This window comes from Sphaerisporangium corydalis, from assembly GCF_025506355.1.
In the GTDB taxonomy this organism is placed as follows: Bacteria; Actinomycetota; Actinomycetes; order Streptosporangiales; family Streptosporangiaceae; genus Sphaerisporangium; species Sphaerisporangium corydalis.
The window spans coordinates 39,276-89,175 of record NZ_JANZYP010000039.1 but is presented as its reverse complement, the minus strand read 5'-3'; the positions used below and the strand labels follow the sequence as shown (position 1 = coordinate 89,175).

43 protein-coding genes and 2 pseudogenes are annotated in these 49,900 nt (G+C 72.4%); 17 read left to right on the top strand and 28 right to left on the bottom strand.

What is annotated here, in order from left to right; translation table 11 throughout:
* Positions 1 to 75 precede the first annotated feature (75 nt).
* Entirely contained in the window at positions 76 to 450 is a 375-nt protein-coding gene (locus tag NYZ98_RS24900; RefSeq protein ID WP_262845500.1) for a type III PLP-dependent enzyme domain-containing protein, read from the bottom strand.
* Between the two features lie 40 nt (positions 451 to 490).
* Positions 491 to 574, bottom strand: a pseudogene (locus NYZ98_RS41575) (hypothetical protein); the annotation flags it as partial.
* A 170-nt stretch (positions 575 to 744) separates the two neighbouring features.
* Between NYZ98_RS41575 and NYZ98_RS24895 the strand changes: the two are divergent.
* From NYZ98_RS24895 to NYZ98_RS24880, 6 genes and pseudogenes are all read left to right on the top strand, one after another.
* Positions 745 to 948, top strand: a complete 204-nt coding sequence (locus NYZ98_RS24895) for a hypothetical protein (RefSeq protein ID WP_262845499.1) — start codon at positions 745 to 747, stop codon at positions 946 to 948.
* Between the two features lie 15 nt (positions 949 to 963).
* Positions 964 to 1,101, top strand: coding sequence for an AAA family ATPase (locus NYZ98_RS41570; protein ID WP_380708562.1), 138 nt, complete (start codon positions 964 to 966; stop codon positions 1,099 to 1,101).
* A 163-nt stretch (positions 1,102 to 1,264) separates the two neighbouring features.
* Positions 1,265 to 1,405, top strand: a pseudogene (locus NYZ98_RS41565) (AAA family ATPase); the annotation flags it as partial.
* 529 nt (positions 1,406 to 1,934) lie between these two features.
* A complete protein-coding gene (locus tag NYZ98_RS24890) occupies positions 1,935 to 2,159 on the top strand; it encodes a helix-turn-helix domain-containing protein (protein ID WP_262845498.1) in 225 nt (74 codons plus the stop codon).
* A 224-nt stretch (positions 2,160 to 2,383) separates the two neighbouring features.
* Positions 2,384 to 2,875 carry a site-specific integrase gene (locus NYZ98_RS24885; protein WP_262845502.1) on the top strand — a complete coding sequence of 164 codons (492 nt, stop codon included), beginning with the start codon at positions 2,384 to 2,386 and terminating at the stop codon, positions 2,873 to 2,875.
* Positions 2,806 to 3,288: a tyrosine-type recombinase/integrase gene (locus tag NYZ98_RS24880; RefSeq protein ID WP_262845497.1), complete on the top strand. Its 483-nt coding sequence runs from the start codon at positions 2,806 to 2,808 to the stop codon at positions 3,286 to 3,288. Before NYZ98_RS24885 ends, NYZ98_RS24880 begins: the two co-directional genes overlap by 70 nt.
* A 570-nt stretch (positions 3,289 to 3,858) precedes the next feature.
* Here the strand turns inward: NYZ98_RS24880 and NYZ98_RS24875 are convergent.
* Positions 3,859 to 5,376 carry an FAD/NAD(P)-binding protein gene (locus tag NYZ98_RS24875; RefSeq protein ID WP_262845496.1) on the bottom strand — a complete coding sequence of 506 codons (1,518 nt, stop codon included), beginning with the start codon at positions 5,374 to 5,376 and terminating at the stop codon, positions 3,859 to 3,861.
* Between the two features lie 216 nt (positions 5,377 to 5,592).
* Here NYZ98_RS24875 and NYZ98_RS24870 point away from each other — a divergent pair, with 216 nt between their 5' ends.
* The gene (locus tag NYZ98_RS24870; protein ID WP_262845494.1) at positions 5,593 to 6,111 is read left to right on the top strand and encodes a PadR family transcriptional regulator; all 519 of its coding nucleotides are present in this window, start codon (positions 5,593 to 5,595) and stop codon (positions 6,109 to 6,111) included.
* A 26-nt stretch (positions 6,112 to 6,137) separates the two neighbouring features.
* Here NYZ98_RS24870 and NYZ98_RS24865 read toward each other — a convergent pair whose 3' ends face one another.
* Both NYZ98_RS24865 and NYZ98_RS24860 read right to left on the bottom strand, forming a co-directional pair.
* Positions 6,138 to 7,664 carry an MFS transporter gene (locus NYZ98_RS24865; protein ID WP_262845493.1) on the bottom strand — a complete coding sequence of 509 codons (1,527 nt, stop codon included), beginning with the start codon at positions 7,662 to 7,664 and terminating at the stop codon, positions 6,138 to 6,140.
* Between the two features lie 152 nt (positions 7,665 to 7,816).
* A complete protein-coding gene (locus NYZ98_RS24860) occupies positions 7,817 to 11,410 on the bottom strand; it encodes a SpoIIE family protein phosphatase (protein WP_262845491.1) in 3,594 nt (1,197 codons plus the stop codon).
* Positions 11,411 to 11,515: 105 nt separating this feature from the next.
* Between NYZ98_RS24860 and NYZ98_RS24855 the strand changes: the two genes are divergently transcribed.
* Positions 11,516 to 11,872 (top strand): STAS domain-containing protein, encoded by a 357-nt coding sequence (locus tag NYZ98_RS24855; RefSeq protein WP_262845490.1) that lies wholly within the window; start codon positions 11,516 to 11,518, stop codon positions 11,870 to 11,872.
* 21 nt (positions 11,873 to 11,893) lie between these two features.
* Here NYZ98_RS24855 and NYZ98_RS24850 read toward each other — a convergent pair whose 3' ends face one another.
* Genes NYZ98_RS24850 through NYZ98_RS24830 form a run of 5 tightly spaced genes read right to left on the bottom strand, consistent with a single transcriptional unit; the run spans position 11,894 to position 17,507 of the window.
* A complete protein-coding gene (locus NYZ98_RS24850) occupies positions 11,894 to 13,651 on the bottom strand; it encodes a pectinacetylesterase family protein (RefSeq protein WP_262845489.1) in 1,758 nt (585 codons plus the stop codon).
* Positions 13,648 to 15,231, bottom strand: a complete 1,584-nt coding sequence (locus tag NYZ98_RS24845; RefSeq protein WP_262845488.1) for a hypothetical protein — start codon at positions 15,229 to 15,231, stop codon at positions 13,648 to 13,650. The genes NYZ98_RS24850 and NYZ98_RS24845 overlap by 4 nt, the downstream gene beginning before the upstream one ends.
* A complete protein-coding gene (locus NYZ98_RS24840; RefSeq protein WP_262845486.1) occupies positions 15,228 to 16,079 on the bottom strand; it encodes an ABC transporter ATP-binding protein in 852 nt (283 codons plus the stop codon). The genes NYZ98_RS24845 and NYZ98_RS24840 overlap by 4 nt, the downstream gene beginning before the upstream one ends.
* Complete coding sequence (locus NYZ98_RS24835; protein ID WP_262845485.1) at positions 16,076 to 16,942, bottom strand: anti-sigma factor; 867 nt, start codon at positions 16,940 to 16,942, stop codon at positions 16,076 to 16,078. The genes NYZ98_RS24840 and NYZ98_RS24835 overlap by 4 nt, the downstream gene beginning before the upstream one ends.
* A gap of 19 nt (positions 16,943 to 16,961) precedes the next feature.
* Positions 16,962 to 17,507, bottom strand: coding sequence for an RNA polymerase sigma factor (locus tag NYZ98_RS24830; RefSeq protein ID WP_262845484.1), 546 nt, complete (start codon positions 17,505 to 17,507; stop codon positions 16,962 to 16,964).
* 153 nt (positions 17,508 to 17,660) lie between these two features.
* On the opposite strand from NYZ98_RS24830, the gene NYZ98_RS24825 reads away from it, so the two are divergent.
* Positions 17,661 to 18,071 carry a carboxymuconolactone decarboxylase family protein gene (locus NYZ98_RS24825; RefSeq protein ID WP_262845483.1) on the top strand — a complete coding sequence of 137 codons (411 nt, stop codon included), beginning with the start codon at positions 17,661 to 17,663 and terminating at the stop codon, positions 18,069 to 18,071.
* 50 nt (positions 18,072 to 18,121) lie between these two features.
* Positions 18,122 to 18,916 carry a class I SAM-dependent methyltransferase gene (locus tag NYZ98_RS24820; protein ID WP_262845482.1) on the top strand — a complete coding sequence of 265 codons (795 nt, stop codon included), beginning with the start codon at positions 18,122 to 18,124 and terminating at the stop codon, positions 18,914 to 18,916.
* 25 nt (positions 18,917 to 18,941) lie between these two features.
* Here NYZ98_RS24820 and NYZ98_RS24815 read toward each other — a convergent pair whose 3' ends face one another.
* Positions 18,942 to 19,676, bottom strand: coding sequence for a GNAT family N-acetyltransferase (locus NYZ98_RS24815; protein WP_262845481.1), 735 nt, complete (start codon positions 19,674 to 19,676; stop codon positions 18,942 to 18,944).
* Positions 19,677 to 19,932: 256 nt separating this feature from the next.
* On the opposite strand from NYZ98_RS24815, the gene NYZ98_RS24810 reads away from it, so the two are divergent.
* The gene (locus NYZ98_RS24810; protein ID WP_262845480.1) at positions 19,933 to 20,517 is read left to right on the top strand and encodes a hypothetical protein; all 585 of its coding nucleotides are present in this window, start codon (positions 19,933 to 19,935) and stop codon (positions 20,515 to 20,517) included.
* Between the two features lie 105 nt (positions 20,518 to 20,622).
* On the opposite strand, the gene NYZ98_RS24805 is transcribed toward NYZ98_RS24810, so the two are convergent.
* The 4 genes from NYZ98_RS24805 to NYZ98_RS24790 are packed head-to-tail and all read right to left on the bottom strand — an operon-like array spanning position 20,623 to position 25,379.
* Positions 20,623 to 22,443 carry a glycoside hydrolase family 127 protein gene (locus NYZ98_RS24805; RefSeq protein WP_262845479.1) on the bottom strand — a complete coding sequence of 607 codons (1,821 nt, stop codon included), beginning with the start codon at positions 22,441 to 22,443 and terminating at the stop codon, positions 20,623 to 20,625.
* On the bottom strand, positions 22,436 to 23,200 hold the full coding sequence (locus tag NYZ98_RS24800; RefSeq protein ID WP_262845478.1) for a carbohydrate ABC transporter permease: 765 nt from the start codon (positions 23,198 to 23,200) through the stop codon (positions 22,436 to 22,438). Before NYZ98_RS24800 ends, NYZ98_RS24805 begins: the two co-directional genes overlap by 8 nt.
* Positions 23,197 to 24,123: a carbohydrate ABC transporter permease gene (locus NYZ98_RS24795; protein ID WP_262845477.1), complete on the bottom strand. Its 927-nt coding sequence runs from the start codon at positions 24,121 to 24,123 to the stop codon at positions 23,197 to 23,199. The genes NYZ98_RS24800 and NYZ98_RS24795 overlap by 4 nt, the downstream gene beginning before the upstream one ends.
* A complete protein-coding gene (locus NYZ98_RS24790) occupies positions 24,120 to 25,379 on the bottom strand; it encodes an ABC transporter substrate-binding protein (RefSeq protein WP_262845476.1) in 1,260 nt (419 codons plus the stop codon). The genes NYZ98_RS24795 and NYZ98_RS24790 overlap by 4 nt, the downstream gene beginning before the upstream one ends.
* 164 nt (positions 25,380 to 25,543) lie before the next feature.
* Here NYZ98_RS24790 and NYZ98_RS24785 point away from each other — a divergent pair, with 164 nt between their 5' ends.
* Positions 25,544 to 26,563: a LacI family DNA-binding transcriptional regulator gene (locus tag NYZ98_RS24785; RefSeq protein ID WP_262845475.1), complete on the top strand. Its 1,020-nt coding sequence runs from the start codon at positions 25,544 to 25,546 to the stop codon at positions 26,561 to 26,563.
* A gap of 36 nt (positions 26,564 to 26,599) precedes the next feature.
* On the opposite strand, the gene NYZ98_RS24780 is transcribed toward NYZ98_RS24785, so the two are convergent.
* Positions 26,600 to 28,162 (bottom strand): phospholipase D family protein, encoded by a 1,563-nt coding sequence (locus tag NYZ98_RS24780; protein ID WP_262845474.1) that lies wholly within the window; start codon positions 28,160 to 28,162, stop codon positions 26,600 to 26,602.
* Positions 28,163 to 28,353: 191 nt separating this feature from the next.
* On the bottom strand, positions 28,354 to 29,247 hold the full coding sequence (locus NYZ98_RS24775; RefSeq protein WP_262845473.1) for a TolB family protein: 894 nt from the start codon (positions 29,245 to 29,247) through the stop codon (positions 28,354 to 28,356).
* Positions 29,248 to 29,544: 297 nt separating this feature from the next.
* Between NYZ98_RS24775 and NYZ98_RS24770 the strand changes: the two genes are divergently transcribed.
* The 4 genes from NYZ98_RS24770 (at position 29,545) to NYZ98_RS24755 (ending at position 32,679) form a co-directional block, all read left to right on the top strand.
* The gene (locus NYZ98_RS24770; protein ID WP_262845472.1) at positions 29,545 to 30,465 is read left to right on the top strand and encodes a metal ABC transporter solute-binding protein, Zn/Mn family; all 921 of its coding nucleotides are present in this window, start codon (positions 29,545 to 29,547) and stop codon (positions 30,463 to 30,465) included.
* Positions 30,462 to 31,322, top strand: coding sequence for a metal ABC transporter ATP-binding protein (locus tag NYZ98_RS24765; RefSeq protein ID WP_262845471.1), 861 nt, complete (start codon positions 30,462 to 30,464; stop codon positions 31,320 to 31,322). Before NYZ98_RS24770 ends, NYZ98_RS24765 begins: the two co-directional genes overlap by 4 nt.
* 46 nt (positions 31,323 to 31,368) lie before the next feature.
* A complete protein-coding gene (locus NYZ98_RS24760) occupies positions 31,369 to 32,265 on the top strand; it encodes a metal ABC transporter permease (protein ID WP_262845469.1) in 897 nt (298 codons plus the stop codon).
* 138 nt (positions 32,266 to 32,403) lie between these two features.
* Positions 32,404 to 32,679, top strand: coding sequence for an isoamylase early set domain-containing protein (locus NYZ98_RS24755; RefSeq protein ID WP_262845468.1), 276 nt, complete (start codon positions 32,404 to 32,406; stop codon positions 32,677 to 32,679).
* 71 nt (positions 32,680 to 32,750) lie between these two features.
* Here NYZ98_RS24755 and tuf read toward each other — a convergent pair whose 3' ends face one another.
* The 8 genes from tuf to ligA form a co-directional block, all read right to left on the bottom strand.
* On the bottom strand, positions 32,751 to 33,923 hold the full coding sequence (gene tuf / locus NYZ98_RS24750; protein ID WP_262845467.1) for an elongation factor Tu: 1,173 nt from the start codon (positions 33,921 to 33,923) through the stop codon (positions 32,751 to 32,753).
* Between the two features lie 265 nt (positions 33,924 to 34,188).
* Positions 34,189 to 34,569, bottom strand: a complete 381-nt coding sequence (locus NYZ98_RS24745; protein WP_262845466.1) for a VOC family protein — start codon at positions 34,567 to 34,569, stop codon at positions 34,189 to 34,191.
* Positions 34,570 to 34,594: 25 nt separating this feature from the next.
* Positions 34,595 to 35,527, bottom strand: a complete 933-nt coding sequence (locus tag NYZ98_RS24740) for a nitroreductase/quinone reductase family protein (RefSeq protein ID WP_262845465.1) — start codon at positions 35,525 to 35,527, stop codon at positions 34,595 to 34,597.
* Between the two features lie 594 nt (positions 35,528 to 36,121).
* Positions 36,122 to 36,316 (bottom strand): CsbD family protein, encoded by a 195-nt coding sequence (locus NYZ98_RS24735; RefSeq protein ID WP_262845464.1) that lies wholly within the window; start codon positions 36,314 to 36,316, stop codon positions 36,122 to 36,124.
* Positions 36,317 to 36,450: 134 nt separating this feature from the next.
* The gene (locus NYZ98_RS24730; protein WP_262845463.1) at positions 36,451 to 38,286 is read right to left on the bottom strand and encodes an ATP-binding cassette domain-containing protein; all 1,836 of its coding nucleotides are present in this window, start codon (positions 38,284 to 38,286) and stop codon (positions 36,451 to 36,453) included.
* Between the two features lie 64 nt (positions 38,287 to 38,350).
* A complete protein-coding gene (locus NYZ98_RS24725) occupies positions 38,351 to 40,087 on the bottom strand; it encodes an ABC transporter ATP-binding protein (RefSeq protein WP_262845462.1) in 1,737 nt (578 codons plus the stop codon).
* 3 nt (positions 40,088 to 40,090) lie between these two features.
* Complete coding sequence (locus NYZ98_RS24720; protein ID WP_262845461.1) at positions 40,091 to 42,190, bottom strand: elongation factor G; 2,100 nt, start codon at positions 42,188 to 42,190, stop codon at positions 40,091 to 40,093.
* Positions 42,191 to 42,496: 306 nt separating this feature from the next.
* Positions 42,497 to 44,806, bottom strand: a complete 2,310-nt coding sequence (gene ligA, locus NYZ98_RS24715) for an NAD-dependent DNA ligase LigA (RefSeq protein WP_262845460.1) — start codon at positions 44,804 to 44,806, stop codon at positions 42,497 to 42,499.
* A 388-nt stretch (positions 44,807 to 45,194) separates the two neighbouring features.
* Between ligA and add the strand changes: the two genes are divergently transcribed.
* Positions 45,195 to 46,163 (top strand): adenosine deaminase, encoded by a 969-nt coding sequence (gene add, locus NYZ98_RS24710; protein ID WP_262845459.1) that lies wholly within the window; start codon positions 45,195 to 45,197, stop codon positions 46,161 to 46,163.
* A gap of 123 nt (positions 46,164 to 46,286) precedes the next feature.
* Here add and NYZ98_RS24705 read toward each other — a convergent pair whose 3' ends face one another.
* The 3 genes from NYZ98_RS24705 to NYZ98_RS24695 all read right to left on the bottom strand — a co-directional run bounded on the left by NYZ98_RS24705 (position 46,287) and on the right by NYZ98_RS24695 (position 49,689).
* Positions 46,287 to 47,396 carry a ricin-type beta-trefoil lectin domain protein gene (locus tag NYZ98_RS24705; RefSeq protein ID WP_262845458.1) on the bottom strand — a complete coding sequence of 370 codons (1,110 nt, stop codon included), beginning with the start codon at positions 47,394 to 47,396 and terminating at the stop codon, positions 46,287 to 46,289.
* A 461-nt stretch (positions 47,397 to 47,857) separates the two neighbouring features.
* Positions 47,858 to 48,994, bottom strand: a complete 1,137-nt coding sequence (locus tag NYZ98_RS24700; protein ID WP_262845457.1) for a GNAT family N-acetyltransferase — start codon at positions 48,992 to 48,994, stop codon at positions 47,858 to 47,860.
* Positions 48,991 to 49,689: a TMEM175 family protein gene (locus NYZ98_RS24695; protein ID WP_262845456.1), complete on the bottom strand. Its 699-nt coding sequence runs from the start codon at positions 49,687 to 49,689 to the stop codon at positions 48,991 to 48,993. Before NYZ98_RS24695 ends, NYZ98_RS24700 begins: the two co-directional genes overlap by 4 nt.
* Positions 49,690 to 49,900: the final 211 nt, after the last annotated feature.

The window sequence follows — 49,900 nt, the reverse complement described above, 5'->3', positions numbered from 1 at the left end:
ACGGTGGGGCATGAGGGCCTCCGGCAGGTCGGTGTAGACGTCGCAATCCACACCGAACCCGAAGGCCCTCACCCATTACAAGAACATCAACGCCGTGTCCGCGTACTCAACCTCCGTGGTCAGTACAGCTAGGTGAGCGTGGATTCCGCGAAGCCGTATGGCGTCCTGATCGGACAGCATCTCGATACACTCGGCGATGCCTTCGGGGTCCATCCCGAACGGCGTGGCACCGCCGCCCATGGCCAGGGATGCCCCGCTGATCGGGATGTCGAGATTAACCCGGAGCAGCACGTCAGCAGACCGGTCCGCCGCGAACAGGCGCAGGATCTCGCTCGGGCTCTCGATGTGCAGCCTGGTCACGTCGGCGAACAGTTCGGCGTCCGTCTTGCCGGGACCGCCCAGCGCGATCGGCGAGTCGGGGAAGGTACTTGCGTACGTGTGGCAGCTCACCGCCTGACGCAACCTCGAAGCCGTCAACGTAGGGCGCGATGACTTCCAGCAGCTTCGAATCGGGAATGGCCTTCACGGCGTAGTAGAGCTCGATGTCCCCGAGGGCGGCCCGAACGGTGGCCATGTGGGCGTCAAGGTCGGCGAGGTCGTACACGTGCGCGGGCAGTTCTCCCGCATCGGCCAGCTCCAGGGCTAGTGCACGCATCGGCAGGGTGGCTGTCATCGCATCTCCGAGGGGGTCGTGTCTACGGTCGTTGGTCAGGCGAGCGGGAAACTGGTCTCAACCACTAGGTAATGAGCCGGCGTGACGGTGGTGATCACTTCCACGGCCTGGCCGGATGCCGTCTTGCCGAACGTGAACAGCCCCGAGCGTCCCGCACACCTCGCCTGGTCTCCGGGGACGCGATCCACATGCCGCGCGACGGCGCCGAGGTGCCGTTCCGCACCTCCTGGACCGCCGACGAACTGATGGCCACGACCTTCCCCGACATCAAATAGGCGGTCCCCGGCGTCATCGCCGAAGGGCTCAACTTGCTCGCCGGACCGCCCAAGGTCGGCAAGTCCTGGCTCTCGCTCGGCACTGCCATCGCCGTGGCCGCCAGCGGCAAGGCACTAGAAGCCATCGCGGTGGAACCCGGACCGGTGCTCTAACTCGCCCTGGAAGACACCCCCCGCCGCCTCCAGTCCCGCATGCGCAAGATCCTTCAAGGCGCATCCGAGCCGCGTGACCTGACCCTGGCACTTCTTGCCCGACGCTCCCGCAGGGAGGGGATGAGGCCATCGCGCGCTGGCTGGACCGCAACCCGGCGCCCGCATGGTGGTCATCGACGTGTTCGCCAAGGTACGCGGTATCTCCCCGCCGGTCTTGTCGGCCTACGACGCCGACTACGCCGCCATCAGCAGAGCCAAACGCCTGGCCGACACCTACGGCGTCGCCGTCGTCCTGGTCCACCACGTCCGCAAGATGGACTCAGACGACTTCCTGGCCGAAGTCTCCGGCACCAACGGCCTGGCCGGCGCCGCAGACGCCACGCTTGTGCTCAAACGCGCACGCGGAACCGCTGACGGCGTCCTGCACATCACCGGCCGCGACGTCGAGGAAGCCGAATACGCCATGGCCCTCCAACCCGACGTCGGCATCTGGTGCTTACTCGACGGCCCACCCGAAGCCCACACCCTGTCCGCCACCCGCGCGGCCATCATCCGCCACCTTCGCCAGCATCCAGGCATCCCGCCCAAGGTCATCGCCGAGGGCATCGGCGTGGCCTACGACAACGTCAAGAAGACCTGCCAGCGCATGGCCACCGACGGCCAGCTCCGCACCGACGCCGCCGGACGACACCGACTCTCGGAAACCCCGTCCCCCGAAGCGTCCCCCAAGTCCCCGCACCCGGCTTCACCAGCACAAACAGCACCACCCCCGAGGGACACCCACCGCTGTGGGGCGTCCCCGCTGTCCCCGCCAGCAAGGAGAACCAGAACACATGACCACCGTCTTGGCGCCGGACAGGGTCCGGCTGGACGACACACAGCTCTACAAGGTGGCCGACGTCATGCGGCTTCTCCGCATGAGCCGCACCGTCATCTACGAGCAGGTCCGCTCAGGACGCCTGCGCTCGGTCAAGCAGGGACGTGCCCGCCTGATCACCGCCGGAGCGATCCGCGACTACATCACCCTGCTAGAGAAGGAAGCCGAGGAAGCCGCCTGATGACCAAACGACGCAGCAGGGGAGACGGCGGGCTCCGCTGAGACGACAAGCGCCAACGCTGGATCGCCACCGCGAGTCTCGGCCACGCCCCGAACGGCAAGCGCATCATCAAACGGGGAAGCGGCAAGACCAAAACAGAGGCCAAGAACAAGCTCAAGAAAGTACTCAGAGACTACGAAGACGGCCTGGCCATCGCGCCGGCGGACTGCACCGTTGCTCATGCGGTGAATGACTGGCTGGCCTACGGCCTGAGTGGACGGGATAATGGGACGGTCACCTCCTGCACCATCCTGAGCCGGACACATGTCATTCCCGCCCTGGGAGTGAGGAAGCTCCGCGACCTGAGCGCGGAAGACGTGGACAAGTGGTTGGCCGACAAGGCGAAAACCCTCAGCACTCGGACCTTGAGGGGACTTCACTCTTGCCTGAACAGGGCTATCAAGTGCGCCATGGCTCGCGACAAGGTCAAGAGGAATGTCGTAGCGCTCTGCCCTGTCCCCGAGGGGCAGGGCGGCCGCCCCTCGAAGGCGCTCACGTTCGCTCAGGCCGAAGCCGTGCTCAAGGCTGCCGAAGGAAGCCGGATGCACGCCTATATCGTGCTTTCCCTGCTCACTGGGGCGCGTACGGAGGAGCTTAGAGCGCTGACGTGGGATCACACCGACTCGGAAGGGAAGCCGGACGCTGTTCCGCCCATTCCTCCACATGTGGCCGTCTGAAGGTCCGTTCGCACTGGCGGGGACACAAGACGCGGAAGTCTCGACGGACGCTGGCACTCCCGAAACGCTGCCTTGATGTCCTGGAACGCCAGCGCGTACAGCAGGACCGTGAGCGCGAAGCGGCAGGCGAACGATGGCGAGAACACGGGCTCGTGTTCGCCTCCAAGGTGGGAACTCCTCTTGACTTTCGGAACGCGATCAAGGAGGCGGAATGCGTGGAGGCGGCGGCGTGGACACCCCGAGAGCTACGGCACAGCTTCGTTTCGCTGCTATCCGATAACGGACTGCCCCTTGAGGAGGTTTCCAGACTGGTCGGTCATAGCAGCACGGCAGTGACCGAAGCCGTTTATCGGAAGCAAATCCGACCGGTCATACAAGGCGGAGCAGCTATGATGGATCGCATCTTCGAGTAAACCTCAAGAGAATGCGGAACAACAGTGCGTTACGCCCGGACCACAGTCTAGGATTGGACGCGAACATACGAACGAGCCGAAGCCCTGGATGGTTGGCGCCTCAGGGCTCGGCTTCGCACGAAAGGAGAGCCATGATGAACGAAGACCCTCTGCCGGACCCTCGATGTAAGCACTCCTACATGGAACACAGTACCCCAGACGCTAAATGCGTGTACAGGTACTTAGCGTTTCTGGGGGCTGTCATGTGGGCGGCTCTGCAGGAGCTGACTCGTCCTGAGACGGCCCCTGCTGTCGGGGTGACGTTCTCGTCATCGCTGCTCATCGCGGGAATCCAGTCGCTGACCCTGCCGCCGCTCGCCGCCTTAGCCGCGACATCCGTTGTCATCTACGGCCTCGCTCGCAGGGGTCAGTCACGCAGTTAGTCACTCAGGAAACGCAGAAGGCCGGTTCCAGTGATCGGAACCGGCTTCTAGCCTTGGTAGACAGTGTCGGGGTGACAGGATTTGAACCTGCGGCCTCTTCGTCCCGGACGAAGCGCGCTGGCTCCCATGCGCGCGAAGGGGCACGAGGTCAGGTGTTGTGGGGGCCGGGCAGGGACGGTGTCAGGGGGCGTGGGGTGAGCGTCTCGATGAGGCGGGGGGCCAGGGCCGCCGCCTGGGCGCGGATTTCCGGGATCGCGGTCGTCTCGTACAGGTTGCCCCGGAGCGTAGGGCCCAGGGTGAAGATCTTCGCGCTGGGCCGCCCGGCCGCGTCAAGGACGGCGCCGTGCGGGCCGGCGTCCAGGCCGAGACCCAGCCGGTCCGGCCGGGCCCGGCCGGTGGCCACGAGCCTGTCGAGGAAGGGGTCGAACGCGCCCCCGGCCCCCGGCCCGGTGGCGTTGACCAGCCAGCCGACGTCGATCTCCCTGGGCGCGTCCCCGTCGACGCGCACGCGCAGCCCGCCGGGGACCTCGGTGGCGCCGGCCACCCTGCCGCGGACCACGCGGAGCCGGCCGGCCGCCTGCAACTCGGCGACCCGGCCCGCCGTGGCCGGCGGGATGCGGTGCCGGTGGACCTCCCAGTAGCGGGCGGCCAGGCCGAGGAACCGCCGCTGGTCGGACGGGGTGAGCCGGGTCCACACGTCCTGGACCTGGGGCCGCAGGCCGTCCACGACGCCCGCCCAGTCGCCGCCGTTCTCCCGTACGGCGACCCGCACGGCGCGTAGGAGGGCGGCGAGCCCCAGCGGGCCGTCGGGGATCGCCACCGGGACCGGGGGTGGCACGGGGTTCGGGTGCCGCCTGGGCAGCAGCCCGTGCCGGGACACCGCGTACACCACCGTGCCGGGACAGGTCCTGGTCACGCTGACCGCGACGTCCACCATGGTCAGGCCGGTGCCCAGCACCAGGACGGGGGTACCGTCGCAGATCCGGGCCAGCGCCCCCGGCGCCCAGGGGTCGGCGACGTGGCGCGGGGTCCCGGCTTCCGGGAGCCCCGGCCAGGCGGCCGGGACACGGTCGCCCACGGCCAGCACGACGGCGTCGGCGTCGACGGTCCGGCCGTCCGACAGGTGCACGCGGGGCCCCGGGTCCATGGTCCGGCCGTCCGACAGGTGCACGCGGGAGCCCGGGTCGGTGGTCCGGCCGTCCGACAGGTGCACGCGGGGGCCCGGGTCCATGGTCGGGCCGTCCGACAGGTGCACGCGGGGGTCTGGGTCGGTGGTCAGGGCGCTCGCCGTGCCGGTGACCCGGCGCACCGTGCGGCCCGACCCGGCACGGCCTTCGGCGGCGTCCAGGACGTCGCGCAGGTACCGTCCGTAGGTCTCGCGCGGCAGGTAGGCGGAGTCGGTGACGTCCAGGCCCTGGGAGCGCGCCCACCTCACCAGGTGGCCGGGATCGTCCTCCAGCGCGCTCATCTTGCCGGCCCTGGTGTTGAGCAGGTGGTTCGGGTCGGTGGTGGAGTACGCCTGGCCGAGGCCGTGGCGTCCGTGCCGGTCGATCAGCACGACCTCCAGCGGCACGGCGCGCGCCCGCGCGTCGCGGAGGAGATGGATCGCGGCCAGGGCGCCGCTCGCTCCGCCACCGACGATGGCGACCACTGGAGTACCAGGCACTCCCCCAGTATAACCTACTATACCTGTAGGATATACCGGCAATACAACCCAAGCCCGCCGCCCCCCACGACCACCCACCCCGTCTCTTCACCGGATCCTGGACCCTCCCGCGACTCCCCCTATCCCCCTCACCAAAACCGTTGACCTCCACGCCCTTCGACGGAACCGTGGAGTCTCCTGCGACCGCCCGCCCCCGCCCGGCCCTACCCTGGAACCGTGGAGTCCCCCGCGCTGTCGCTCACCGAATGGGTGGTGCTCGGCCTGGTGGCCGAGGGTCCCGCTCATGGTTTCGCCCTCTCCCGGCTCACCACGGCCACCGGCCCCATCGGCGCGATCTGGCACGTCCCCCGGCCGCTGGTCTACCGCGCCCTGGCCCGCCTCGCCGATCTCGGGCTGGCCGAGCCGTCCGGCCGGGAACCCGGGCAGGGCGGGCCGCAGCGCAACCCCCTCGCCATCACCCCGGCAGGGCGCGCCGCCGTGGACGGCTGGCTGATGCGGCCGGTCGGGCACATCCGCGAGATCCGCACCGAACTGCTGGTCAAGCTGGCCCTGCTCGACCGGGCCGGCGTCAGCCCGCACCCGCTGCTCGACGCCCAGGCCGAGCGGCTCCAACCGATCGTCGCCAACCTGCGCGACCGCCGCGACCAGGCACGAGGCTTCGACCACACCGTGGCCTCCTGGCGCTACGAGAACGCCACCGCCGCCCTGCGCCTCATGGAGATCGCCCGCCGATGACACCGGTCCCGGCACACGACGGTCCCTCAGCCCCGGACGCCTGCCTCGACGTCCCCGCCGTGACCGCTGGAACCGCCGGAACCGCCGGAACCGGAGCCGGACTCGGTGGAATGCGGCCCGGCCCCCGCCGGCCCGGTGAGGCGGATGTCGGGCATAAGAAGAATCGCGGTCAGGGCGAGCAGCCCGCCGAGGCCGCCGATCCAGGCCAGCGTGGTGCCGATCCCCGCCGTCAGGGCCGTGGCCCCGCCGCGGGCCAGGTGGCCGGCGAAGAGCGACTGGCCGAGGGCCAGGCTGACCGCGCCCCCGAGTTGCTTGGTCAGCATGGAGCCGGCGGTGGCGGTGCCGATGTCCGCGCGGGGAACGCTGTTCTGGGCCACGACGCTGGCGCCGCCCATCGCGGGCCCGGTGCCCATTCCGATCAGTAGCAGGCAGAAGGCGATCACCAGCGGTGGGGTACGGGCGCTCAGGGTGAGGAAGGGGACGCTTCCGGCGACCACCAGCATGGCGCCGAGCCGGAGGGCGGGCCTCGGCCGTCCGGTGCGCACGAGGGCGACGACCGTGAGCCGGTTGCCCGCCACCATGCCGGCCAGCATCGGCAGGAGGAGCAGCCCGGAGGCTGTCGCGGTGTACCCGCGCGCCTGTTGCAGGTACAGGGGCAGGAAGACGCCGGCGGGCAGGGTGGCGGCCTGGAAGAAGAAACCGGCCGGGATGATCGCCGCGTAGGCGCGGTGCCCGAACAGGCGAAGCGGCACGATCGGCTCCGCCGCGCGCCGTTCCACCGCGACCAGGACGACAAGCAGGGCGCCGCCCGCCAGCAGGGGGACGCCCACCAGCGGATCGGCCCAGCCGCGCTCGGATTCCCCCTTGAGGCTGAGCCCCAGCAGAACCAGCGACAGCCCGGCGGTGAGCGACGCGATGCCCGCCAGGTCGACTCGCCCGGCGCCCGTGGTCTCGGGGCGGGTGCGGGGCAGCGCGGCCACCAGGACGGCGCCGGCGACCAGGCCGATGGGGAGGTTGAGCAGGAACGCCCACCGCCATCCGGCGTGGTCGGCGAGCACTCCGCCGACCGGCGGGCCGCCGATCAATCCGACGACGAGCATGCCGGCCAGGGCGCTTTGCATGCGCGCCATGCCGGCCATGCGGCCGGGTGGATACAGGTCGCGGACCACGGCCATGCCCACCGTGAGCAGCGCCCCCGCCCCCAGCCCCTGGAAGGCGCGGAAGACGATCAGGGCGGTGATGGACTGGGCGGCGCCACAGGCCAGCGATCCTGCCAGGAACACGCCCAGCCCGATCAGCATCGGGGCGCGACGGCCGTACAGGTCGGAGAACCGGCCGTACAACGGCACCGTGACGGTGGAGGTGAGCAGGTAGGCGGTGGTCACCCACACGTACCAGGTGCCGGTACCACCAAGCTGGGCGACGATGCGCGGCAGCGCGGTGCCCGTCACCGTGCCGTCCAGGATGCCGAGAAAGGCACAGCTCAGCACGGCGGCGGCGATCACGCCGCGCCGCGCGGTGGACGGCGGCTCATCAGAGGTGAAAGTCGTCATGCCTTCAACGCTACGGAGTGAGCACTCACTCCGTCAATATCGAGTGAGTGCTCACTCCGCTAGGATCGGGCCATGGACGCCCCCGGCTCCTCCTCGATGGCGAGGACCTCAATGCCGCGATGCGCTCGGCGACCTCCGGGTGTACGGCGGTGTCACGTTCGCAGGGCGAGGAGGGCGATGTCGTCGGAGTCGGCGGGGGCGGAGTCGCCGGGTGGCAGGGCGGACATGGCGCGGGCACACAGGGCGTCGGGGTCGCCCGCATGGCCGGTCAGCGCGTCGCACAGCAGGCCGAGGCGCTCGGCGATCGGCTGCCGGCGGGTCTCGACCAGGCCGTCGGTGTAGAACAGCAGCGCCGACCCGGGCGGCACGGTGAAACCCTGGGAGGTGTAGGTGAAGGTGGCGCCGACACCGAGCGCGAGACCGTGGTGGACGGGCAGCAGCCGCGCCTGGCCGGTCGCCGGGACGAGCACGGGGGGCAGGTGTCCCCCGTTGGCGAGTTCCAGCCGTCGCGTGGCCGGGTCGTAGATCCCGTAGCAGAGGGTGGTGAACTGGCGCTCGTCCCCGCTGTGCAGGAAAGCGTTGAGCCGGTCGAGCAGGGTGGCCGGGGGCATGCCCTCCAGGCCGTAGACGCGGACGGCGGTGCGCAACCGGCCCATCAGGGCGGCGGCCCGCACACCCCTGCCCATGACGTCGCCGATGGTCAGCCCGACCCGGCCGCCGGGCAGGACGAAGGCGTCGTACCAGTCGCCGCCCACCTGGTGTCCGGCCGCCCCGGCGACGTAACGGGCGGCCAGGGTGACGCCGTCCAGGACGGGCAGGGCCTGCGGCAGGAGGGACCGCTGCAGGTGCAGGGCGATGTGGTGCTCGCGGTCGTACCGCTCGGCGTTGGCCAGGGCGAGCGCGGTCCGGTCGAGGAGTTCACGCAGGTAGGGCCGTTCGTCGGGGTGGGAGGCGGCCGGAGTGGGCGCGACCAGCCGCACCACACCGACCGTACGCGCCACCCCGTTCGACCCGGGAAGAACGAGCGCCAACACAAGCTCACCCTCCCCCGGCACGCCGTCGCCGTCTTCGGGGCGGGCGGCGTCCGGAGGTTGTCCGAGGGTGGCGTACGGCGGGGTGGGGGATCGGCGCAGGACGGCGTGGGCGATGTCGGGCAGGCCGGGGGCGGTGGTGAGGTGGAGCGGGCGCTCCGGGGTCGAAGGGTCGAGCCGGTTGGCGCCCTGCTCAAAGGCGAGTCGTTCGGAGTCGGGGTGCGGCCAGACGGCGCAGCCGCCGGCGTACGCGGGCACGAGTTCGGCGCACAGGACCTCGGCGATGCGGACCGGGTCGAGGCCGGCGTTGAGCCGCAGGGTGAGGTCGGCCAGGGACTGGAGGCGGCCGGCGGCCTGGCGGCGCTGGCGGGCGGTGAGCAGGTGCGTGCGGACGCGGGCGCGCAACTCGGCGGCGGTGAAGGGTTTGATCAGGTAGTCGTCGGCGCCCGCGTCCAGGCCCTCGACGGTGGCCTCCTGCCCCGCCCGCGCCGACACCATGATCACCGGGATGTGCCGGGTGGCGTCGCCGGCACGCAACGCCTTGATCAGGGCGAACCCGTCGAGCCGCGGCATCATGGCGTCGGTCAGGACCAGCTCGGGGGTCACCTGGGCGATCACGTCGAGCGCGGCCCGGCCGTCGGGCACCGCCCGCACCCGCCAGTGCGGGGCCAGCAGGCGGGTCAGGTGGGCGCGCATGTCGGAGTTGTCGTCGACGATCAGCACCTCCGGCGCCGGCTCCTCAGGGCCCGGCACCACCGGCGGGGCCCACCCGAGCGCCTCCTGCACGAACGCCGTGGACCGATCACCGGAACTCCACCCATCCGCCACGGTCCCACCCCCGGGAGTCACGAGCTCACTTCCGGGGGCCACGATCTCAATCCCGGGGGCCACGATCTCAAATCCGGGGGCCACGATCTCAAATCCGGAAGGCACGGTCTCAGGGTCCGGGATGGCCGGGGTGGGGTGGAGGGATGGGTGGAAGGGGAGGAGGACGGTGAAGGTGCTGCCGGCGCCGAGGGTGCTGGTCACCTCGACGGCGCCGCCGTGCCGCCGGACCAGTTCGGCGACCAGCGACAACCCGATGCCGCTGCCCTCCTCGCTGCGGGACGGCGTGCCGCTCACCTGGTGGAAGCGGTCGAACAGGTGGGGCACCTCGGCCTCGGGGATCCCGGCGCCGGTGTCGCTGACGCTCACTCGTACGCGCTCGCCCTCGGCCCGGACGGACACGCGGACCTCGCCGTCGAAGGTGAACTTGAAGGCGTTGGACAGCAGGTTGAAAAGGATCTTCTCCCACATGTCCGGGTCGACCAGGACCGGACGGGGAAGCGGCGGGCAGTCGACGAGCAACCGCAGCCCGCCGCGTTCCAGTACGGGCCGGAACAGGCCGGCCAGCTCGGTGGTCAGCCGCGCCAGGTTGGTGGGCACGAGGTGGGGCCGCGTGGCGCCGGCGTCGGAACGGGAGAAGTCCAGCAGGGTGTTGACCAGCTTGAGCAGCCGCAGGGCGTTGCGCTGGATCATCTCGACGCGCTCGCGGTCCTCGGGTCGCAGCCCCAGCGGGTCGGCCAGAGTGTCCTCCAGCGGGCCCAGCATCAGGGTGAGCGGGGTACGGAACTCGTGGCTGACGTTGGCGAAGAACCTCGACTTGGCCTCGTCGAGGGCGGCGAGCTGCTCGGCGCGGCGGCGTTCGGCCTCGAAGGCGGTGGCGTTGGCGATCCCGGCGGCCACGTGTCCGGTGGCCAGCTGCAGGAAGGTGCGGTAGTCCTCGTCCAGGGGGCGGCCGCTGTTGAGGCCGATGACCAGCAGGCCCGCGGGCTGCTCGCCGGTGGCCCGGCCTATCGGCAGCACCATGGCCCTGCTGGCGGGGGCGAAGCCCGCCCGGGGCGCCGGCGCCACCTCGGCGACGCGCGGGGAGCCCACCTCCACGACCCCGCTCCTCGCCTCGCCCAGCGGCCAGAGGTGATCACCCTCGCCAGATACCGTCCCGCCCGGCGTGCCGTCCGGCAGGGTGACCGTCGGCGGGCTGAGTGGGCCGCCCGGTTCCAGGCCGGCGGTGCCGGCCAAAGTGGCCTCCTGGCCGTCGTCGCTGAGAAGGTACAGCAGCGCGAACGGCACGTCCGTGGCGTGGCGGGCGAAGACCTCGGCGGCGTGGGCGCACGCCTGGGCGGCCGAGGTGGCGGCCATGGTGCGCTCGCCGAGCTCTCGCAGGACCGCCAGGCCGCGCTCGCCCAGCACCCGTCCCGTGGTCTCGCTGACCACGCCGACCACCCCGCTGACCTGGCCGTCCTCGTCCCGGACCGGGCTGTAGGAGAAGGTGAAGTAGCACTCCTCTGGGAAGCCGGAACGCTGGAGGATGACCGGCAGGTCCTCGAAGTAGGTGGCCTCCCCGCTGCTCAGGACGTGCTCCAGCATCGGCCCCACCGTGTCCCAGGCCTCCCGCCAGCCCTCCTCGGCCGACTGGCCCAGCGCGTGGGGGTGCTTGCCGCCCAGGATGGGGACGAACGCGTCGTTGTACAGCTGGACCAGGTGCGGGCCCCAGTACACGAACATCGGGAAACGGGACGCCAGGCAGACGCTCAGCGAGCTGCGCAGGCTCTGCGGCCAGTCCTGCATCGGCCCCAGCGGGGTGGCCGGCCAGTCGTGCGCGAGCATCAGCGCGCCCATCGCGCCGCCGCCCGAGAGCGTCGCCTCGATACCCGACAGCGGTGGTCTGCGCATTGCTCCCTCTAATGTGACGTCCGGCGTTACATGCTGGGAGAAGTGTGTCCTACAGTCACCACTGCAAGGTAGGTCGGCCATGGGCGGCAGAGGGAGGTGATGGCGATGAGGGGACTGCGGCTGACGACGAGCCACATCGACGGCATCACGGTGCTGGCGGTCGGCGGGGACCTGGACGCGGTGACCAAGCCCGACCTCGCGGCCCGCCTGGCCGCGCACTTCACCGGCCCCGGCGCGAGCCTGATCCTCGACCTGTCGGGTGTGACGTTCCTCGACTCCAGCGGTCTCGGCCTCATCGCCGACTACCACGCCCGCGCCCGCGAGGCCGGCGGGATGCTCGCGGTGGCGGGGGCCGACCGGGCCCGCACCCGCGTGCTGTGGCTCACCGGCCTCGCCGACTGGCTCCCGGTCCACGACGACGTCGAGACCGCCCGCACGGCCATCGCCACGATCTCCCGCTGATCACCGCCGCGCGGGGTTCCATCACCGGCGGCAGTCGCCGCAGTGGACGTCACCGGGCGGTTCGCCGGTCGTGAGCCGCCCGAGCCAGTCGACCAGGTGGACGCCGCGGACCTCGAGGTCGTAGAACCTGTCGAACTCGAAGAGCCCGTGGGCCGCGCCGGGCGCCGTGTAGCTGTGCAGGGTCACTCCTGCGGCCTCGATCGCGGCCTCATTGGCGTCGATGACGGCCAGCAGGTCCGGTGGGTCCCCGGGCATCCATCTGGTCGCCTCCACGGCGGCGGCGGGGTCGAAGGCGTAGTCGAAGCGGGCCAGGACGAGGTCAGGAGCATGGCGGGCGGCCTGGACCCAGAACCGGGGGATGCCCCAGCCGCGGACGGTGAGCCCGTCGGTGGCCCAGGCGGGCGCGGCGTCATAGGCGCCCCACGCCCTGCCGAGGACCTTGGCGTTGAAGCCGGGGTCGCCGGGCCAGGCGCCGGACTGCGCGCCGAACACGGTGACCTTGGCGTGCGGGAGCCGGTCGGCGACCAGGCCGCCGTAGAGGGGGGCGGCGATCGACCCCGCGGTCTTGCCGATGACGACGACCTGTGCGGCGTCCGGATAGTGCGTGGCGAGGTGGGCGAGCGCCGCGGTGCCGTTGACGTACCCGCGGTGCTGGACGGTCAGCGTCGGTGAGTACGTCCGGGCGACGTCGCCGAGGTGCGCGTCGCCGGTGCAGGAGCTCACGTAGATGATCGAGTATCCGGCGAACGGGTTGCCGGCCCTGGTCAGGTCGAAGAATCCGGACCGCTGGTCGTACGGTCGCTGGCCGCCCTGGTCGTTCCAGTCGTAGAAGGCGTTCTCGCCCGGCTGGCCGGTGCTGGTGAAGGCGCACATCGTGGCGTCCCAGCAGACGCCTCCGCCGTTCAGGAACAGCACGACCCTGGCCGGATCGGCGCGCCGTTCCCAGAAGGAGAACGTGCCGCCGTCGGCGCACCGGCACTCGCCGCCCGGCACGATCTGTTCCCACGCGTGCGTCCCGGTTTCAACGCTCCCCAGTGGCGGGGCGGCGGCTCGCTCGCCGTCACCGCGGAAGGCGGACGCCGTGCCCGCGCCCACCAGCAGCACCGATACGGCGACGGCGGTGAGCCGCCATACGCGCGGCAGCCGCGGCCGCTCGTGGCCCGCCCACAGGAATGCCACGAGCGCGGCCGCGAGGACGGCGGCCCAGCGGTGGTGCGACGCCTCCCAGCCCGGGTCGGCGGGCGTGAGGAGCAGCGCCGCCGGATGCGGCAGGAACCAGGCGACTGCCGCGAGGAGCAGCAGGGCCGGCGCCGCGACGACGCCCGTGTTCCCGTCGGTGGTGCGCCGCTGCGCGACGGCGGCCAGGGCGAGGGCGGCGACCGGCAGGGTCGCCGCCTCCAGCGTCAACGCGGCGACGGGCAGGTGCGCGGCGGCCTCGTGATGGCCGGTCGTCCTCGCGAGGCCGAGGGTGAGCGCCCACCACAGCGCGACGGCCGGCCCTGCCACGGCGGCCCTGACCAGGTTGCGGGCCAGGCGCGGAACCGGCACCGCGGAGGTGCTGCGGGTGGCGGGGTCGTCGAGGAGGAACGCCGCGCCGAGCGCGACGCAGATCGCCGCGATGCGGGCCAGCGTGGTCAGGTGGGTGGCGGTCAGCCTCGCGCTCAGCGCCTCGGGCACCAGCAGGATGGCCGCCCCCAGGACCGCGCCGGCCGCCGCCGGCCGCCACGTGATGGCGCGCGCGGTGGACCGCAGCAGCGGTGACAGGATCCTGGTGTTCATCGGCAGGCCGTGCTCGCGGCGGGCGCGGGTACACCGAGGATCTCGGCGGCCCGCGCGGCGTTCGTGCCGGGCGCGGTCAGCGTGGCCCAGGACCGCTGGACGCGTGCGGCGACGCCGGCGTCCGGGCGGGCCAGCGCCTCCGTCGCCACGGCGAGTTCGGGGGCCGGTACGAAGACGGCGGGGAACAGCCGCGTCTCGTGGAACGAGACGCCACCCCGTTCGTCGCGCGCCTCTTCGGCGAGCAGGCGCAGCCCGGTACGGGCCAGCGGGCCGGCCTGCCCGGCGAGCCAGACGACGAGCACGCCCGCGCCCCCGCAGGCGGTGACGCCGTCACGTTCCCCGGCGCGCGCCCCGCCGGTCCGGCCGGTGACCAGCCGGTAGGCGACCTGCGCGGCGAGGTCGGCGGCGGCCGGGCCGTCACCCCACTGAGTGTCGACGCCGATCGCTCCGGGGGTGCCGGCGGCGGCGTCGTCGGCCCGCCAGGCGGCGAGCAGACGTGCCGGCCCGATGCCGCCGTCGAAGCCGAGGATCGCGAGGCGTTGCCGCACGGTCAGCCGCGCGGGCCTGGCCGTGGCGGGCACCTGGGCCACGACCGCCCGCACGACCGTGTCCCACGCGGGGATCCACCGGCTGAAATCGGCGAAGGCACAGTAGGTGACGTGCCCGAGCTCCCGGCAGGTCTCGTACCGGGACGGGTGGTGCGTGACCGAGGTCCGGGCCAGGGCGACGGCGCGATCCGGCGGGGACAGTTGTGCCGTGCCGCCCGCCATCGTGCAGGCCAGCGCCACCCCCCCGGCGACGGCCACCCGGGCGCCGCGGGCACCGGCGCGCAGCATGGCGGCCGTGGCCAGCAGGCCGGCCAGGCCGAGGAGGTACCCGAGGTGGGCCGCGACCGGGCGGGCGATCAGGGACACCGGCGCGGGCATCTGGAGGGCCGACCCGCCCTGCGGTGCCAGCCACAGGGCAGGCCGGCCGTGGGCGAGCGGTTCGAGTGCGACGAGGCCGGCGAGCAGGACGAGCAGCGCCAGGGGCGCGAGTACCGCCGACCGGCCGAGCCGGCCCAGCAGCACGCCGAGCGCGCCGAGCAGCAGGACGGCGGCCGGCCCGGTCGCGAGCTCGTACGGGTTCGGGCGGCCCGCCGCCGGGGCGCCGAGCGCGAGGACCGCCATGCGGGCGAGGACCAGGACGCCGCCGGCCACGGCGAGCGGGAGCAGGGCGAGCAGGTGCGCGAGGGTACGCGCGTGGTCCGGGAGGACGAGCACCTGGCTCAGGCCCGTGGTGGCGTCGCGCCGCGCCCGCAGCACGGCGAGGTTGCCGGCGATCAGCGCGGCGCCGCCGAGCAGGACCATCACGCCTGTCGTGCCGTCGCCGTCGAGGTCCTGCAAGACGGGGTAGCGGGTCGTCCCGATCACGAACCAGGCCGACACCCAGCCGCCGGCCAGCAGGAGGGCCGCGGCGGCCGTTACCGGGTGCCGGAGCATGCGTGCCGTCTCCGCCCGGGCCAGCGCCAGGACGGCCCGGAGCGGCGCGGCGGCGCCGGCCGCCGGCGTGCCGGGTGCTTCGGCCGGTGTCGCGGTCATGCGGCACGCCCCGCCGGGCCTGCGGCGATCAACATCAGGTACCCGTCCTCGATGCCCGGGTCGGCCAGCCGCGCGCCGAGCGGCGGGTCGCCGATGTTGTGGTAGTCGCCGTTGCCGGTGCGCCAGGCGGCGAGCGCGCCGTCCGCGCGGGCCGGGCCGGTCCACACCCGGCCACGCGCCACACCGGCCAGCGCCACCGGATCGCCTTCGAACCGGATCCGGCCCTGGTCCAGGACGATGACGTGCCGGCACACGCTGGCGACGTCCTCGGTCTGGTGGGTGGACAGCAGCACGGTGCGGCCCTCGCCGATGAGCGCGATGAGCTCGCGGAACCGCAGCCGCTGCTCGGGATCCAGGCCGACGGTGGGTTCGTCGAGGATCACCAGCGCCGGGTCGCCGAGCAGCGCCGCTGCCAGCCCGACGCGCTGGCGCATCCCCCCGGACAAGGCTTTGATCTTCTTGCCGCGCTGGTCGTCCAGACCGACCGCGTGCAGCACCCGGCGTACTTCGGCGTGCCGGCCGTCCACGATCTCCTTGAGTATCGCGATGTAGTCGACGAACTCGAACGCGGTGAAGTGCTGGTGGAAACCGGGGCTCTGCGGCAGGTACCCGAGGCGGCGCCGGATCGCCAGCCGCCCGGCGGCGCCACGCGGGTCCGCGCCGAGGACGCGCAGGTGCCCGGAGTCCGGCGGGATCGCGGTGGCCATGATGCGCAGCAGCGTGGTCTTGCCCGCGCCGTTCGGCCCGAGCAGCCCGGTGACCCCGTCGTCCAGCGCGAACGTCACGTCTTCCAAAGCCGTCGTGCGCCCGAACCGCAGCGACAGTCCCTCGGCCCGTAACGTCGTCACATCGTCCTCCTCGTGCTCGGGTCGGCGACGCGACCCAGGTGGTGGGTGGTGTCAAAGGCGCTCCGGGCCTTCCACAGGGCCAGCGCCGCGACGGCGGCACCGGCCGCGAGCCCGGCCTGGCCGGGCGCGGTGAACAGGACCGACTCACCGGTGGCGCGTTGCACGGTGGCCCCCAGCAGCGCCAGCCACCCGGACCCCACGGCGACGGGTGCCGTGACCGGGCCGAGCCGGGGCATCAGGGCCAGGCTCAGCAGGGTCAGCGCCAGCGACGGGGCGAGCCAGCCGAGCGCCACCGCGCCGGACTCCGGCACCGCGACGCTGGCCACTCCGGTCAGCGCCGTGGTCGCGGCCAGCACCGACGCGCAACGCAGCATCAGCAGGCGGAACGTGTGCAGGGGCGCGACGACGGCCAGTTCGTGGCTGGGGTCCACACGTGGGCCGAACGAGATCGCCACGCCGATCAGCGGGAGCAACGGGGCGATGGCGAGCAGCGGGATCGGTACCGTCATCGACCGGCCCAGGTGCGCGGCGCCCGTGGTGACCGCGAGGGTGAAGCCCACCGCGGCGAGCCACGACCTGCGCAGTCCCGGCGTGCAGGCCAGCAGCCGCGCGGTGTGCGCCGCCACACCCAGCCGTACCAGGAGCGCCTCGGCCGGCCCCGGCCGGGGGGCGTCAAGCTCGGCGTCCAGCCGCGCCCAACCGGCGTGGACCACCGCCGGGCCGAGGCACCGCGCCAGTCGCCGGCGGCAGTGCGGGCAGGTCCCGAGGTGCGCCTCGGCCGACCACAGCCACGGCGGCCGCGCCGCGCCGTCGGCGTAGGCCCGCAGGTCGTCGTCCGCGACGTGCCAGTCATCGGCGCTCATCGCCCACCTCCCAGGGTCGTCATGTCAGGTCCGCGCGCAGTTGCCGCCGGGCCCGCATCGCCCGGGTCTTGACGGTGCCCACCGGGATCCCCAGCAGGGATGCCGCCTCGCGCGTGCTCAGCCCGTCCAGCACCGTGGCCTGCATGACCGCGCGCAGGTCCGGGGACAGGCGGGCCAGCGCCCCGGCCAGGTCGCCGTGCTCCACGCCCAGCAGCAGTTCCTCCTCGGCCGAGGGTTCGGCACCCCAGCGGCGACCGGCCAGCAGCCGCAGCAGCCGGTCGCGGGCGCGCTGACCGCGGATCGTGTCGACCAGCCGCCGAAAGCCGATCCGCCACAGCCAGCCGGCGACGTCACCGCCCTCCCGGTACCTGGCCGAACCCCGCCATACCGCCAGGAACGTCTCTTGGACCGCGTCGTCCACCAGGGCGGCGTCCGGGCACCGGTACCGCAGCCGGACCGTCAGCCACGGCCCGTGGCGCCGGTACAGCGCCTCGAACGCGGAGCGGTCGCCGGCCGTGATCGCGGCCAGCAATTCCGCGTCGCTCTGCTCAGGTAAGGCGCTCACACCCCCTCATCGGATCGGGCCCGCGGAACGGTTCACGCTCCGGTGCGCGATCACCGTCCGCGTTCCAGGGGTCTGCGGGCGTTTGACCTGGAGTGCGCTCCAAGTTCTAGTCTCGTGCTCATGAACAGCGAAGACGCCCCTCACGGAACGTATATGAGCACCGCGCCCACCGAGAGCCGCAAGGACCGTTTCGACCACGGCATGGAGGTCCTCAGCCGCGTCGACGGGGAGGCCGGCCAGAAGGTCATCGACGCCCTGGCCGACATCTCCCCCGAGCTGGGTCACCAGGTCGTCGCCTGGGCCTTCGGCGACATCTACGACCGCCCCGGTCTGGTCCCCCGCGACCGGCAGCTGGTCACCCTCGGCATGCTCACCGCCCTCGGCGGTTGCGAGCCCCAGCTCGAGGTCCACGTCAACGCCGCCCTGAACGTCGGCCTCACCCCCGAAGAGATCGTCGAGGCGCTGCTGCACTCCGCGGTCTACTGCGGCATGCCGAAGGCGCTCAACGCCACCTTCGTCGCCAAGAAGGTCTTCGGCGAGCGCGGCCTGCTGCCCGTCGGCTGATCGCCTCCGGATCTCGGCCCGGTGGAGGTGGGGGCCGGTAGGGTTCGGGGGTGGGTGGGAGCGAGCGGGAGATGTTGCGCAGGACGTTCACCGAGGACGCCGAGCTGTACGACCAGGTCCGCCCGGGGTATCCGCCCGAGCTGTTCGCCGACCTGGACGAGCTGGCGGGGACCGGCGCGGGATGCCGGGTGCTGGAGATCGGCTGCGGGACGGGGCAGGCCACGGTGCCGCTGGCCGGGCGCGGGTGTTCGATCGTCGCGGTGGAGCTGGGCGCGGAGATGGCCGCCGTCGCCCGCCGCAATCTCCGGCGTTTCCCGCTGGCCGACGTCGTGACGTCGGCCTTCGAGGACTGGCCGCCGCCGGACCTGCCGTTCGACGTCGTGGTCTCGGCGACGGCGTTCCACTGGGTCGACCCGGCGGTGCGGCTGGTGAAGTCGGCCGCCGTGCTGCGCCCGGGCGGCGTCCTGGCGACGGTCGGCACCCATCACATCGCCGGCGGCACCGAGGACTTCTTCCCCGAGTCGCAGCGCTGCTACGAGCGGTTCGACCCGGCGACGCCGCCGGGGCTGCGGCTGCAGCCCTCGGCGGAGATCCCCTTCGACACCGCCGAACTGGAGGGGTCGGAGCTGTTCGGGCCGGCGGTCTTCCGCCGCTACGAGTGGGAGGAGTGGTACTCGTCCGCGCGGTACCTCCGCCTGCTGCGCACCTACTCCAACCATCGGGCGCTGCCGCGGGACGCGCTGGCCGGCCTGCTGGCCTGCCTCAAGTCCCTGATCGACGAGCGGTACGGCGGTCGTATCGCCAAGCGCTACATGACCGAACTGCGTGTGACGCCCAGGACGTGAAGCCCCGGCGCGAGGCGCTGGAGGGTCAGGTGGGCTGGAGGGGGACGCGGGCGGCGAGGAAGGTGAGGGTGCGGCGCAGGCGGAAGCCCAGGGACTCGTAGAGGCGGATGGCGCCGGTGTTCCCGGCCGCCGCGTGCATGAACGGCGTCTCTCCCCGGTCGCGGATCCCGGCGGCGACGGCGAGCACCAGCCGGGTCGCGAGCCCCTGGCCCCGGTACGCGTCGTCGGTGCAGACCGCGCTGATCTCGGTCCACCCCGGCGGGTGCAGCCGCTCGCCGGCCATCGCGACCAGCGCGCCGCCGCGCCGTACGCCGAGGTAGGTGCCCATCTCGATCGTGCGGGGCAGGAAGGGGCCGGGTCGGGTGCGTTCGACCAGGCCCAGCATCTCCGGCACGTCACCGGGGCCGAGGCGCACGGCCTCCTCGTACGGGCGGGAGGCCACGTCGTCGCCGACGAGCTGGACGCCGGGCAGCCGCATGACGATCTCCCATTCCTGGGGCGGCGGGGCTTTCACCCCGGCCAGCGGGACCAGGCCGCCGGGGCCGGCCAGCGCGGCGGCGGCGGCCCAGTCGCCCGGGTCCGGCCGCTCGGGCAGGGCGAGGAACGGAGACACGTCGGCCGGGTAGCGCAGCACGTTGCCGTGCCTTTCCGCCAGGTGGGCGTGCGGCCCGGTCAGCGACGCCCACGCGGGGTCGTTCAGCGGATGGGCCGCGCGCGCCTCCGGCTCACCGTGCCCGGTGTCCACGTACGCCTCCGTCATGGCACTCCTCCCAGATACCCCATATTCCTACATGAATAGTAGAGTAAATCATATCCCTTTTGTCGGTTTTTACCAGCACCCCCACGCCCAAGGCCCAGGCGCCGAAGCGCTCACGACCCGCCGTACGCCTGGAACGGCCGGTCGCACGCGAAAGGCGGAACGGGATGGAACGGAGTGGAACGCCCAAGGATATGTAGCTCTGAGCGTTCGACGGCCAAGTCAAGCGCTTCACCCCCTTCAGCCAGGAAGTGAATCCGTGAACTCACCGCACATGTCCACCGCGGGTCCGCCCGACAACCGGCCCCAGCACGCGTACGCGCCGGCCGGCGGGCCCGTGCACGCGAGTGGCCCGGTCCCCGTCCCGATGACGATCACCGCGGGGGTGCTGGGCATCGCGCTCAGCGCGCTGGCCGCCGTCGGCGTCCTGGTGATCCTGCTGATCCAGGGCAAGGAGGCACTGCGCCCGATCGTGAACGACGTCTTCGTCCAGGAGCTGGGCTTCATGCCCAAGGACTCCTCGTCGCTGATCGACGCCACGCTCACCGAGGGGTACAACACCCTGTGGCTGCGCGCCGTCGTCTCCGTCGTCTTCGGGATCATCACGCTGGCCTTCGCGCTGTGGACGCGCGGCGGACGCAACTGGGCGCGCGTCACGCTCATCATCTTCGTGCTGCTGGCCAGCGGCGTCTGGGTCCGTGACGTGACCGACGTCGGCCCGACGTCGGTGCTCGCGCTCGACGCGGTGGGGCTCGTCGCCGGCCTCGTGGGCCTCGTCCTGCTCTGGCTGCCGCCGAGCGGCCGGTACATCAAGGAGCGCAAGGCCCTCCGGCGCCGGCGCTGACCGCCGCAGTGACCCCCGCGGGCCGGGTCTCGTGCGCGACGGCGGCCCGGCCCGCGGGCCGTACGGAGAACCCCGCCAGGTCCCCGCTGTTCTTCCGCGCCCTCCTCAGTCCCTGACGGGCAGCCAGACGCGCATCGTGGCCGGGCCGCGGTTGCCCCAGCCGTGGTACGGGACCAGCCGCAACCGCGTCTCCTCCCCCGGCTCGGCCGCCGGGCGCGTACCGGTCGTGTACGGCCACGCGCCGCCCGGGGGCCGGCCGCGTACGGCCTCGACCTCGACCTCGACGGTCCCGCCGGCGTCGTGCTCGACCGGCGCGGCCGGGCCGACCTCGATCCCGTCCAGGTCCGCCTCGTCGCCGGGCGACTCGGCGCAGTACACGACGGGCCCGCGCTCGACGGCGGCGCAGCCGCGCAGCGCGTCCATCCGGGGGTCCGGCCGCGTCCAGCGGGGCGCCATCGGCAGGCCGAGCCGGATCTCGTCGCCGGGCCGCCAGTCCCGCTCCACGACGGCGTACCCGGGTTCCACCACCCGCTCGTCCACGCCGCCGGGGGACACCTGGCCGAGGGTCGAGCCGTGCGCCCAGTTCGGGATCCGCAGGGACAGCCGTGCCGGGCCGCCCCCCTCGGCGACGCGCACGGTCACCGCGCCCGAGCGCGGGTAGTCGGTCTCGACCCGCAGCAGCAGGCCACCGTGCCGGATCTCCCCCGAGGCGTAGTGGTGGATCTGAACGCCGCCCTGGTCGGTGGTCGCCAGGTAGGCGGGCAGCGAGGCGAGGGTGCGCGCGATGTTGTTCGGGCAGCACGAGACGGTGAACCACGGTGAGCGCAACCCGCCGTCCGCGCGGAGGTTGACCCCCTCGGGCGGCGGCGCCGGGACGCGCACGCGCAGCGGGTTGGCGTAGAAGAACGAGCGGCCGTCCGAGGCGGGCGAGGTGGCGAGCACGTTGTACATCGTGCGCTCGGCCAGGTCGGCGTACCGCACCCGGCCGGTGGCCAGCAGCAGCCGGTGCGCCAGCATGATCGAGCCGATGCCCGCGCAGGTCTCGGAGTAGGCGCGGTCGGGCGGCAGCTCGAAGTCCTCCCCGAACGCCTCGTCGATGAAGTGCGAGCCCATGCCGCCCGTCAGGTGGGTGCGCCGGGCGACCGTGCGCTCCCACTGGGCCTCGATCGCCGCGAGCAGCTCGTCGTCGCCGGTCTCGACGGCCACGTCCACCGCCCCGGAGGCGAGGTAGACCGCGCGCACGACGTGCCCGCGGAACACCTCCGCGCGCCGCACCGGCATGTCGTCCTGGAAGTAGGCCCGGCCGAAGGGGATGTCGTCCAGGGCGGGCGTCCCCCGGCGCTCGACGAACCTGCGGGCCATCTCCAGGTAGCGCTCGGTGCCGGTGGCCCGGTACAGCTCGACGAGCGCCATCTCCACCACCGGGTGGCCGCAGGTCTGCGTCGAGTGCATGAACCGGTCGCAGACGTGGTCGGCGGCCCTGCGCACGACCTCGGTGAACTCGTCCTCGCCGTGCGTGCGCAGGCGGGCGACGCCGGCCTGGATGAGGTGCCCGTAGCAGTAGAGCTCGTGCCCCCATTCCAGGTCGCTGTAGCGGTCGTCGTTCCACCGGGTGTTGAGGTAGCCGTCCTCCTTCTGCGCCCCGGCGACGGCCGAGGCCAGCTCGGGCAGGGCGGGGTGGCCGGCCCACGCCATGCCTTCGAGCAGCTTGTAGATCTCCGAGTCGCTGAACTCGCGGCCACGGCGGGGCAGGTCGCCGCGGAAGTTGCCGATCCACCCCTCCTTCTCCATCCACTCCTGGCAGTGGGCGATGATGACCTCGCCGTTGAGCGCGACCCTGTCCCCCCAGAACCCGGACGCCAGCCGTACCGCGTCGAGGCCGAGAGGGGTCAGCGCGCCCGAGGACGGCACGACGGGATTAACCACGCAAGGCTCCAGACATGAATCCGCGCACGTAGTGGCGCTGCAGGATGATGAAGAGGATCAGGCAGGGCACGGCCATCACCATGACGCCGGCCTGCAACATGCCGTAGTCGATGGCGCCGAAGGTGTTCTGGGTCATGCTGACCACGGCCACCGGCAGGGTGAAGCTGGCCCCGTCGTTGAGCAGGATGAGCGGTGCGAAGAAGTCGTTCCAGGAGGCCAGGAACGCGAACAGCCCGACGGTGACCAGCCCCGGCCGTACGGCGTGCAGCAGGATGCGGGTCAGGGCGCGGAAGGTGCCGCACCCGTCCACCAGCGCGGCCTCCTCCAGCTCGCGCGGGATCGCCTCGAAGGCGTTGCGCATCATGAACAGCGCGAACGGGAGCTGGAACATGACGAAGACCAGCGACAGCCCGACCAGGGAGTTCTGCAGGCCGATGTAGCCGAGCAGCACGTAGAGCGGGAGCAGGATGGTGGCGTAGGGCACCATCAGGATCGCCAGCGTGGTGAGGAACAGCAGGTTCTTGCCGGGGAAGTCGAACCGGGCGAAGGCGTAGCCGCCGAGCGCCGACACCGCGAGCGTGCCGGTCACGGTCATGACCGAGACCAGCAGGCTGTTGGTCAGGTACGTTCCGACGCCCTCGCCGAAGCGCGCCATCTCGACGTAGTCCCCCGGCTCGCGCAGCGAGGACCAGCCACTCCACACCAGTGGGAACAGGAACAACACGGCCAGAGCCGACATCGTGGTGTAGTACCTCACCGCTCCCTCTTCCGGAGTACCCGCATCTGGACGACGTTCAGCGCGACGAGCCCGGCCAGCAGCACGACCGAGCCGGCGGCGGCCCCGCCGAGGTCGAAGCGGAAGAACGCGTCGCGGTAGATGACCATGACCATCGAGACCGTGCTGTTGTCGGGGCCGCCGTTGGTGAAGATGAAGAACTGGTCGAAGGCGAGCAGCGACCCGGTGATGCTGAGGATCAGCATCAGCGCGATCGTCGGGCGCAGCAGCGGCATGGTGATCCTGGTGAAGATCTGCCACCGGTTGGCGCCGTCCGACCTGGCCGCCTCGTAGACCTCGACCGGGATCGCCTGGAGGCCGGTGAGCAGGATCAGCATGTTGAAGCCGGCGAACCGCCACAGCACCAGCGCGATCGTGGAGAACAGCGCCATGTCCGGGGTGCCGATCCACTTCACCGGCTCGTCGGTGATGCCGAGGGCCCGCAGGATCGGGTCGATCGGGCCGAAGTCGTTGTTCAGCATGCCGTAGAACAGCAGGGCCGCGGTGGCCAGCCCGACCGACCCCGGCAGGAAGAACGCCGTGCGGAAGAAGCCGACCCCCGGCCGCCGTTCCTGCACGAGCAGGGCCAGGCCGAGCGCGAACACCGACAGCAGGACCGTGATGATCACGGTGTACTTCAGCGTGAACAGCACGGAGTCGACGAACAGCGTGTTGTCGGCGATCTTGGCGTAGTTGGCGGGGGCGTTGAACCGGGCCTGGCCGAGCAGCGGCCACCGGTTCAGCGACATCCAGCCGACCAGGACCAGCGGCGCCACGAACAGCACGCCGACGATCAGCGCCGTCGGCGCCGCGTACAGCCAGCCCAGCGCGTTCCTGCCGCGCCACCAGGGCGGGGGTGCCGAGCGCACCCGCCGCCCGCCGATCCGGGTGAGTGTCACCGTCATTGCTGCAGCGACTTGTCGATCTCGGCGTTGAGCTGGGGCACCTTGGCGGCGTCGCCGAACACGGCCTCGCGCGCGAGGCGCAGCCACGGCCCCTGCGGGTCGTTGAAGGTCTGGCCGAAGCGCGCGGCGTACGGGGTCTGGCCCTTGCCGACCAGCGAGTTGATCAGGACCACCCTCGGGTCCTCGGAGGAGTACTTGTTGCTGGACAGGTCGGTCCTGGCGAGCACGTCCTTGTTCTTGGCCATGACCTCGACCTGCGCCTCGTCGGAGACGGTCCACGACAGGAAGTCCCACGCGGCGTCGGGCTGCTTGGAGGTCGCCGAGATGCCGACCGAGTCGCCGCCGACGAAGGTGGACTCGCCGCCGTCGGGCCCGGCGATCGGCGCGACCCCGATCTTCATGTCCTTGGGCATCAGGCCGAGGGTGGTGGACGGCATCGGCATGACGCCGATCTGCCCCTTGGGGAAGAACCCGGTCCAGGTCGGCCCCTGCTCCTCCTTGGTCGTCCCGCCGGTGACGCCCTTGTCGTACAGGTCGCGGTAGATCTTGAACACGTCCGTCATCGGCGGCCGGTCGTTCAGCGAGGTCGTGCCCTCGGCGTTCATGACCTGCGCGCCCGCGGCCCAGACCGAGGGCCAGAACGTGAAGACGTAGCAGCCGCCGCAGTTGCCGCCGAAGAAGGTGCCGCTGACCTTGCCGTCCTTGCCCAGCTTCTCGTCCACGGTGGTGGCCTGCCGGGCGAACTCCTTCAGCGTCGAGGGCCCCTTCTCGGGGTCGAGTCCCGCCTTCTCGTACAGGTCCTTGTTCCAGAACCAGACCGACAGGTCCAGGGTGTGCGGGATGGTGTACCGCCTGCCCTCCATCGTGCCCAGCTTCATGTGCGAGGGCGCCAGGGAGTCCTTGTACGGCAGGGCGTCGACGCGGTCGGTGATGTCGAGGAACAGTCCCTGCGAGGTGTAGTTGGGGACGAAGATGACGTCGGCGGCGAACACGTCGGGGAGCTGCTTGGCGCCCGCCGCCGCGGCGATGCGCGGCTGGTAGTTGTCGGTGGGGATGACGGTGAGCTTGACCTGGTTCCTGTGTCCCTTGTTGTAGGCGGCGACCAGCCGCTCGCTCTGCGCCTGGGTCGCGGCGCGGGTCCACATGGTGATCGTGGCCCCGCTCGCCGCGGGCCCGGCGGCCGTGCCGCCTCCGCCACAGGCTGTCAGCGTCAACGCGCCGAGCAGGGCGACGGCGACCGGCGTACGCGGATGCATGAGCTCTCCTTCCGGCGTCCCCCGCCACGCTTCGAAACAAAACTAAAAGGTTTTCGGAACATAAGAGAAACCTGGACATGTGTCAATGGCCTGGCGTAACTTGACTCCGACGCGGGCAGCCGTTTCCCACACGGCATGCCGCCTACTGAAAAGGGTTTTCACACATGGCAGGTCAGCGGTCGCGAGCGGTGACCATCAGCGACGTGGCCGCTCTCGCCGGCGTGTCGATCGCCACCGTGTCCAAGGCCCTGAACGGCAAGGACAACGTGCGCGCCGAGACCAGGCAGCGGGTGCTCAGGGTGGCCGAGGACCTCGGCTTCCAGCCCAACGCCCTGGCCAAGGGCCTGCTGTCCGGGCAGACCCGCACGGTCGGGCTCCTCACCAGCGACAGCGTGGGCAGGTTCGGCATCCCCGTGCTGCTGGGCGCCGAGGACGCGTTCGGCGCCGGCGAGATGGCGGTGATGCTGTGCGACGCGCGGGGCGACGCCATCCGGGAGCAGTACTACGTCCGCACGCTGCTGTCGCGGCGCGTCGACGGCCTCATCGTCGTCGGCGAGAGCACCGACGTCCGCCCGTCCATCAGCCGCGACCTGCCGATCCCGGTGGTCTACGCGTACGGGATGTCCGACGACCCGCGCGACGTGTCGTTCGTCCCCGACGACGTGGGCGGCGCGGGCCTGGCCGTCCGGCACCTGGTGGCCATGGGGCGGCGCAGGATCGCGCACGTCACCGGCCCCCCCGACTACAAGGCGGCCGCCGACCGGGCCGAGGGGGTGCGGCTGGCCCTGGCGGAGGCCGGGCTGGCCCAGGCGGGCGAGACGCTGAACGGCCCCTGGTCGCAGCGGTGGGGGCGGCACGCCGCCGAGATGGTGCTGATGGGCGAGCCGGACGTCGACGCGGTGTTCTGCGGGAGCGACCAGATCGCCGCCGGGTTCATCGAGGCGGCCCGCGAGCGTGGCCGCCGGGTGCCGGACGACATCGCGGTGGTGGGCTACGACAACTGGGAGGTGCTCTCCACCGAGATCCGCCCGGCCCTGACGACGGTGGACATGAACCTGGAGACGCTCGGCCGCACCGCCGCGCAGCACCTCTTCGCGGCGATCGACGGCAGGGCGACGCCCGGGGTGCATCGGATGCCCTGCCACCTGGTCATCCGCGACTCGACAGGCCCGAGCGCGATCTGACCCCGCCGGGCAGCGGGCCCGTACGGGGCGCCGGGGTCAGAAGCCCTTCGACCTGCGCAGCGCCGGCGGGCGGCCGTCGGGGTCGACGGCGAACCGGTACAGCGGCATGGCGAGCAGCTTGCGGGCGCGCGACAGCTCGGGGGCGGGGTGCGGGCGCAGCCGCCCCGGCGGGCGCGGCCCCCGGCGGCCTCCCGCGTGCCAGGCCTCGAGCCCGGCCGCGGCCGCGGCGAAGGCGTCGAACGCGGCGACCGGATCGCACAGCCGGTCCACCTCCGCGCCCTCGCCGGGCAGGTCCAGATGCTCGGCCGCGAGCGCCAGGCGCAGGTCACGGGCGAACCTCCCGGCGCCGTGCGGCGGGCGCGGGTCCTCCCGCTCGTCCAGGACGGCGCAGCTCAGCTCGGAGTCGTGGCTCCACGAGCGCAGGTTGACGTTGTCGGACCCGACCGAGGCCCACACGTCGTCGACCACGCACGCCTTGGCGTGGACGTACACGGGGGTGCCCTCGTGGTTCTCCAGGTCGTAGATCGCGACCCGGTCGCCGCCCGCCGACCGCAGCCTGTTCAGCGCCTCGACCCTGCCGATGAGGCTCGCGGGCCCGGCCAGCCAGCCGTCCTGGTCGGGCAGGCGCGGTACCACGATGACCATGCGCAGGTCCCGCTCGCGCCGCAGCGCCTCGGCGAACGGCTCGATCACGTCGGTGGACCACAGGTACTGGTCCTCCAGGTAGACCAGGGAACGGGCCCTGGCGAGCACCTTGCGGTAGGCGTGCGCGACGCTCCGCTCGCCGTCCGGCGCGAACGGGTAGCCGCCGTGCTTGGCGGGGTAGGTGCGCAGGATCTGCACGGCGTGCGTGCCCGCCACGGGGGGCGGCGGCGCCGGGTCGGGCAGCGGCGGGTTGTCGTCCATCTTGGCGAGGTGGTCGCGCAGCCACCTGATCGGGTCCCTGGTCTCGGGCGCGGGGTCCTGCCAGCGCTCGCGGAACACCTTCTCCACCTCGGCGACCGCCGGGCCCTTGACGCGCACCTGGATGTCGTGCCAGGGGGGCCTCGGCCCGTACGCGCCGGGCATCGGGCACGCCTGCGGATCGCCCAGGTGGTCGGCGTCGTCGCGCCGGCTGTGGCACAGGTCGATGCCGCCGACGAAGGCCACGTCGGCGGCGGGGTCCTCGTCGTGGCGCAGGATGACGAACTTCTGGTGGTGCGACCCGCCCAGCTTGGTCCGCGTGTCGAGGATCGCCTGGCCGCCCGCCTCCTCGATCTCCTGGCCGAGGTGGCGGTTCTCCGCCGAGCTGAAGCGCAGCCGGTCCAGGTGGGAACGCCAGATGAGCCCTCTGACCAGCGCCCCTCTGCCCGCCGCACCGGACATCACCTCGCCGATACCGGGCCCGCCTTCGGTGAGCCGCTCGTCGGGGTCGCCGCGCCAGTCGGCGAACAGCAGGAGGTCGTTCTCGTCCAGTTCGTCGATGCGGGCCCGTAGCTCGGCGAAGTACGTCGCGCCGTGGATGAGCGGCCGCACGTCGTTGCCCGTGGTCCAGGCGTCGAGCCGGGTCGCGGGGTTGTCTCGTTCCTCGTCGGTGAGGAACCACTCCTGGATCCGCATTCGCTTCCGGCTACCCGCCCAGGAGGGGATCAGTCCTCCTGGGCGGTCCGTTTCGTCCGATCTCACCCACGGCGTACCCGGATGGGCGCGGTCACGGCTTGCGGACGATGCCCGGCACCGTCGGGCGGGAGGCGAGCGGACAACGCCCCGCGCCGTCAGGCCAGGGGACCAGCGGACGGTGTCTCGCGCCGTCAGGCCAGGACCCGCAGCAGGCCCCGCTTCCGCGCGGCGGCGGGCTCGGGGAGCCGCTGCAGCTCCTTGCCCGCCTCGTCCAGCACCACCAGCGTGTTGTGGACGGCGCCGGCCACGCGGACGACCAGCCGGCCGTCGGCGAGGTAGCACGCCCCGATGAGCCGGCCCGTGACCGGGATCGGCACCTTCGCCCCGGTGACCACGTCGACGATCGACGGCGGGAAGGTGGCGGGCCAGGCGCCGTCGCCCAGCGAACCGCCCCGGGGGACGGTGTGGATGATGACCCTGCGCCCGTCGCGCGACAGGCCCTGCACGTGGTTGACGAGCTTGACGCCCTTGGCCCGCGCCGCCCTGCCGGTCGTGAGGTCGAGCCGGTGGACGGCGTCGGCGGTGCCCGCGTAGCCCGCCAGGTAGCGGCCGTCGCCCGACCAGGCGAGGTGGCAGACGCCGGCGGTCCGGCCGGCGGCGCGCCTGCCGGTGCCGTCGGCGTTCACGATGGTCACGACGTCGCCCTTGCCGACGAACGCGACCCGCTTCGCGTCGGGCGACCACGCCGGCGTGGCGCACGGGCCGCCGGGCGGGGTCGTGGCGATGGCCTTGGTCCTGCCCCCGGCCCTGACCACGAGCTTCCCGTTGATCGTGATCCACGCGAGCTTCCTGCCGTCGGGCGAGGCGGAGAACTGGTTGTTCCCCGGCGCCCGGCCGACCCGGGCGAACCCCGTGCCCGGCGCGTACCGGTCGACGCCGAACGCGTCGGCCTTGTACTCGAAGTAGACGGCCGCTCCGGTGAGCGGGCGCCGGGCGGTGACCGCCTGGTCGGCGCCGGCGGGAACGGACGGCGCCAGGGTGAGCGCGACGACGATCGCGGCACCGGCGGATAAGTGCAGTTTCACATGATCTCCCGTTGTGAGGGTGATCAGTTTGCTGCGTTCCAAGCGCGCCCGTCTCCCCATCACGAGGTTCGTTGGGCAATCTTCACCACCCGCCCGCCCTACGGCAGGTGCGGTTCCCTGGCCACCGCCCGGACGTACCCGAGCCGACGTGGTCCGAGCATCGGCCGCTCGTCTCACCGCACGCGCTCGCCGGGGACAGGATCTCTCGCCGGGCTTCTCCCCCGGCCCTGGTCCGTGCCCTGTCATCGGATGCTATCTTGTGATGAAAATCGTTATCGTTTCTTTTGAGGTGCTTCCGTGCGTCATCCCCTCCCGCCCGCTCTGGCGGGCCTCGCCCTTCTGGCCCTCACCTCCTGTGCGAGCCCCGCCGCGAACCCCGCCGCCGCGAGCGCGACCGGCTCCGCGCCGCCGGTCGGCGTGGTGGCCTCCACCGACGTGTACGGCGACATCGCCCGGCAGGTCGGCGGGGACCGGGTCGCGGTGACCTCCTTCGTCACCGACCCCGCCCAGGACCCGCACTCCTACGAGGCAGGCACCCGCGACCGGCTCGCGCTGTCCAAGGCCCGGGTGGTCATCGAGAACGGCGGCGGCTACGACGACTTCGTCGACACCCTGCTCAAGGCGGCCGGGAACGGTCCGGCCGTCCTGCTCAACGCCGTCACGATCTCCGGCAGGACCGCGCCGCCGGGAGAGGAGCTCAACGAGCACGTCTGGTACGACCTGCCCGCGATGGGCAGGCTCGCCGACCGGATCTCGGCCGCGCTCGGCACCGTCGACCCCGCCGGCGCCGCGACCTACGCCGCCGGCGCCAAGGCATTCCGGCTGAGGCTCCGGCCGCTGGTCGACCAGGAGGCCGCCCTCGCGCGGACCTCCGGCGGGGCGGCCGTGGCGGTCACCGAACCGGTCCCGCTGTACATGCTGCGGGCCGCCGGGCTGCGGAACGCCACCCCGCCCGCGTTCAGCGAGGCCGTCGAGGAGGGCGACGACGTCTCCCCGTCGGTCCTGCGCGAGACGCTGGCCCTGTTCGGCGGCGGCCGGGTCAAGGCCCTGGTGTACAACGAGCAGACCGCCGGACCCGAGACCGAGCAGGTCAGACGGGCCGCCACGGACGCCGGGGTCCCGGTGGTCCCGGTCACCGAGACGCTTCCCGCGGGCCAGGACTACATCGGGTGGATGACCGCCAACCTCGCCGCCCTGCGCACGGCCCTCGGCCGATGAGCGGCCGGGGCGGTGCCACCCCACCGGGCGACGGTAACGGGCGGGATCAGGGACACGCGCGTGTCACCGCACAGGCCGAGCTCAGCCTCCGGGGCGCCGCGCTGTCGTACGGCGACCGCACGCTCTGGCAGGGGCTGGACCTCGACCTGCGGCGCGGCGAGTTCGTCGCCGTGCTCGGTCCGAACGGGTCGGGCAAGACCAGCCTGCTGCGCGTGCTGCTCGGCGTGCGGCCGCTGTCGGCGGGCACGCTCCTGGTCCGGGGGCGGCCCCCGCGCCGGGGCAGCGACCTGATCGGGTACATCCCGCAGCACAAGGCCGCCGCCGCGCACACCCCGCTCCGCGCGCGCGACCTGGTCCGGCTGGGGATCGACGGCCACCGGTGGGGCCTGCCCACCGGCGGCGCGCGGGCCCGGCGGCGGACCGGGGAACTGCTGGCGGCGGTCGGGGCGGCGGGGTACGCCGACGCGCCGATCGGGCTGCTGTCGGGGGGCGAGCAGCAGCGGGTGCGCGTCGCCCAGGCCCTGGCGACCGGCCCGCGCGTCCTGCTCTGCGACGAACCGCTGCTGTCTTTGGACCCGCACCACCAGCGGGCCGTGTCCGCCCTCATCGACGGGCGGCGCCGGTCGCACGGCACGGCGGTGCTGTTCGTCACCCACGAGATCAACCCGATCCTGCACCTCACCGACCGCGTGCTCTACCTGGCCGGCGGCCGGTTCCGCATCGGGACCCCGGAGGAGGTCCTGACCTCCCCGGTGCTGTCGGAGCTGTACGGCAGCCCGGTCGAGGTGTTCCGTACGGGGGAACGGATCGTCGTGGCCGGCGCCCCGGAGCCACGAGAGCCGGGCGCACCGTCATGACGACCCTGGTGACCGGGGCGGCGGCGCCGCGAGCGGGAGTACCGTCGTGACCGGTCTGGTGGCGGCGAACGCCGGGGCCGATGTCTGGCACGAGCTGTTCGGGCGCGAGGACTACGGCGAGCTTCTCGCGCTGGTCGGCGACTCGCTCGTCGCCGGGGCGGTGCTCGGCGTCGTGGGCGGGCTCGTCAGCGTCTTCGTGATGATGCGCGACCTGGCGTTCGCGGTGCACGGCATCGCCGAGCTGTCGTTCGCGGGCGCCTCGGGCGCGCTGCTCGTCGGCGCGGACGTCGTCGCCGGATCGCTGGCCGGGTCGCTCGTCGCGGCCGTGCTGATCGGGGCGCTCGGCGTGGGCGCCCGCGACCGCAACTCGATCATCGGGGTCGTGATGCCGTTCGGGCTGGGCCTCGGGGTGCTGTTCCTGTCGCTGTACAAGGGGCGGGCCGCGAACAAGTTCGGGCTGCTGACCGGTCAGATCGTGGCGGTGGACACGCCGCGGATGACCTGGCTGATCGGGACGTGCGTGCTCGTGCTGGCCGCGCTCGCCGTGATGTGGCGCCCGCTGACGTTCGCCAGCCTGGACCCCGACGTCGCCGCCGCGCGCGGCGTGCCGGTGCGGGCGCTCTCCCCGGTCTTCACCGTCGTCCTCGGCCTGGCCGTCGCGGTGTCCATCCAGGTCGTCGGGGCACTGCTGGTGCTGTCACTGATCGTCACGCCCGCCGCGGCGGCGATGCGGGTGACCGCCGCCCCGCTCCTGGTGGCCTCGCTCAGTGTCGCCTTCGCCGTCGTGTCGGTCGTCGGCGGCATCCTGCTGGCCCTCGGGAGCAGCGTCCCGATCAGCCCATACGTCACGACGCTCTCCTTCACCATCTACCTGGCGTGCCGGGCGGCCGGCGCCATGCGGGCCCGCCGGGGCCGGGGGTCCGCCGCGCCGGCGAACGCCTGAGCCGGGAGACGCCCGCGACCGCCTGAGAGCGGGGGCACGGAAGGGATCGTGAAAAGTGTGTTAATCCCACGCGCCGATATGTCTCCCTTATGTGGCATTGCGAAAGGGTGGACCTTGTCACCGTCCGGGAGGATCTCGATGCTCAAGCGCACATTGCTGTTCGGCCGCAAGACCCGCGTCACCTTCGTGCTGCCCGTGGACCTGCCCTCGGGGGCCGTCAGCGTGGTGGGCGACTTCAACGACTGGATCCCCGGCCGCCACGAGCTGCGGCGCCGGCGCGACAGCACCCGCACGGTCTCGGTGATCCTCCCCCCGGGCGTCCACCGGTTCCGCTACCTCGCCACCGACGACGTCTGGTTCGACGACGAGATGGCCGACCAGATCGACCACCACGGCGGCCTGCTCAACCTGTGAGCCCTGTCACGGCCATCGGGTGATGACCGTGACAGGGCCCGCCGGGCCCTCGGCGGAGCAGGGCCGGGTCTTCAGTCGAGCACGGCCGTGACCGTTCCTGCGCCCACGGTCAGGCCGCCCTCGCGGACGGCGAAGCCCAGGCCGGGCTCCAGGGCGACCGCCTTGCCGAGCTCGACGACCACCTCGACGGTCTCGCCGGGCAGGGCGAGCTCCTCCTCGCGCAGGTCCACCCGCCCGGAGACGGCGGTGGTCCTGAGGTGAAACTGCGGCCGGTACCCGGTCGTGACGGCCGTGCTCCTGCCGCCCTCCTCCCGCGTCAGCAGGTAGACGCGGGCGGCGAAGCGGCGGTGGGCCGCCTGCCCACCGGGCGCGGCCAGCACCTGGCCCCGCCGCACCTGGTCGCGGCGGACGCCACGCAGCAGCAGCGCCGCGTTGTCCCCGGCCTCGCCGCGCTCCATCGTCCTGCCGAAGGTCTCGACGCCGGTGACCACCGCCGTGAACCCCTCGCCCAGCCCGACGGCCTGGACGGTGTCGCCGACGGCGACCGAGCCGCGCTCGATCGCCCCGGTGACGACGGTGCCGCGCCCGGTGACGGTCAGCACGTTCTCGACCGGCATCAGGAACGGCGCGCCGACGTAGCGGACCGGCACCGGGACGTGCTCGTCCACCGCCCGGAGCAGCGCCTCGATGGAGGCCACCCATTCGGGGTCGCCCTCCAGCGCGCGCAGCCCGGAGACCCGGACGACGGGCACGTCGTGGTAGCCGTGCGCGGCCAGCAGGTCGTGCAGTTCCAGCTCGACCAGGTCGGCCAGCTCGGGGTCGGCGCCGTCGGCCTTGTTCAGGGCGACGACGAGGTGCTCGACCCCGACCCGCCGCGCGAGCAGCGCGTGCTCCCGCGTCTGGGGCATGATCCCGTCCACGGCGGACACCACCAGGATGGCCCCGTCGAGCTGCGCCGCCCCCGTGATCATGTTCTTCACGTAGTCGGCGTGGCCCGGCATGTCGACGTGGGCGTAGTGGCGGGTGGCGGTCTCGTACTCGACGTGGGAGATGGTGATGGTGATCCCCCTCGCGGTCTCCTCGGGGGTCCGGTCGATCCGGTCGAACGGCACGTAGGTGGCGCCGCCCCGGTCGCTGAGGACCTTGGTGATCGCCGCGGTGAGCGTGGTCTTGCCGTGGTCGACGTGACCCATCGTGCCGATGTTGAGGTGCGGCTTGGTGCGCACGTAAGCCTGCTTGGGCATGTTCGTTGTTCCTTCGACGCCTCGCTGGGGGCGTGACCCGCGCGTTCAGCCGACCCTTTCCCGCGGGGTCACCGAGGACGTCCGGGAAAGGGTCAGCGCTCCGCGCCGTCGAGGGGCGCGGCGGCCGGGGTCAGGGCACGCGCCGGGACGCCCGCGGTGGCGGGCGTCGCGAACGGGGCGTACCGGAACATGCGCCCAATGATCAGGCCGGCCGCCGCCCCCGCGCAACGGGTTTTCCGTCACGCCCGGCGGCGGCCGGCCCGCCTCAGGCGTCCTGCGGGTACCAGCGCAGCTCGACGACGTTGCCGTCCGGGTCGCTCACGTAGATCGACCAGGCGTCGCCACGCGCGCCGTAGCGGCCCACCGGGCCCTCCAGCACGGTGAAGGCGCCCGACTCCACGACCTCCTGCCAGTCCAGCGGGTCGACGACCAGGCAGATGTGGTCCACGTTCGACTCGCCGCGGGGGCGGGCGAGCAGGTCGATGATCGTGTTCGGGCTGACCCGCACGGACGGGAACGACACCTTGCCCGCCCGCCACTCCTCGACCCGGACCGGTTCCAGGCCGAGGGGTCCGCAGTAGAACTCCAGTGCGCGCTCGACGTCCCGCACGTTGAGCACCAGGTGATCGAAATCCTTGACTCTCATGGGAGGTACCTCCAGGTCCGCTGGTTCATGGGGTGGTCCCTCCGTCCGCGCCGGAGGCCGGCGGGGCCGGTGGCCAGGGGATCCCGGCCAGGACGGGGAGCAGCGCCTCCTCCTCGTAGGCGAGGTGCTCCCCCAGTTCTTCCGACATTCTGTCCAGCTCGGCGCGGAAACGGCCGGGGTCGGCCGCGCCGATGCCGTCCAGCAGGGCGAGCAGCTCGTCCTGGAGGCGGGCGATCACGCGGTGCTCGTCGCCGAGCCGGGCGAGGACCCCGGCCAGGTGGGGGTGCCAGCGGGCGAGCGCGGGGAAGGTGTGCTCGTCCTCGCCGGTGTGGTGGAACCGCAGGGCCTCGCAGAACTCCAGGCAGTGCCGGCGGAGCTGGAGCCCGAGCCCCGGAGCCGGCGGCTCGCCGGGCCCGTCGTGGGCCGCGAGCGCGGCGAAATGGGCGTCGGCCTCGGCGCGCACCTGCCGCAGCTGCGAGCGCAGCCAGGTGTGGACCTCCAGGAGCTTGCCGGCCATGTCGGTGGCCTCTCCGGCGGCATCCGCCTCGGGCGCGGAACGCGACAGGACCACGACCGGCAGGGTCCTGGTGGTGCCGGCCTGATAGTCGGCGTATCCGGGCGCGGCGCGCACGACGTGCTCGAACAGCCGCTCGCGGTACTCGCCCTCGGCGGGCACCGCGTGCGCTTCGAACGCCTCGGTGCCGACCTCCACCCGCACCACGGGATGGGCCAGCAGGTTGTGGTACCAGGCGGGGTGGCGGGGGGCGCCGCCCGCGGACCCGACGACCAGCAGCAGGTCGCCGTCGCGGACGTAGCCGAGGGGGACGGTGTGCTCCTCCCCCGATCTCGCGCCGGTGGTGGTGAGCAGCAGGAGGTCACCGCCCTCGAAGGGGCCGCCGACCTTTCCGCCGTTGGCTCGGAACTCCTCGATGATCGGTTGGTTGAAGGATGCGGGCATACGTCGTCGAATCTCCAAGTAAGTGCGGGGACCACGGGTCGTGGATGGCGTTGACGCTCGCTGGACGCGGTGACCGCACGCGGTGCCCTCGGCCGGAGAACGGCATCGGCCGGTACGCGGAGCCGTGGACGCCCGCCTGAGACGCGGCGCGCGGCCGAGGACGGCAGGGCGCGCCGATGTCACATGGCGGTGCGGGGCACCGGGAAGGACGAGGGACGGCGTGCGGGGACGCTCAGGTCAGACGCGCAGCGCGGAGTATGAACTCATGGCATCGTCCTTCGGTGAATGGTGCCACCCACCCGCGGCCTGCCCACTGCTCTTTGGCCTGCGTCACGTGACACCGGACCCATTACAGCCATCCGGCCGCCGCCTGTCAACACCGGCGGGGGCCACCACCGGGAAGGCCCCGTGCCGGCGGAAAGCCCGTGAAGGCCGCTTACCCAATGAACGCCGGAAGGCCCCCATGGCACCGGAAAGCCGCCGGAAGACCCCCGTGACATGAGAAAGACGCCGCCCTCGGGCCGAGGCGCGGGGAATCAGCGCCAGGGCCCGAGCGGGACGTCGTGAATTACCGCGTCGGTGATTCGGTGCCGGTCAGCGCTTGAACACGTCCTTGACGTCCTGGACGGCGTCCTTCACCTTTTCCCCGGCCTGCTTGAACTTTCCGTCGGCCTCTTCGGCCTGGCCCTCGGCCACCATTCTGTCGTTGTCGGTGGCGTCCCCCACCCCCTGCTTGACCTTGCCCTTCAGCTCTTCGGCCTTGTTCTCGATCTTGTCGTCGGCGCCCATGGCCAAATCCTCCGCTTGGGGAACTCGCGTACGGGCCCCCACTGTCCGCAGACGGGAAAGGTAAACACCCGGAAACGGCCCGGGAATTGGGCGCGCGGTCGCGCGGGGGGGAAAAAGCGGCGTCCACCGGGGGGTCAGCCCTCTCTCGGCCCGGCATGCGTCGTACGGGTATTCTTCTGTTCTCCGGCCTCGATGACGAGCTCTTCGCTCCACAGTCGCCGCATCTCCGGGCACGTGCGCAGCAATTCGCCGAGCGGGCCCCGGCCGGCGACCCGGCTACGGTCGAGCACGATGACCTGGTCGGCCCGTTCGAGCGCCGCCTGCCGGTGGGACACCACCAGAAGCGTCCCCGGGCCGCCGCCGTCGCGCGCGGCGCCGGCGATGCGGTCCCACAGCAGCTTCTCGGTCTCGACGTCCAGCGCGGACGACAGGTCGTCGACGACGAGCAGGTCGGGGTGCCGGGCCAGCGCCCGCGCGGCGGTCGCCCGCTGGACCTGGCCACCGGACAGCCGCACGCCCCGGGGCCCGACGACGGTGTCCAGGCCCTCCGGCATCCCGGCCAGGTCGTCCTCGAACGCCGCCGACCACAGGGCGCGGTCGAGGTGGTCGCCGGGCCGGCCCATGAGCAGGTTCTCCCGCAGCGACTCGGAGAACAGCCGGGGCACCTGGCTCGCGTAGGCCACGCGGTCCGGCACCAGGAAGGTCCCCGGGTCCTCGACGTGGCGGCCGTTCCACGTGACCGTCCCGGCGTCCACCGGGACCAGGCCGAGCAGGGCGCGGACCAGGGTCGTCTTACCGGACCCGACGGCGCCGGTGACCACCGTGAACGACCCCCGGGTGATCCGCAGGTCCACCCCGCGCACGCCGCGTCCACCGTCGCCGAACCGGACGGTCAGCCCGCGCGCCTCCACGACCTCGAGGGTGTCGTCGCGCGCCGGTGGCGCGGTGGTCGGCGGTCGTTCGCGGCGGAACCAGACGCCGGTGTTCCACGACAGGTCGCCGGCGTCCTCGTGCGCGGCCATCAGCCTGCTGAGGCGCTCGGTGGCGACGGCCGCCTGCGGGAGGCGGTAGAGAATCACGCCGATGGTGCGCGGCAGCGCCGCCAGCCAGCTCACGTAGCTGGTGAACAGCGCGAGGTCGCCCACGGTGAAGTCGCCGCGCCGCATCGCGGGCGCGGCGAGCAGCAGGACCAGGCCGATGCTGATCTCGACGGTGGCGCCCGTCACGGTGTCCAGCATGTCGGTCGCCATCCGGTCCCTGACGGCGGCGTCGCGCCGCCTGCGGTTGTGCTCGCGCAGCCGCTCCAGCGTCGCGTCCTCCGCGCCAGCGGTCTTGATCGCCAGCACGGCGCCGAAGATCTCGCCGATGTAGGCCGTGACGGCCGCGCCGAGCGTCCGGGCGCGCAGGTGGAGCCGCCGGATCACCTCGCTCATCATCCGGTTCAGCACACCGATCGCGACCATCGGCAGCGCCAGCACCAGCGTGACGACGGGGTCGACCGACGCCATGATCACCAGGGCGGCGCCGCTGAAGAGCACCGCGCCGGCCAGCGGGACCGACTCGTCGGTGAACTCCACCAGGTCGCTCACGTCGTCACGCAGGCGCGCGACCGACTCCCCCGGCGTGTGCGGCAGCCGGGTCGCGGCGGGCCCGCGCGCGGTGAGGATCGAGCGGAGCGCGTTGGCCCGCAGCAGGGTCGCCGCGGCGTCCCACCAGTAGCCCCCGTAGAGGTACGCGACGGAGAGCGTCAGGCCGCGGACCAGTTCCACGCCGACGAAGGCCGCGCACAGCCACAGCGACTGGCCGAGGCTCGCGGCCTGGTGCCCGCTGATCTGGTCGAAGATCCGCTGCAGTACCAGCCCGCCGGCGAGCGGGATGACGCTGACCGGCATCCACAGCAGGCCGCCGATCAGGAAACGGCGCAGGTCGAAGCGGGCGAGGCGGATAGCGACCACCAGAACGGGCCTCATCGCCGCACCCCCGCCACATCCGGCAGGACGGGCCTCTTCCCCGCCACATCCGGCAGGACGGGCTTCATCGCCGCACCCCCGCCACGTCCAGCAGCCGGCCGAACCGGCTGAGCGGGTCGGCGGCGAGCTCCTCGCGCGGGCCGTACTCGACGATCCTGCCGTGGTCCACGACGGCGATCTTGTCGACCCGGGACAGGGAGGAGAGCCGGTGCGCGACGAGCACGCCCGTGCGGCCGGCGAGCAGCCGGTCGACGCTGCGCTCCACGCGCCGCTCGGTCGCCGGGTCGAGCCGGCTGGACGCCTCGTCCAGCACGACGAGCCCGGGGTCGGTGAGGAACGCCCGCGCGAACGCGAGAAGCTGCGCCTCGCCGGCCGACACGCCGCCGAGCTCGGAGTCGAGACCGCCGGGCAGGGCGGCCAGCCACTCGCCGAGCCCGACGTCGTCGAGGACGGCCCGCAGGCGGTCGTCGCCGGCGATCGGCCGGAAGAGCGTCAGGTTGTCCCGGACGCTGGCGGCGAACAGCTGCACGTCCTGCGTGACCGCGCACATCCGGCGGCGCGCCGACGCCGGGTCGACCTCGCGCAGGTCCAGCCCGCCGACCCGTACGGTACCCTCGGTCGGGTCGTACAGGCGCAGCACCATCCGGGCGATGGTCGTCTTGCCGCTTCCCGTGCGGCCCACCAGGCCGAGCGTCTCGCCCGGCGCCAGCGCGATCGTGACGTCCGACAGCACCCGCTCGCCGTCGTCGGCGTACGAGAAGCCCACCCCGTCGAGCCGCAGGCCGAGCGGCCCGGTGGCGGGCAGGGGGCGCGGGTCGGCGGGATCGGGCAGCGTGCGCCGCTCGGCGAGCATGCCGCCGATGCGGGCGACGCCGGCCAGGGCCGCCTGGTACTCCCTGAGCTGGTCGATCAGCCGCTCGAACGGTGTGCGCACCATCAGCGTGTACTGGAAGAGCAGGACGGCGGCGCCGACCGTGAGCGTCCCAGACTGGCGGGACCACGCGGCGAGGGCCAGCACGATGGCCGTGCCCGCCGCGAACGCCACGGTCGTGCCCCCGAGGAGGGCGGTGCCGAGGCGCCCGGCCCGGTAGTCCGCGTGGAACCACGCGGAACCGGCCCGGTAGAAACCGTTGACGGCGTGCTCGCCCGCGCCGTTGGCCCGGATGTCCTCCGCGCCGGCCAGCCGCTCCTCCAGGTTGCCGATCATCGCCGCGTGCGCCGCACGGGACCGGGCGGCGGACGGCACGGCCAGCCGCTGCGCGCGGGCCATGCCGTACCCGATCACCAGGCAGTAGGCCAGCAGGACGGCGCCGAGGCGCGGGTCGACGGTGAGGACGACGACCACGATGCCGGCCAGGAGCAGCAGGCCGGCCACCACGTCCATCAGGAAGGCGACGACGAACTCGGCGACGGCGACCACGTCGCCGTCCACCCGTTCGATCATCTCGCCGGGGGTGTGCCGGCCGTGGTAGGCCATGTCGAGGCCGAGCGCGTGCTCGGCGAGCATCTCGCGAAGGCGGTTCGTGCCGTCCCAGGCGAGCCGGCTCGCGAGCCAGGCCGTGAGCATCCGGGCGCCCTGACCGGCGACGGCGACCGCGAGGTAGCCGAGAGCGATCAGCACGAGCCGGTGGGTGCCGGCGCCGCCGATGGCGTCGTCGACGAAGCGGCGGGTGAGCTGCGGCGCCGCCAGCGGCAGCAGGGTCGACGCCGCGATGGCGGCGGCCAGCGCCGTCGCCGAGCGGCGTCCCGGGCGGAGGTGGCGCAGGACGGAGTACCGGTCGTGCCGGGTGAGGGTGGTCATCGGTCAGACCCTCCGCCGGACGTGCAGCAGGTACTCCTCGCGGCTGCGCGGATCGCCGCCGGTCCTCGGCCGGGCCGGGATCGGGCCCTGTACCGGCTCGTAGTGGTCGAGGGCGCATTCGAGCACGCCCTCGCCGTGGGTCAGCGCCCGCAGCCGCTGCCGCAGCGCGTGCGCCTGGGACGCGGGGATCCCGCCTTCCAGCGTGACGGTCGAACCCCGCGTCGTCGTGGCCCGGGGGACGGCGCGGAGCCGCGCCAGCACCGGCAGGACCTGGCCGAGGGTGCCGGCGGGGACCTCCAGGTGGAAGTGGTCGAAAGGCTCGCACACGACGGTGCCGGCCTGTTCCAGGGCGCTCATCAGGACCAGGGGGGTCAGCAGGCGGAAGTCCTTGGCGGTGCTCAGCGGGGAGATGTAGCCGGACTCCGTCATGGTGACCGTGCAGTCGACGACCTGCCATCCGTGCAGGCCCTGGCGCAGGGTGTCTCTTACGGTGTCCTCGATGGCCTTGCTGAACTCCTCCACCGCTTTGTACACATAAAGCGGGATCGAGCCGACTTTGAGGTCCAGCGTGAACCTGACGCCGGAGCCGGGGGCGGCCGGGTCCACGCGCAGCCCGACCGTGGCGTAGAACGGGTTGGCGTCCTTACCGAGGACGTCTCGTGCCACGCCGGTGCCGACCGGCCGTTCGACGCAGATCGTCGTCGTCTCGCGGAACTCGACCTCGATGCCGAAGTCGGCCGCCAGCGTCTCCTGGATGACCTCCTTCTGCACCTCGCCGTAAAGCGACACGAACAGCTCCTGGCGGGTGTCGTCCTGCCGCAGGTCGATCAGCGGATCCTGCTCGGCAAGCTGCGCGAGCGCGGCGTGCAACGCCCCCTTCTGCCCGGCCCGGCGAGCGACAACGGCCGTCTCCAACCCCGGCCCAGAAAACTCCCGCCCCACCCCCGACCCGAACGCAACGCCCCGGCCCACTCGCGACCCACCCGCCGCGCCCGCTCGTGCTTCTCCTCCCGGACCGCCCGCCCGGGTTCCGTCCACCTCGCCGCCCGTTCGTGCCGCTTCTCCCGGGCCGGGCTTCGGGGGCGTGGCGAGGTCTCTTGGGGTGCCGATGGGGTCGCCGATTCTCATGTCGGTGAGGCCCCAGAGTTTTCCGATCTCGCCGGCGGACAGCGACGTACGCGGGACCGCCGAGCCTCGGTCGAAGACGCTGATCGCGGTGACCTTCCGCTCGCCGTCCCCGTGGCATCGCAGCCGATCACGGGTCCGTACGGTTCCCGAGAACATGCGGACGTAGGCGATCTTCTCGCCGGCCGGGCCGCGTTCGACCTTGAACACGACGCCCGAGACGGGGCCGCCGGGGTCGCCCGCGGTCGCGGGCAGCAGTTCGGTGATGCCGGCGACCAGCGCGTCCACGCCCGCGCCGGTGATCGCCGAGCCGAAGAACACCGGATGCGCCACCGCCCGCCCGGTCTGCGCGGCGAGCGCGGCGCGGAGCCGCCGGTAGGGGACGGCCTTGTCGCCGTCGAGGTAGGCGGCCAGGATCGCGTCGTCGTCGCCGGCGAGCAGCTCGGCCAGCGCGGCGGTGAAGGTGTGGTCGTTCGGACCGTACGGCAGGAAGCCGGCGCCGGGGGTGCCGAGGTCGCGCGCCGATCCCATCGGGACGACGTCCGGGGTGAGCTTCTCGCGGATGCCGTTCAGCGTGAGCTCGTCCTGCGCGCCACCGCGGTCGATCTTGTTCACGAAGATGACGGTGGGGATACGCAGCCGCCGCAGCGCCCGCATCAGCACGCGCGTCTGCGCCTGCACCCCCTCGACGGCGGAGACCACCAGCACAGCGCCGTCGAGCACACTGAGAACCCGTTCCACCTCGGCGATGAAGTCCGGGTGGCCGGGCGTGTCGATCAGGTTGACCCTGGCGTCGCCGATGACGAACGACACGACCGCGGACTTGATCGTGATGCCGCGCTGCCGTTCGAGTTCCAGGGAATCGGTCTGGGTGCTGCCTTCGTCGACGCTGCCGATCTCGTCGATCACACCGGCGGCGAAGAGCAGCCGCTCGGTCAGGCTCGTCTTACCGGCGTCTACATGCGCCAGAATCCCCAAGTTCAGAGTAGTCACTAAGCGTCATGCCCTCTAGATAGATGGAAACCGTCATCTGGGTGGACACGTACGCTTGGCGCATTTCCTTCTCCTCGTTCGGTCGGCTCGTTCCCCGGGAGTACAACAGATCCCCCCGCCCAGAACAACCGATTTCTTGCCCCCGGACCAACCCCAACCCCCCGCTGACCTGGCGTTCGACCCTCCCCCAACTCAGCATGGACACCCCCACCGAAAGCCGCCGACACCACCCGGCCATGCACGACAAAGCTCGCCGTAACGCGAGCACCGTATGCCGCCGGAGCCGGTCGGTCAGAGGAAGGCGGTGATCTGGGTGGCGAACTCGTCGGGGGTGACGATGCGCAGGCCGAGCGCCTCGGCCTTGGCGCGTTTGGATCCCGCGTTGTCTCCGGCCACCAGCAGGCTGGTCCTGGCGGAGACGCTGGAGGACGCGCGTCCACCGGCGCGTTCGATGAGCTCGTTCATCTCATCGCGGGACAACGCCTGCAACGCGCCGGTCATCGAACCGGTGACGACGACGGACATACCGGCAAGGGGCAGACCCGAGCCGGCGCCCGCACCGGCAGCTCCCGACGCCGACAACCCGCCCGGCCCGCCTGCCTCGCCGACCCCGCTCACACCGCCCGGCCCGTTCGCATCGCCGCCGGACCCGCTCAAACCGCCCGGCCCGTTCACACCGTCCGCTCCGCTCACACCGTCGCCGGACCCGCCCACATCGCCGGATCCATTCGCACCACCCGATCCGCTCACACCGCCGGACCCGCTCACACCGCCCGGTCCGCTCGCTTCCCCCTGCCCGCCCGTGGGGGACGGGGTGGCGTGGCCGGGTTCGGTCATGTTGACGCCGGCGGTGACCAGTTTGTCGATGAGTTCGGCCAGTTCGACGAGTTCGGCCACCACCACGGGCGCCTTCTCCGGGCCGATGCCCTCCACCTGCTGGATGGCCTCGGCGTCGGCAGCGCGGATCGCCGCCATGGTGCCGAAGTGCCGGGCGATGCGGCGGCTCATGGAGCGGCCGGTGCCGCGCACGCCGAGCGCGCAGAACACCCGGCTCAGCGGCTGGGACTTGGCCCGCTCGAGCGCGGCGAGCAGGTTGTCGGTGCTCAGCTCGCCCATGCGCTCCAGGCCGAGCACCTGCTCGCGGGTGAGGAAGAACAGGTCGGCGAAGTCGGAGATCAGCCCGGTGTCGAGCATCTGCTGGACGCGGGTGTCGGCCAGGCCCTCGATGTCGAGCTGGCCTCGGCCCACCGCGTACCCGATGGACGCGATCGCCCGGCACGCGCGCCCGCGCACGCACCGCCACCGCTCCTGGGATGCGTCGATCGCGTCACCGCAGGACGGGCAGACGGCCGGGAACTCGATCGGCCGCTCGTCCCCGGTGCGCAGGTGGACCACCGGCGCCTGGACGCGCGGGATCACGTCTCCGGCCTTGTAGACGGTGACCGAGTCGCCGAGCAGCAGGCCGCGCCGGGTGATGTCGGCGACGTTGTGCAGGGTGGCGTACGTGACGGTGCTGCCGTCGAGCTCGACGGGCTCCAGCACGGCGCGCGGGGCGATGATCCCGGTGCGGCCGGTGTTCCACTCGACCGCCAGCAGTTTGGTGATCTTCTCGGTGGGAGGCAGCTTGTAGGCGATCGCCCAGCGCGGCGCCCGCGTGCCGAACCCCGCCTGTTCCTGGTCCTCGACGGAGTCGGCCTTGACCACGATGCCGTCGATCCCGAACGACAGCCCCGCCCGGGCCGAGGCGATCTGCTCGATGCGCTCCTGCACCCGCTCGAGGGTGTCGACCAGGACACCTTCGACCGGGGTCCCGGCGGTGGTCCGCCCGCCCTGGCCGGCGACCCATTCCATGATCTGGCTGTGCGGCCAGGCGCGCAGCCCCTCGGCGAGCTCGGAGGTGTCCTCGATCGGCATCGGCAGCGCCCCGTAGCCGAAGAACGTCAGCTCGCACACATACGGCCGGTCCTGGGCGCGGAGTGTGCCGGCGGCGGCGCTGCGCGGGTTGGCGAACGTCGTGCCGTCGTGGGCACGGCGTTTGGCGCACGCCTGCTCGAACTGGGCGGTGGTCATCATCACCTCGCCGCGCAGCTCCACCGTCACCGGGTCGGCCAGCCGGAGCGGAAGCCCGACGATCGTGCCGATGGCGTGGCTCACGTCCTCGCCCGCGCTGCCGTCGCCTCGGGTGACGAGCTGGGCCAGCCGCCCCTGGCGGTAGCGCGCGGAGATCGCCAGCCCGTCCAGCTTGGGCTCCACGCTCCAGGCGGTGACCGGGCGGCCGAGCCTGCGTTCCAGCCCGGCGGCCCAGTCGGCGAGCTGCCCGGCGCCGAACACGTTGTCCAGGCTGAGCATGGGCACGGTGTGCGGGACGTCACCGACCACCGCGCCGCCGGCGACCTTGCCCGTCGGCGAGGTGGGCAGCACCTGGTCCGGGTGGTCCTCCTCGTAGGCCGTGATGCCGCGGACCAGCCGGTCGTAGGCGTCGTCGTCCAGAGCGGAGGTGCCGTCGCGGTAGTAGGCGGCGGAGGCGTCCAGCGCGAGCTGGACCGCCTCGGCGTAGGCCTCCTGGCCGGCGAGCTGAGTGATCGGGGGCGCGTCGTTCATGCCTCCATCATGCCGTCCGCCACCGACATTTTCCGTCCCCGAAAAACCCGACTGAACTGCGCGAACACCCGTGAACGCCACACGCCGGGTCCCGGCCGGTCGTCAGTAATAGACGCACACGCTGGGCCGGTGGAGGTACCCCTCGTTCCAGTTGCCGTTGATGATGGGCCCAGGTGCTGAGACACCAGTGCCGGCGGCCCTTGCGGTCGTTGCCGTATGAGACGGTACGTGCTCATCGCAGGGCTCTGCGGACGCGAGAAGACCAGGTCATTCGCATCGGTTCGAGGTCGCGGTAAACCTCGGCGGTATGACACCATTTCCCGCGACCCGGAGCAGGTACGCCGCCTGCGCGCTGGATCGACTCGTTCACCTGACCGGAGACATTCGTATGACCGCATCTGCCGGGCCCGCACCGGCGAGCCGCGTGGAGTTGCACTGCCATCTCGATGGTTCGGTGCGGCCCGGCACCGTCGCCGATCTGGCCCGTGCCCAGGGCGTCGAGGTGACCGGGCCGGTCGACCGGCTGGTCACCGCGCCTCCCGACTGCGGGAGCCTCGCCCGTTTCCTCACCTACATCGACCTGCCGCTGCGGGTGCTGCAGACGCCGGACGCGCTGCGGCGGGCGGCGCGTGAACTCGTCGAGGACTGGCACGCCGACGGCGTGCGGTACGGGGAGACCCGTTTCGCCCCTCAGTTGCACGGCCGGTCCGGCATGACGCCGGACGAGGCGGTGCGCGCGGTCGCCGAAGGGCTCGCGGACGGACGCCGGGCCACGGGGGTGCGTACCGGGCTGCTGCTGTGCTGCCTGCGGCACCAGACCCCCGAGGAGAGCCTGTCGGTCGCCGAGACCGCGCTGCGCAACCGCGACGTGGTCGCCGGGCTCGACCTCGCCGGTGACGAACGGTACCCCGGCGCCGCGCACCGCGCGGCGTTCGACCTCGCGCACGCCGCGGGCCTGCCGTGCACGGTCCACGCCGGGGAGGCCTCCGGGCCGGAGAGCGTGTGGGAGGCGCTGGACGTCCTCGGCGCCCGGCGCGTCGGGCACGGCGTACGCTGCGCGGGCGACCGGGCGCTGCTCGACCGGCTCAGGCGCGACGACATCGCGCTGGAGATGTGCCCGACGAGCAACGTGCAGACCTCGGCCGTGCCGAGCATGGGCGAGCACCCGGCCGACCGGCTGCTCGCCTCGGGGCTGCGGGTCACCATCAGCACCGACACCCGCACCACCTCAGGCACCACCCTGGAGCGGGAGTTCGCCGCGCTGCGGGGACGGTTCGGCTGGACCGCCGAGACCGAGGCCCGCTGCCAGGACAACGCCGCGCGAGCCGCCTTCGGCGACCTTCCCCCGCCGGACTGACGGCGGGCCCGCCCGGCCGCGGAGACGCCCGATGCGCGGGCTCGCCCGGCTACGGGGATGCTCGATGCGCGGGCCCATCCGGCCGCGGAGACGCCCGGTGTGCGGGCGCCTCCGCGGCGGCGGTCAGCGTACGGCCCAGCGCTGCGCCCCGGTGCCGTTGCAGTCGTACAGCTGCACCAATGTCCCGTTGACGGTCCCGCTGGCCGCCACGTCGAGGCACTTGTTCGACCCGGCGCCCACGATCGTGCCGGCGGTGGTGAAGGTGAACCTCTGCGCCGTCGAGCCGTTGCAGGTCCAGATCTGGATCTTCGTGCCGTTGGCCGTGCCGTTCGCGTTCACGTCCAGGCAGCGATCACCGTACACGCGCAGCTCACCGGCCGAGGTGCGGGTCCAGCGCTGGTTGGTCCCGCCGTGGCAGTCCCAGATGTACACCTGCGCGCCGGGGGTCGTGCTGACGCCGGAGACGTCCAGGCAGCGGTTGGACTGCGGGTTGGCCAGCGAGACCGCGGTGCCGACCGGCGGCACCCCGACCGTGGTCAGGCTGCCGGGCACCGACTGCAACGCCGAGTACCAGCGCGCCGCCATCTTGTCGTAGCCGCCCGCGTTGGGGTGCAGGCCGTCGGCGAGGTCGGCGGTGGTCAGCGCGGAGTGCATGTCGACGAGGTGGGTCATCGATCCCTTCTGCGCGACGACGCCGGGGACGGCGGCGTTGAAGGTCTGGATCCGCGACTCGAACGCCGGGTCGGCGGCCGGGGTGACCTGCGCGACGAACAGCTCCACCGAAGGCGCGTTGGCGCGGATCTTGTCGATCAGCGCCGACAGGCGGGCCGGGGCGTTGGCGACGTCGTAGTTCTGTCCCATGTCGTTGGTGCCGATGTGCAGCAGGATCGTGCGCGGGGTGTAGGTCCGCAGCCAGTTGACGATGTTGGCGTCGAGCTGGTCGATCCGCCACCCCGAGTGGCCCTCGTGGTCGTGGTCGCCCAGCGCGGCCGGGCCGTTGAACCCCGACCCGACGAAGTCGACGGTGTACCCTCCCGACGCCATCCGCTGCCACAGGTTGATGCGGTAGCCGCCGGGCACGTTGAACCCGTCGGTGATGGAGTCGCCGAGCGGCATCACCCGCACTCCGCCGTTCGACTCCGCCTGTGCCGGCACCGCCGTCGCCACCGCCATACCGGCCGCCAGGGCGAACCCCAGCCCGGCGGCGCACAGCCGCCTGAGATTCCATCGCATAGCTGGTCCTTTCGTCCGCGCCCTCCCGAGCGGCGATCCGGCAGGCCGCCATGGCGCGCGAACGAACTGCCGCAACAGGGAGAGGTGCGCTGTTCAGGGGGGTGGAAAGGTCCGCTGTGCGTGCCGGCGTCGCGGTCCCAGCGCACCGAGACCGGATCTGGCCGACCAGAACGATCACAGTGCGACAAAGGCAATGAAAGATGAACATCCCTGGCGTGTCAACGTTGTCATTCGATCATGTCAGGCGGGCGCGTGACCGGTCTGGGCGAGGGTGATACCGCCGGTCGGGGCACCCCGTCACGCCCGGCGGGTCACGGACGGGGGGTGGCCGATCATCTGGACGTCGAGGGTGGTCGATCGCCATATGGCCGGATATCTGCGGCGAACGGACCTTCCGGGTCGTTCGCCGCGATCACCAAGGGCGGCCCCGTCCACGACGGCGACCGCGAGCACGCGTACGGTCAGCCGCCCGGCGGCGCGTGGTCCAGGACGGTGAGGCGGGGGTCGAGCAGGCGGTGCAGACGGTAGGCGATCGGGCGGAACCCCCGGTGCGGCCAGAACACCGACGACGCGGGATTGGCGGCGCGCCAGTCCGTGACGCACACCGGGAACCCCTGGCGAGCGGCGGCGGCCAGGGCGTGCTCGGCCAGCCGGCGGCCCACGCCGGTGCCGCGCGCGTGCTTCGCGGTCGCGGCCAGGATCAGCTCGACCGATCCGCGCGGCGCCAGCAGCGTGGCCTCGTCCGGCGGGACGGGACGCATCACGCAGAAGCCGTCGACGCCCTGCCCGCTCTCGGACACCCAGTACGAGACGGCCGGATCGTTCAGCAGTTCCAGGTGGCCGGGGCGCAGGTTGTCGCGCATCGGGCCGTCGATGTAGGCGAAGACCGGGGGCGCGGCGTGCGCGTCGAAGATCAGGCCGAGGATGGGCTCCAGGGCGTCGATGTCCCCGGGCCCGGCCCGGCGTACTCCCGGCGGCGGCCCATCCGACGACGGCCCGGAGGCGGGCGGCCCGAGCGGCGAAGGACCGAGCGGCGACAGACCGGCTGATGACAGACCGGCTGATGACAGACCGGCTGATGACAGACCGGCCGACGACGGAGCGGCCGATGACGTAGCGAGAGGTGGCCCGGCGGGTGGGGGCGGGGCGGGTGGAGTGGTCGTCAGGGCGTGGATCTGCTCGTGGGCGAAGCCGAGTGTGAGCCACGGCGCCAGGTCGGCGGCCGGAGTGACCACGTAGTGGTGCGGGCGCGCGTCGGCGAGCCATGACCCGGACAGGTCCGCGTACAGCCGGCCCAGCGCGGCGAACCCGGACGACGCGGCGTAGGCGGCGTGCTCAGGGCCGGTCCAGCGGTGCCGCCCGCGCACCCCGTCACCGGGCTCGGCCAGCAGGTACGCGGCGACCGCTCCGCCCTCGTACGCGACCTGCCCGCGGGCCCCGGCCCGCCAGGCCCGCTCCAGCACGGCACGGCACTCGCCCGGTTCGGTGTAGCGCCCGTCCAGCGCGGGCTCCAGACCGAGGTCACGCAGGTGCCGCGCCGCGAGCAGCTCGGCGGCCCCGCCGATGTGGTCGGGCGTGAACGGCTCGGTCCTCGTCAAACCGGTGAAGCTTCTGGCGCGCGTGCCGGCTCCGTGCGGACGAAGCGGTCGGCGACTCGTGAGGACGTTCTCGCGACCACCGGAATCAGTATCCAGCTGTACTCGATCCCGGCGGTCAGCCAGCTCAGCCCGCCCGTGAGCGACCAGAACGCGGCGCTCGCCACCAGCATCACCGCCACGATGCGCATCTGGCGGACGTCGGCGCCGGGCCGGGTGACGCCGCTGCGGACCGCGACGGACAGCAGGGCCGCCTGGCAGAGCAGCAGCACCGCCTCCGACCCGGCGAACAGGGTCACCGACAGCGGGTTGCGGGCCGCCTCACCGATCAGCGAGGTCGTGTACGGGAGCAGGACCACGAAGATCAGCAGCGGGATGTGGATGATCAGCATCGGGCTGGTCATCCGGGTGATCTGGTCGAGCAGCCGGTGGTGCTGGCGCCAGGCCGTCCACAGCATCAGGAACGCGATCACGAAGGCCAGGAAGATGTCGCCGTTGGCGCCCAGGAAGTGCCACAGCTCGCGCGCCATGACCATCCGGTCGGTGCCGTCGACGCCATCGCCCTTCTCCGGCCTCGGGATCTCGATGACGAGCAGGGTCATGGCGATGGCGAAGACCGCGTCGGAGAACATCCCGACCCGCTCGTGGCTCAGCCCCGGCGGCACCGGGGCCGTCGCGGGCGGATCGCTCTCGGACACGTGTCTCCAATGCAAGGACGCGGCCGGCCGGCCCCGGAAAACTTCCGCCCATCCTGGCACATACGCTCCTACGCGACAGGCCGGGCCGGGCACGCGCACGTCGCCGCCGGGATCCCGGTCTCCCCGGACGGCGCGCGGCCCGGTGCCGGGGGGTTCCCGGTGGCGGGCCCCGCGGGCCGGGGCGGCAGCCCGACGACACCCCGGAGAAGTT

Excerpts from the sequence above, each read along its gene's own strand:
- NYZ98_RS24895 (WP_262845499.1), top strand. The coding sequence starts at position 745 with ATGAGCCGGCGTGACGGTGGTGATCACTTCCACGGCCTGGCCGGATGC.
- NYZ98_RS24890 (WP_262845498.1), top strand. The coding sequence starts at position 1,935 with ATGACCACCGTCTTGGCGCCGGACAGGGTCCGGCTGGACGACACACAG.
- NYZ98_RS24865 (WP_262845493.1), bottom strand. The coding sequence starts at position 7,664 with ATGACGACTTTCACCTCTGATGAGCCGCCGTCCACCGCGCGGCGCGGC.
- NYZ98_RS24860 (WP_262845491.1), bottom strand. The coding sequence starts at position 11,410 with ATGCGCAGACCACCGCTGTCGGGTATCGAGGCGACGCTCTCGGGCGGC.
- NYZ98_RS24855 (WP_262845490.1), top strand. The coding sequence starts at position 11,516 with ATGAGGGGACTGCGGCTGACGACGAGCCACATCGACGGCATCACGGTG.
- NYZ98_RS24850 (WP_262845489.1), bottom strand. The coding sequence starts at position 13,651 with ATGAACACCAGGATCCTGTCACCGCTGCTGCGGTCCACCGCGCGCGCC.
- NYZ98_RS24845 (WP_262845488.1), bottom strand. The coding sequence starts at position 15,231 with ATGACCGCGACACCGGCCGAAGCACCCGGCACGCCGGCGGCCGGCGCC.
- NYZ98_RS24835 (WP_262845485.1), bottom strand. The coding sequence starts at position 16,942 with ATGAGCGCCGATGACTGGCACGTCGCGGACGACGACCTGCGGGCCTAC.
- NYZ98_RS24825 (WP_262845483.1), top strand. The coding sequence starts at position 17,661 with ATGAGCACCGCGCCCACCGAGAGCCGCAAGGACCGTTTCGACCACGGC.
- NYZ98_RS24815 (WP_262845481.1), bottom strand. The coding sequence starts at position 19,676 with ATGACGGAGGCGTACGTGGACACCGGGCACGGTGAGCCGGAGGCGCGC.
- NYZ98_RS24795 (WP_262845477.1), bottom strand. The coding sequence starts at position 24,123 with ATGACGGTGACACTCACCCGGATCGGCGGGCGGCGGGTGCGCTCGGCA.
- NYZ98_RS24790 (WP_262845476.1), bottom strand. The coding sequence starts at position 25,379 with ATGCATCCGCGTACGCCGGTCGCCGTCGCCCTGCTCGGCGCGTTGACG.
- NYZ98_RS24785 (WP_262845475.1), top strand. The coding sequence starts at position 25,544 with ATGGCAGGTCAGCGGTCGCGAGCGGTGACCATCAGCGACGTGGCCGCT.
- NYZ98_RS24780 (WP_262845474.1), bottom strand. The coding sequence starts at position 28,162 with ATGCGGATCCAGGAGTGGTTCCTCACCGACGAGGAACGAGACAACCCC.
- NYZ98_RS24765 (WP_262845471.1), top strand. The coding sequence starts at position 30,462 with ATGAGCGGCCGGGGCGGTGCCACCCCACCGGGCGACGGTAACGGGCGG.
- NYZ98_RS24755 (WP_262845468.1), top strand. The coding sequence starts at position 32,404 with ATGCTCAAGCGCACATTGCTGTTCGGCCGCAAGACCCGCGTCACCTTC.
- tuf (WP_262845467.1), bottom strand. The coding sequence starts at position 33,923 with ATGCCCAAGCAGGCTTACGTGCGCACCAAGCCGCACCTCAACATCGGC.
- NYZ98_RS24745 (WP_262845466.1), bottom strand. The coding sequence starts at position 34,569 with ATGAGAGTCAAGGATTTCGATCACCTGGTGCTCAACGTGCGGGACGTC.
- NYZ98_RS24740 (WP_262845465.1), bottom strand. The coding sequence starts at position 35,527 with ATGCCCGCATCCTTCAACCAACCGATCATCGAGGAGTTCCGAGCCAAC.
- NYZ98_RS24735 (WP_262845464.1), bottom strand. The coding sequence starts at position 36,316 with ATGGGCGCCGACGACAAGATCGAGAACAAGGCCGAAGAGCTGAAGGGC.
- NYZ98_RS24730 (WP_262845463.1), bottom strand. The coding sequence starts at position 38,286 with ATGAGGCCCGTTCTGGTGGTCGCTATCCGCCTCGCCCGCTTCGACCTG.
- NYZ98_RS24725 (WP_262845462.1), bottom strand. The coding sequence starts at position 40,087 with ATGACCACCCTCACCCGGCACGACCGGTACTCCGTCCTGCGCCACCTC.
- ligA (WP_262845460.1), bottom strand. The coding sequence starts at position 44,806 with ATGAACGACGCGCCCCCGATCACTCAGCTCGCCGGCCAGGAGGCCTAC.
- add (WP_262845459.1), top strand. The coding sequence starts at position 45,195 with ATGACCGCATCTGCCGGGCCCGCACCGGCGAGCCGCGTGGAGTTGCAC.
- NYZ98_RS24705 (WP_262845458.1), bottom strand. The coding sequence starts at position 47,396 with ATGCGATGGAATCTCAGGCGGCTGTGCGCCGCCGGGCTGGGGTTCGCC.